52 protein-coding genes and 1 pseudogene (1 of these 53 running past the window's edge) are annotated in these 56,922 nt (G+C 59.3%); 25 read left to right on the top strand and 28 right to left on the bottom strand.

Features of this window, described 5'->3' with window-relative positions:
- Positions 1–73: 73 nt before the first annotated feature.
- On the top strand, positions 74–1,603 hold the full coding sequence (locus ASG35_RS30405) for a DHA2 family efflux MFS transporter permease subunit (RefSeq protein WP_056366811.1): 1,530 nt from the start codon (positions 74–76) through the stop codon (positions 1,601–1,603).
- Between the two features lie 13 nt (positions 1,604–1,616).
- Here the strand turns inward: ASG35_RS30405 and ASG35_RS30400 are convergent, their stop codons facing one another.
- Positions 1,617–2,390, bottom strand: a complete 774-nt coding sequence (locus ASG35_RS30400; protein ID WP_056366808.1) for a YkgJ family cysteine cluster protein — start codon at positions 2,388–2,390, stop codon at positions 1,617–1,619.
- A 340-nt stretch (positions 2,391–2,730) separates the two neighbouring features.
- Between ASG35_RS30400 and ASG35_RS30395 the strand changes: the two genes are divergently transcribed.
- On the top strand, positions 2,731–3,888 hold the full coding sequence (locus tag ASG35_RS30395) for a lactonase family protein (protein WP_156393449.1): 1,158 nt from the start codon (positions 2,731–2,733) through the stop codon (positions 3,886–3,888).
- 45 nt (positions 3,889–3,933) lie between these two features.
- Here ASG35_RS30395 and ASG35_RS30390 read toward each other — a convergent pair whose 3' ends face one another.
- From ASG35_RS30390 to ASG35_RS30375, 4 genes are read right to left on the bottom strand one after another with little or no spacing between them, the layout of a single operon-like run.
- Entirely contained in the window at positions 3,934–5,415 is a 1,482-nt protein-coding gene (locus ASG35_RS30390; RefSeq protein WP_442854874.1) for an efflux transporter outer membrane subunit, read from the bottom strand.
- A 4-nt stretch (positions 5,416–5,419) separates the two neighbouring features.
- Positions 5,420–8,614, bottom strand: a complete 3,195-nt coding sequence (locus ASG35_RS30385) for an efflux RND transporter permease subunit (protein ID WP_056366803.1) — start codon at positions 8,612–8,614, stop codon at positions 5,420–5,422.
- A 32-nt stretch (positions 8,615–8,646) separates the two neighbouring features.
- Entirely contained in the window at positions 8,647–9,831 is a 1,185-nt protein-coding gene (locus ASG35_RS30380; RefSeq protein WP_056366800.1) for an efflux RND transporter periplasmic adaptor subunit, read from the bottom strand.
- Between the two features lie 44 nt (positions 9,832–9,875).
- The gene (locus ASG35_RS30375) at positions 9,876–10,691 is read right to left on the bottom strand and encodes an alpha/beta hydrolase (protein WP_056366797.1); all 816 of its coding nucleotides are present in this window, start codon (positions 10,689–10,691) and stop codon (positions 9,876–9,878) included.
- Positions 10,692–10,873: 182 nt separating this feature from the next.
- Between ASG35_RS30375 and ASG35_RS30370 the strand changes: the two genes are divergently transcribed.
- The gene (locus ASG35_RS30370; protein WP_056366794.1) at positions 10,874–11,884 is read left to right on the top strand and encodes a LysR family transcriptional regulator; all 1,011 of its coding nucleotides are present in this window, start codon (positions 10,874–10,876) and stop codon (positions 11,882–11,884) included.
- A 379-nt stretch (positions 11,885–12,263) separates the two neighbouring features.
- Here ASG35_RS30370 and ASG35_RS30365 read toward each other — a convergent pair whose 3' ends face one another.
- The 3 genes from ASG35_RS30365 to ASG35_RS30355 all read right to left on the bottom strand — a co-directional run bounded on the left by ASG35_RS30365 (position 12,264) and on the right by ASG35_RS30355 (position 16,992).
- On the bottom strand, positions 12,264–14,543 hold the full coding sequence (locus tag ASG35_RS30365) for a hypothetical protein (protein WP_056366791.1): 2,280 nt from the start codon (positions 14,541–14,543) through the stop codon (positions 12,264–12,266).
- Positions 14,544–15,462: 919 nt separating this feature from the next.
- Positions 15,463–16,062 (bottom strand): GNAT family N-acetyltransferase, encoded by a 600-nt coding sequence (locus ASG35_RS30360; protein ID WP_056366787.1) that lies wholly within the window; start codon positions 16,060–16,062, stop codon positions 15,463–15,465.
- A gap of 81 nt (positions 16,063–16,143) precedes the next feature.
- Entirely contained in the window at positions 16,144–16,992 is an 849-nt protein-coding gene (locus tag ASG35_RS30355) for an alpha/beta hydrolase (RefSeq protein ID WP_200945800.1), read from the bottom strand.
- A gap of 524 nt (positions 16,993–17,516) precedes the next feature.
- Here ASG35_RS30355 and ASG35_RS30350 point away from each other — a divergent pair.
- From ASG35_RS30350 to ASG35_RS30340, 3 genes are all read left to right on the top strand, one after another.
- On the top strand, positions 17,517–18,611 hold the full coding sequence (locus ASG35_RS30350; RefSeq protein WP_056366977.1) for a glycosyltransferase family 4 protein: 1,095 nt from the start codon (positions 17,517–17,519) through the stop codon (positions 18,609–18,611).
- Entirely contained in the window at positions 18,608–19,438 is an 831-nt protein-coding gene (locus ASG35_RS30345; RefSeq protein WP_056366784.1) for a polysaccharide deacetylase family protein, read from the top strand. The genes ASG35_RS30350 and ASG35_RS30345 overlap by 4 nt, the downstream gene beginning before the upstream one ends.
- Positions 19,439–19,529: 91 nt before the next feature.
- On the top strand, positions 19,530–19,958 hold the full coding sequence (locus ASG35_RS30340; RefSeq protein WP_056366781.1) for a VOC family protein: 429 nt from the start codon (positions 19,530–19,532) through the stop codon (positions 19,956–19,958).
- Here the strand turns inward: ASG35_RS30340 and ASG35_RS30335 are convergent.
- A complete protein-coding gene (locus tag ASG35_RS30335; RefSeq protein ID WP_235527788.1) occupies positions 19,934–20,374 on the bottom strand; it encodes an NlpC/P60 family protein in 441 nt (146 codons plus the stop codon). The two genes, ASG35_RS30340 and ASG35_RS30335, sit on opposite strands and share 25 nt — an antisense overlap.
- Before the next feature lie 13 nt (positions 20,375–20,387).
- On the bottom strand, positions 20,388–21,842 hold the full coding sequence (locus ASG35_RS30330) for an MFS transporter (protein ID WP_056366778.1): 1,455 nt from the start codon (positions 21,840–21,842) through the stop codon (positions 20,388–20,390).
- Between the two features lie 267 nt (positions 21,843–22,109).
- Between ASG35_RS30330 and ASG35_RS30325 the strand changes: the two genes are divergently transcribed.
- The gene (locus ASG35_RS30325; protein WP_056366775.1) at positions 22,110–22,937 is read left to right on the top strand and encodes an IclR family transcriptional regulator; all 828 of its coding nucleotides are present in this window, start codon (positions 22,110–22,112) and stop codon (positions 22,935–22,937) included.
- A 170-nt stretch (positions 22,938–23,107) separates the two neighbouring features.
- Complete coding sequence (locus ASG35_RS30320; RefSeq protein WP_056366772.1) at positions 23,108–23,890, top strand: class I SAM-dependent methyltransferase; 783 nt, start codon at positions 23,108–23,110, stop codon at positions 23,888–23,890.
- Between the two features lie 8 nt (positions 23,891–23,898).
- Here the strand turns inward: ASG35_RS30320 and ASG35_RS30315 are convergent, their stop codons facing one another.
- Positions 23,899–24,174, bottom strand: coding sequence for a DUF3253 domain-containing protein (locus tag ASG35_RS30315; RefSeq protein WP_056366973.1), 276 nt, complete (start codon positions 24,172–24,174; stop codon positions 23,899–23,901).
- Positions 24,175–24,268: 94 nt separating this feature from the next.
- Here ASG35_RS30315 and ASG35_RS30310 point away from each other — a divergent pair, with 94 nt between their 5' ends.
- From ASG35_RS30310 to ASG35_RS30300, 3 genes are read left to right on the top strand one after another with little or no spacing between them, the layout of a single operon-like run.
- The gene (locus ASG35_RS30310; protein ID WP_056366971.1) at positions 24,269–24,982 is read left to right on the top strand and encodes an ABC transporter ATP-binding protein; all 714 of its coding nucleotides are present in this window, start codon (positions 24,269–24,271) and stop codon (positions 24,980–24,982) included.
- Positions 24,975–27,545, top strand: a complete 2,571-nt coding sequence (locus ASG35_RS30305) for an FtsX-like permease family protein (RefSeq protein ID WP_056366768.1) — start codon at positions 24,975–24,977, stop codon at positions 27,543–27,545. Before ASG35_RS30310 ends, ASG35_RS30305 begins: the two co-directional genes overlap by 8 nt.
- Entirely contained in the window at positions 27,545–28,642 is a 1,098-nt protein-coding gene (locus ASG35_RS30300; protein WP_056366766.1) for a lipocalin-like domain-containing protein, read from the top strand. The genes ASG35_RS30305 and ASG35_RS30300 overlap by 1 nt, the downstream gene beginning before the upstream one ends.
- Before the next feature lie 76 nt (positions 28,643–28,718).
- On the opposite strand, the gene ASG35_RS30295 is transcribed toward ASG35_RS30300, so the two are convergent.
- Entirely contained in the window at positions 28,719–29,114 is a 396-nt protein-coding gene (locus ASG35_RS30295; protein WP_056366762.1) for a DUF3597 domain-containing protein, read from the bottom strand.
- 299 nt (positions 29,115–29,413) lie between these two features.
- Here ASG35_RS30295 and ASG35_RS30290 point away from each other — a divergent pair, with 299 nt between their 5' ends.
- The 3 genes from ASG35_RS30290 (at position 29,414) to maiA (ending at position 32,171) form a co-directional block, all read left to right on the top strand.
- On the top strand, positions 29,414–30,895 hold the full coding sequence (locus ASG35_RS30290; RefSeq protein ID WP_082508691.1) for an MATE family efflux transporter: 1,482 nt from the start codon (positions 29,414–29,416) through the stop codon (positions 30,893–30,895).
- Between the two features lie 179 nt (positions 30,896–31,074).
- Positions 31,075–31,350 carry a hypothetical protein gene (locus ASG35_RS30285; RefSeq protein ID WP_056366759.1) on the top strand — a complete coding sequence of 92 codons (276 nt, stop codon included), beginning with the start codon at positions 31,075–31,077 and terminating at the stop codon, positions 31,348–31,350.
- A 158-nt stretch (positions 31,351–31,508) separates the two neighbouring features.
- Positions 31,509–32,171: a maleylacetoacetate isomerase gene (gene maiA, locus ASG35_RS30280; RefSeq protein WP_056366757.1), complete on the top strand. Its 663-nt coding sequence runs from the start codon at positions 31,509–31,511 to the stop codon at positions 32,169–32,171.
- Positions 32,172–32,174: 3 nt separating this feature from the next.
- On the opposite strand, the gene ASG35_RS30275 is transcribed toward maiA, so the two are convergent.
- Positions 32,175–33,083 carry a LysR substrate-binding domain-containing protein gene (locus tag ASG35_RS30275; RefSeq protein ID WP_056366754.1) on the bottom strand — a complete coding sequence of 303 codons (909 nt, stop codon included), beginning with the start codon at positions 33,081–33,083 and terminating at the stop codon, positions 32,175–32,177.
- Between the two features lie 145 nt (positions 33,084–33,228).
- Here ASG35_RS30275 and ASG35_RS30270 point away from each other — a divergent pair, with 145 nt between their 5' ends.
- The 5 genes from ASG35_RS30270 (at position 33,229) to ASG35_RS30250 (ending at position 38,355) form a co-directional block, all read left to right on the top strand.
- Entirely contained in the window at positions 33,229–34,587 is a 1,359-nt protein-coding gene (locus tag ASG35_RS30270; RefSeq protein ID WP_056366751.1) for an NAD(P)/FAD-dependent oxidoreductase, read from the top strand.
- Between the two features lie 111 nt (positions 34,588–34,698).
- A complete protein-coding gene (locus ASG35_RS30265) occupies positions 34,699–35,463 on the top strand; it encodes a substrate-binding periplasmic protein (RefSeq protein ID WP_327019676.1) in 765 nt (254 codons plus the stop codon).
- A gap of 32 nt (positions 35,464–35,495) precedes the next feature.
- Positions 35,496–36,284, top strand: a complete 789-nt coding sequence (locus ASG35_RS30260; protein ID WP_056366743.1) for an amino acid ABC transporter permease — start codon at positions 35,496–35,498, stop codon at positions 36,282–36,284.
- A 34-nt stretch (positions 36,285–36,318) separates the two neighbouring features.
- Positions 36,319–37,659 (top strand): NAD(P)/FAD-dependent oxidoreductase, encoded by a 1,341-nt coding sequence (locus ASG35_RS30255; protein ID WP_056366741.1) that lies wholly within the window; start codon positions 36,319–36,321, stop codon positions 37,657–37,659.
- Positions 37,660–37,671: 12 nt separating this feature from the next.
- Complete coding sequence (locus ASG35_RS30250; protein ID WP_056366738.1) at positions 37,672–38,355, top strand: SDR family NAD(P)-dependent oxidoreductase; 684 nt, start codon at positions 37,672–37,674, stop codon at positions 38,353–38,355.
- Here ASG35_RS30250 and ASG35_RS30245 read toward each other — a convergent pair.
- The 4 genes from ASG35_RS30245 to ASG35_RS30230 all read right to left on the bottom strand — a co-directional run bounded on the left by ASG35_RS30245 (position 38,352) and on the right by ASG35_RS30230 (position 41,569).
- Complete coding sequence (locus ASG35_RS30245) at positions 38,352–38,948, bottom strand: histidine phosphatase family protein (RefSeq protein ID WP_056366735.1); 597 nt, start codon at positions 38,946–38,948, stop codon at positions 38,352–38,354. The two genes, ASG35_RS30250 and ASG35_RS30245, sit on opposite strands and share 4 nt — an antisense overlap.
- Before the next feature lie 77 nt (positions 38,949–39,025).
- The gene (locus ASG35_RS30240; protein ID WP_056366732.1) at positions 39,026–40,273 is read right to left on the bottom strand and encodes an NAD(P)/FAD-dependent oxidoreductase; all 1,248 of its coding nucleotides are present in this window, start codon (positions 40,271–40,273) and stop codon (positions 39,026–39,028) included.
- 52 nt (positions 40,274–40,325) lie between these two features.
- Entirely contained in the window at positions 40,326–40,604 is a 279-nt protein-coding gene (locus tag ASG35_RS32880) for an SDR family NAD(P)-dependent oxidoreductase (protein WP_235527786.1), read from the bottom strand.
- Positions 40,605–40,690: 86 nt separating this feature from the next.
- Positions 40,691–41,569: an SDR family oxidoreductase gene (locus ASG35_RS30230; protein ID WP_056366725.1), complete on the bottom strand. Its 879-nt coding sequence runs from the start codon at positions 41,567–41,569 to the stop codon at positions 40,691–40,693.
- Positions 41,570–41,672: 103 nt separating this feature from the next.
- Between ASG35_RS30230 and ASG35_RS32875 the strand changes: the two are divergent.
- Positions 41,673–42,407 (top strand): annotated as a pseudogene (locus ASG35_RS32875) (LysR family transcriptional regulator); the annotation flags it as partial.
- A 1-nt stretch (position 42,408) separates the two neighbouring features.
- Complete coding sequence (locus ASG35_RS32495; protein ID WP_268761146.1) at positions 42,409–42,537, top strand: hypothetical protein; 129 nt, start codon at positions 42,409–42,411, stop codon at positions 42,535–42,537.
- On the opposite strand, the gene ASG35_RS30220 is transcribed toward ASG35_RS32495, so the two are convergent.
- From ASG35_RS30220 to ASG35_RS30205, 4 genes are all read right to left on the bottom strand, one after another.
- A complete protein-coding gene (locus ASG35_RS30220) occupies positions 42,534–42,857 on the bottom strand; it encodes an AzlD domain-containing protein (protein WP_056366717.1) in 324 nt (107 codons plus the stop codon). The two genes, ASG35_RS32495 and ASG35_RS30220, sit on opposite strands and share 4 nt — an antisense overlap.
- Positions 42,854–43,528, bottom strand: coding sequence for an AzlC family ABC transporter permease (locus tag ASG35_RS30215; RefSeq protein ID WP_082508701.1), 675 nt, complete (start codon positions 43,526–43,528; stop codon positions 42,854–42,856). Before ASG35_RS30215 ends, ASG35_RS30220 begins: the two co-directional genes overlap by 4 nt.
- Before the next feature lie 150 nt (positions 43,529–43,678).
- A complete protein-coding gene (locus tag ASG35_RS30210) occupies positions 43,679–44,545 on the bottom strand; it encodes a helix-turn-helix transcriptional regulator (RefSeq protein WP_056366712.1) in 867 nt (288 codons plus the stop codon).
- An 86-nt stretch (positions 44,546–44,631) separates the two neighbouring features.
- The gene (locus ASG35_RS30205; protein ID WP_056366709.1) at positions 44,632–45,711 is read right to left on the bottom strand and encodes an acyltransferase family protein; all 1,080 of its coding nucleotides are present in this window, start codon (positions 45,709–45,711) and stop codon (positions 44,632–44,634) included.
- Between the two features lie 307 nt (positions 45,712–46,018).
- Between ASG35_RS30205 and ASG35_RS30200 the strand changes: the two genes are divergently transcribed.
- A complete protein-coding gene (locus ASG35_RS30200) occupies positions 46,019–46,831 on the top strand; it encodes a transporter substrate-binding domain-containing protein (RefSeq protein ID WP_056366706.1) in 813 nt (270 codons plus the stop codon).
- A gap of 20 nt (positions 46,832–46,851) precedes the next feature.
- Here the strand turns inward: ASG35_RS30200 and ASG35_RS30195 are convergent, their stop codons facing one another.
- Positions 46,852–47,904 carry a helix-turn-helix transcriptional regulator gene (locus ASG35_RS30195; RefSeq protein WP_082508690.1) on the bottom strand — a complete coding sequence of 351 codons (1,053 nt, stop codon included), beginning with the start codon at positions 47,902–47,904 and terminating at the stop codon, positions 46,852–46,854.
- A gap of 293 nt (positions 47,905–48,197) precedes the next feature.
- On the opposite strand from ASG35_RS30195, the gene ASG35_RS30190 reads away from it, so the two are divergent.
- Complete coding sequence (locus ASG35_RS30190; protein WP_056366700.1) at positions 48,198–50,159, top strand: glycoside hydrolase family 3 protein; 1,962 nt, start codon at positions 48,198–48,200, stop codon at positions 50,157–50,159.
- Positions 50,160–50,229: 70 nt separating this feature from the next.
- On the opposite strand, the gene ASG35_RS30185 is transcribed toward ASG35_RS30190, so the two are convergent.
- The 4 genes from ASG35_RS30185 to ASG35_RS30170 form a co-directional block, all read right to left on the bottom strand.
- Positions 50,230–51,831 carry a peptide chain release factor 3 gene (locus tag ASG35_RS30185; RefSeq protein WP_056366970.1) on the bottom strand — a complete coding sequence of 534 codons (1,602 nt, stop codon included), beginning with the start codon at positions 51,829–51,831 and terminating at the stop codon, positions 50,230–50,232.
- A gap of 384 nt (positions 51,832–52,215) precedes the next feature.
- Positions 52,216–52,434: a hypothetical protein gene (locus ASG35_RS30180; RefSeq protein WP_056366697.1), complete on the bottom strand. Its 219-nt coding sequence runs from the start codon at positions 52,432–52,434 to the stop codon at positions 52,216–52,218.
- Positions 52,435–52,632: 198 nt separating this feature from the next.
- Positions 52,633–53,823, bottom strand: a complete 1,191-nt coding sequence (locus tag ASG35_RS30175) for a multidrug effflux MFS transporter (RefSeq protein ID WP_056366694.1) — start codon at positions 53,821–53,823, stop codon at positions 52,633–52,635.
- A 32-nt stretch (positions 53,824–53,855) separates the two neighbouring features.
- Positions 53,856–54,812, bottom strand: a complete 957-nt coding sequence (locus tag ASG35_RS30170; protein WP_056366691.1) for a quinone oxidoreductase family protein — start codon at positions 54,810–54,812, stop codon at positions 53,856–53,858.
- A 106-nt stretch (positions 54,813–54,918) separates the two neighbouring features.
- On the opposite strand from ASG35_RS30170, the gene ASG35_RS30165 reads away from it, so the two are divergent.
- On the top strand, positions 54,919–55,815 hold the full coding sequence (locus ASG35_RS30165; protein WP_056366968.1) for a LysR family transcriptional regulator: 897 nt from the start codon (positions 54,919–54,921) through the stop codon (positions 55,813–55,815).
- A gap of 26 nt (positions 55,816–55,841) precedes the next feature.
- On the opposite strand, the gene ASG35_RS30160 is transcribed toward ASG35_RS30165, so the two are convergent.
- Positions 55,842–56,045 (bottom strand): hypothetical protein, encoded by a 204-nt coding sequence (locus ASG35_RS30160; protein WP_056366688.1) that lies wholly within the window; start codon positions 56,043–56,045, stop codon positions 55,842–55,844.
- 193 nt (positions 56,046–56,238) lie between these two features.
- On the opposite strand from ASG35_RS30160, the gene ASG35_RS30155 reads away from it, so the two are divergent.
- Positions 56,239–56,838 (top strand): GNAT family N-acetyltransferase, encoded by a 600-nt coding sequence (locus tag ASG35_RS30155; RefSeq protein ID WP_056366685.1) that lies wholly within the window; start codon positions 56,239–56,241, stop codon positions 56,836–56,838.
- 6 nt (positions 56,839–56,844) lie between these two features.
- On the opposite strand, the gene ASG35_RS30150 is transcribed toward ASG35_RS30155, so the two are convergent.
- On the bottom strand, positions 56,845–56,922 hold the final stretch of the coding sequence (locus ASG35_RS30150; RefSeq protein ID WP_056366683.1) for a type II toxin-antitoxin system VapC family toxin. The gene runs 324 nt beyond the window's last position; the window shows 78 of its 402 coding nt (coding positions 325–402); its start codon lies beyond the right edge, outside the window; it ends in the stop codon at positions 56,845–56,847.

Genomic DNA, 56,922 nt, shown 5'->3' with positions numbered 1-56,922 from the left:
AAATATAATCGCCACGACCGGTATGGCTTCCTCGAGGGCGCCGACGCGTTCACCTTGAACCAGAGACAAGCCGATGGCAGCAGCAAGCGCTCCACCCAATCCACCGCGCGAAACCGCCGGCAACCTGGCCGTGCTTATCGTCGCGATCCTCGGTTCGAGCATGGCGTTTATCGACGGAACGATCGTCAACGTCGCGCTGCCCGCGCTGCAAAGCGCGCTGCGTGCAAGCGCGAGCAACCTGCAATGGGTTGTCGAGGCCTATGCGCTTTCCTTGTCGTCATTGCTGCTGGTCGGTGGGTCCATGGGCGATATCTACGGCCGAAGAAAAATTTTCCTGATGGGCGTCTTACTGTTCGCCGCCGGATCTGCGTGGTGCGGCCTTGTCGGGTCTGTCGATGCACTGATCCTTGCCCGCGGCGTCCAGGGTATAGGCGCCGCCTTCCTCGTGCCGGGCAGTCTTTCTCTTATCAGCGCGGCTTATCCTTCTGCGCAACGCGGCCGCGCAATCGGAACGTGGTCGGGATTCACCGCCATCACGGCGGCAATCGGCCCGGTCCTCGGCGGATGGCTCGTCGAGCACATCTCATGGCGCGCGGTGTTTTTCATCAACGTGCCACTCGCGGCGCTCGTCATATGGATGACGATACGGTACGTGAACGAAAGCCGGAACACGTTGATTTCCAGCCGGCTCGACTGGCCCGGCGCACTGCTTGCATGTGCAGGATTAGGCGGTATCACCTATGCGTTGATCGAGGGCGCGAATGGCGGGACGAGTGTGCTCGTTGCCGCGATGGGCGGCGTAGCTGCGCTTGCGGGATTCATCCTGGTGGAGGCGCGGTCCGCATCGCCGATGGTGCCCCTGGCACTGTTCAAGTCGCGAACGTTTAGCGGCGCGAACCTGATCACGCTTTTTTTATATGCGGGCCTCGGGGGAGTTCTTTATTTTCTTCCGCTCAATCTGATTCAGGTCCAGCATTATTCGGCGACGCAAGCAGGCGCCGCCCTTTTACCACTTATCCTTATCATCTTCCTGCTTTCGCGCTGGTCGGGTGGATTGATCGCGCGGCATGGATCGAAGGGCCCGCTGACAATCGGGTCGCTGATCGTGGCGGCTGGATTCGGACTGCTCGCGTGGCCGGGAATAGGCGGGTCTTATTGGGCGACGTTTTTTGCGCCTCTCGTCATTCTCGGTTTGGGCATGGCAATCTGCGTGGCGCCCTTGACTACGTCGGTCATGAACGCGGCGCCCGAAAATCAGTCGGGCGTGGCGTCCGGTGTGAACAACGCAGTGTCGCGTGTTGCCGGTTTGATCGCTGTCGCGCTCTTCGGCCTGATCCTCTCTGCAGTCTTCAATCGCTCTCTTAGTACACGCCTCGAACCGTTAGGTCTTTCTCAAATGCAGGTTCAACAGGTCGATCAACAACGTCCATTGCTTGCTGCAGCCACGAGTTCAGACGCGAAAGTCATGCGCGCAATCGATGAGTCGTTCGTGGCGGGATATCGGGTTGTCGTGAGTTTAGCGGCTTTGCTTGCTTTAGCCAGCGCTCTTAGCGCCGTATTTTTTCTAGAAGCGCGGCTTACGGTGAAACGGCCTGCATCCTGACGCTTAACGAGCTTTAGACTGACTCGGGAAAGAACCCGAGATATTGAAATGACGCGGCGTTTTGCGCAGTGCAGAACACGCCTAGCGCCCCGATGGAAGCAAGCGTCTCGACCGTCTCTCTCCGGTTCGATGCCACCTTCCACTCCGACACAAAATCACTGCTGTCGCAAGCCTCCCGCGCAGACTTCAACGCGGCAATCGACCGTTCGCGCAGCGGCGAATAAATCGCCAGGCCTTCATTGGCAAGCGCCGCTGTATCGATTCCCAGATGCTTGCAAGCAAGCGCTTTGGCGCCGGTATCGGTGGCATCGGCGGAACGTGATTTACTAATGAGCGCCGCCGTCTGCACATCCACGATTCTATGCGCGCGCATCAAAAGCGGCTTGTCCGGCGACCACGCTTCCGGCGGACACGCCTTCTCTTGCGGATTCAACTCGATAAACGGATTCACCTCCGCCGGATAAATCCGGCAGACAGTCGGGCGATCTTCGTACACGCCGCAGCTCAGATTGGGCAGCAAATGCGGACACGCACCTTCGAACGCGGCAGCGATGACAACCACAATCCGTGCAGGCAACTCGCCACTCGATGCAGCGAACGACCTACGGCGCTTGTGCTGCGCAAGCAGGTTGTCTTCGGCGGGTTCGTCGGGCCATGGAACCGCTTCGCACAGAAACTGAACGTCACCGCCGCGCTCGAGCCAGAGCAATGCTTCACCGACACTTAGCGGCAGCTTGAGGTCATGACAGCATTTGCCGCACATGGTGCATTCGAAATTGATATCCATGTTTGCACTCGCTTCTCGGAAGGCATCAGTAAATGAATTGTCAGGCTGCCCTGTGTCCGGTTCCAAGGGCGTAACTCGCTAGTTCGACCATTTGAGCTAAGCGGTTACAGCAAGCTGAATATTTTCATGCGAGCAGATTCTATTCTTTCCACGGACGTTTGCATTAGCGGATAAATAGTGTCGCGACTGTAACCGGTTTTATCGACACAGCGAACTACGGTCTGACGCGCCTTTTATGGCGTGATCGAACACGTCCAGTTCGGCCAGGTAACTCGCCGGATCTTGGATGTGAATTCAACCGGCAAAGTACGAGGGGGTATCTGTGTTCAAGAAACTGACAATGGCAACTGGCGTCGTGACGCTCGTTGCTGCGTGCGGCGGCGGCAACGATTCGGCGCCTACCGTGTCGCAGCTTTTCGCCCAGACGAACGATTCCGCGAATGCGGTCGTGCATTTCATCCGCAACGCCGATGGCACGTTGACAAAGCAAGCCACCGTGCTTACCGGAGGCAAGGGCACGAACGGGGTCAACTATTTCATGGGCAATATCGTCGCGCCCGATGCGCTGACGAGCAATCACAGTGTCATTGTCAGCACAGATGGCACGCGGCTATTCGTGGCCAATGCCGGCGACAATACCGTGAGCACATTCTCTATTGATACGACATCGGGCACGCTAACGCTTCTTGCGACTTCGCCAACCAATGGCACGCGGCCTACGTCACTCGCGTTTGCCAACAAAGTGCTTTACGTCACGCATCAGCAAGGCGTGAATGAGCTTGGCGCGTACAAGGTTGGGTCGGATGGCAAGCTGACATCAGTAGGAACCTATCCCGTCGTCCAGCAAGATGCACTTCCAACCGAAGTCAGCGTCAGCCCCGACGGCAAATTCGTGGTCGTGAACGGATTCCTTAAGACGCTAACACCCGTTCAACCTGCTAATGCGCTGCTCGCTTATCCAATCAATGCCGATGGAACGCTGGGCCAAGTGGTAAGTTCAACCTCGGTAGGTGTAGGACCGTTCGGTGGAATCTTCGGGCGTGGTGCGCAGTCGAGCATCTATGCAACAAGCGATGCCGCCGGCGGCACGGCGAGCTCTTATTCATTCGCGAGCAACGGCCGCTTTACGCCTGTCAGCGGGCCCGTCGCGGTGACGGGCCAGGCCGCGCCGTGCTGGATTGCAATTACGCCCGACAACAAGTTTGTGTACGTGAGCAGCGGCAGCGGCGCGGTTTCGTTGTTCTCGCTCGATGGCGACGGCAAGCTTTCATTGGCTAACGCGTCGGCCGCAACCGAACCGGCGGTGTTAACGACAACGTCCAGTTTTGCCAACGATTCGTGGATCAGCCCCGACGGTAAATTTCTCTATCAGGACTTCGCAGGCGATGACAAGATTGTCGCGTATTCCATCGGCGCGAACGGCGCGCTCACCAAGCTGGGTGAACAGCCGGCGAATACGCAAACGAAGATCAGCCTGCAAGGTTTGACCGGCACCTGAGAGCCAATGCATGGCGGTGACACTCAAGCCGCCATGCATGCGTGGCTAACGTTGCGCGATGCTTGCATCCGCGGCGGGAGCATCGCCCCAGCCGCCTCCTAGCGCCCTGATCAAGTTCACCGTTGCCACGGCTTGCACGCCGGAAAGCTGCACGGCCGCACGTTGCGATTGCAGCGCGGTGCGTTCGGCATCGATCACGTCGAGGTAATTCACCGCGCCCTCCTTATATTGCGTTCTCGAAAGGCTCGCAGCACGATTCGATGCACTTACCGCCTCTGCTTCCGTGCGCGTCTGGTCTTCCAGAATCCGCAAGTCCGAGAGGTTGTCCTCGACTTCCTGGAAAGCGACCAGCACTTGCTGCCGGTAATTAGCCGCATCCTCTTCGAACACAGCGCGAGCGTTCGCTAGATTACCCTTGCGGCGGCCACCATCGAAAATCGGCACAGTGAGGGCCGTACCTACCAGCGGTCCAAGAATGAACGCGCGACTCGACCATTTGAAGAGATCGCCCAAGGTCGCCGACTCAACGCCGGCCGCGGCGGTCAGGTTGAGCGATGGAAAATAAGCCGACTTCGCCACGCCAATCCGCGCATTCGCCGCGGCCATGGCGCGTTCTGCTGCGGCAATATCCGGCCTGCGTTCCAGCAACGAAGAAGGCAAGCTGGGCGGCACACGAATCTGCACAGGCACGAGCGGATTCGCAGTCATTGAAAACTGCGCGGGCGCTTTGCCGAGCAAGACTGCAAGGCTATGCTCCGACGACGCACGCAAACGTTGCGCGGTCATGGCGTCCGAACGCGCTGTTGCAAGTTCGGACTTCGCGCGAGCTACATCGAGCTCGCTGATATCGCCTTCATTGAAGCGATGCTGCACTAATGCGAGCGTCTGTTCGCGCAAGGAAACCGTGCGCGTGTAGACATCGAGTTCCGAATCCAGCTCGCGCAGGTTGAAGTAGTTTTGCGCCACATCAGCCTGCAATGCGAGTTGCACGGACCGCAGCAACGCTTCACTTTGCTGCGAGTCCGCGCTCGCCGCCTTGACCGAGTCGGAAACACGTCCGAAGAGATCCACCTCATAAGACGCGGTCGCTTGCGCGCGCCACAGTGTTTGCGACGGCACATTCACGCCATCCGGTTGCAGCAGCGACGCCGGCGTGACTTTCTCGCGCGTCGGGCCGAAGCCTGCATCGATAGTCGGAAACAAGCCCGCACGCGCCGTTTGCTGAATGGCGCGCGACTCCTTGACCCGTGCCACTGCCGCCTTGAGATTCTGGTTTGCGTCGAGCGCTTGCTGTTCCAGATCGTTCAAAGTGCTGTCGTCGAAAATGCTCCACCACTGACCGCGTGCAACCTGATCGGATGGCTGCGCCGTCTTCCACGTGCCAGATTCAGCGGTACTCAAAGGCGTCTCCTTGAACGCCTCCGGCGCATTCACGTTCGGCTTTTCGTAATCGGGTGCAAGCGAGCAGCCGGAGAGAATCATCAGCGCGGCCAGCAAGCCTGTAAGTCCCAGCGTGTTATTCATCATTTTTTCAGGCCTCCACTGAAGCGTCGATACCGCGCATGTGCGGATGCTTACCGTGTTTGTCCACCACGTGTTCGTTGCCCGCGAGCTTGCGCAATACAACGTAGAACACCGGCGTGAGCAAAAGGCCGAACAAGGTAACGCCAAGCATGCCGAAGAAAACGGCGATACCCATCGCGCGGCGCATCTCCGAACCCGCACCCGAAGAGATCACCAGCGGCACCACGCCCATGATGAAAGCAATCGACGTCATCAGGATGGGCCTGAGCCGCAAACGGCTTGCTTCGATTGCCGCCTCGATGATCGTGCGCCCCTGCATTTCAAGCTCCCTCGCAAACTCCACAATCAAAATTGCGTTCTTCGCCGACAGCCCTACGAGCACCATCAAACCGATCTGCGTGAAGATGTTGTTGTCGCCATGCGTGAGCCAGACGCCGAGCAGCGCGGAGAAAATGCTCATCGGGACAATCAGGATCACGGCGAGCGGCAAGGTCAGGCTTTCATACAACGCAGCGAGCACGAGATACACGAGCAGCACGCTGATCGGGAATACCACAAGCGCCGCGTTGCCGGCCAGTTCCTGCTGATACGTGAGGTCCGTCCATTCGAACTTGAACCCGCGCGGCAGCGTTTCGGCGGCAATACGCGCAATTGCAGCTTGCGCCTGGCCTGACGAATACCCGGGAGCAGGACCGCCGTTGATATCGGCGGCGGTATAGCCGTTGTAACGCACGACCATTTCCGGACCGAACGTCGGCGTCACCTTCACGAGCGATGACAGCGGCACCATGTCGCCATTTGCGTTGCGCGTCTTCAGCAAACCGATGTCTTCCGCGCTCGACCGGAATGGCGCATCCGCCTGCACACGCACTTGATACACGCGTCCGAACTTGTTGAAGTCGTTCACGTAAAACGATCCGAGATACACCTGCATGGTGCTGAATACATCGGTGACCGATACACCCAGTTGCTTCGCCTTCACACGATCCAGATCGACGTTGAGTTGCGGCACGTTGATCTGATAGCTGGAAAACGATGGCCCGAGTTCCGGCGTCTGTGCTGCACGTTTGATGAACGCCTGCGTTGCATCGTTCAAGGCGGAATAGCCCAGTGCTTGATGATCCTCGATCTGTAACTTGAAACCGCCCAACGTTCCGAGTCCAAGCACCGGCGGCGGCGGAAACACCGCAATGAATGCGCCCTTGATGGTCGAGAAGCGCTTGTTGAGTTCAGCCGCGACATTGGCGGCCGTGATCGAGCTCGACTTGCGTTCGTCGAAAGGCGTCAAGCCGAAGAAAATGACGGCTGCGCTCGATGAGTTGGTGAAGCCGTTGATCGACAAGCCGGGAAATTGCACAGCCGAAATCGCGCCCGGCACATCCTTGCTGATCTCGCCCATCTGCCGAACGATTTGTTCCGTGCGATCAAGCGATGCCCCGTTAGGCAACTGGACGATACCCACGAGATATTGTTTGTCCTGCGCGGGCACAAAACCACCCGGAACGATCTTGCCCATGAGCACTGCGCCCCCGAGCAACACTGCATAGATGCCGAGGATCAGCGCCTTGCGATTCACGATAGTGGACACGCCCCTGCTATAACTCTCCGAACCGCGATGAAAGACCTTGTTGAACAGGCGGAAGAAACCACCGAAAACGCGGTCCATGCCGCGCGTGAGCCAGTCCTTGGGTTGATCGTGTCCCTTCAGCAAAAGTGCAGCCAATGCCGGTGACAGAGTCAGCGAGTTGAAGGCCGAGATTACCGTGGAGATCGCGATGGTCATTGCGAACTGTTTGTAGAACTGACCCGTCAGGCCCGACATGAACGCAAGCGGCACGAACACCGCGACCAGCGTCAACGCAATCGCGATGATCGGCCCGCTTACCTCCTGCATGGCCTGATACGTGGCGTCACGCGCTGACAAACCGGAAGAGATGTTGCGCTCGACGTTTTCCACGACCACGATTGCATCATCGACCACAATGCCGATGGCAAGCACCATGCCGAACAGCGACAACGCATTGATCGAGAATCCGAATGCGAGCAGCAGGGAAAAGGTCCCGACAATCGACACAGGCACTGCAAGCAACGGAATGATCGACGCACGCCATGTCTGCAGGAAAACGATCACGACCAGCACGACCAGCGAAATGGCTTCCAGCAGCGTATGAATCACCGCATCGATACTCGATCGCACGAACTGCGTCGGGTCATAAACTATGTCGTACTTCACGCCCGGAGGCATATCGACTTGAAGCTCCTTCATGGTCTTGCGCACTTCGTCGGAAATTTGCAGCGAATTTGCGCCCGGTTGCTGGAAGATCGTTAGTGCAACTGCAGACTTGTTGTTGAGCAAGGACCGGCGTGCATAGTCCGATGCGGCAAGCTCCACGCGCGCGACATCGCGCAAATGCGTAACGGCACCATCGGGAGCAGTCTTCAACACGATGTCACGGAATTCCGCTTCGGTCTGCAAGCGTCCTTGCGTATTGACGTTCAATTGCAGCGGAACGCCGGGCAAGGTCGGCGACGATCCGATCACGCCTGCCGCGACTTGCACGTTCTGTTCGCGGATTGCGTTGACTACGTCGGTAGCGGTCATGTTGCGTTGCGCGACCTTCAACGGGTCGAGCCATACACGCATGGAGTAGTCACCCGCGCCCCACAAATCGACCTGCCCGACACCTTGAATCCGTTCGAGCCGGTCCTTGACGTTAATCAGCGCATAGTTGCGAAGATAGGTGCCCTCATAGCGGTCATTCGGGGAGATCAGGTGCACGACCATCGTAAGCGTGGGCGACGACTTGATGGTCGTCACGCCAAGACGCGTCACGTCTTCGGGCAAACGCGGCAACGCTTGCGATACGCGGTTCTGCACGAGTTGCTGCGCTTTGTCCGGGTCCATGCCGAGCTTGAAGGTGACCGTCAGCGTCAGCTTGCCGTCGCTATTCGCCTGCGACTGCATGTACAGCATGTTCTCAACGCCATTGATCTGCTCTTCGAGCGGTGACGCGACCGTCTCTGCTATCACCTTCGGATTGGCGCCCGGATATTGCGCGTTCACAATCACCGATGGCGGCACGACCTCCGGATATTCGGAGATCGGCAAGTTGAACATGGCGATCACCCCGGCAAGGAGGATGATCATCGACAACACGCCCGCGAAAATCGGGCGGTCGATAAAAAACTTGGAGATGTTCATGACGGTATCTTTATCTGCGTTGGAAACACTTCTTACGAAGCGTTCCTGGGCGTAGGCGATGTGCTCGACATGGCTACGGCATTCGGCTTGATCACGTCATTGGGGCGCACGCGCTGCAAGCCGTTGACCACGATCCGCTCGCCGGGCTGCAACCCCTTGACGATCACGCGCAGCCCTTCGCTTTGCGTGCCGAGTGTGACTTCGCGGTATTGCGCGCGGTTGTCTTTATCGACGACCATCACGAACTTCTTGTCTTGATCCGTGCCGATAGCTGCGTCGTCGACGAGCACCGCTGCATGCGGCGCGCCGCCGCCAACTTTCACACGTGCATAGAGCCCGGGCAACAGTGCGCCGTCGCCATTGTCAAAACGCGCGCGCACGCGGATGGTTCCAGAACCTGTATCGAGGCGATTGTCGACCGAATCCACTCGGCCATCGCGCGAATAACCGTCTTCGTTTGCGAGTCCGAGCGACACAGGAACGCTCGTACGCGAGTCGTGGCTGAGATAACGCAAGTACGTTTGCTCGTCGACATCGAAGGATGCATAGATGGGCGAAACCGAAACCAGCGTGGTCAGCAACGGCGCGCTCGCCCCGGTGGAAACGATGTTGCCTACGGTCATCTCGGCACGCGATACGCGACCTGCTACGGGCGCCACGATATTCGTATAACCAAGATTGATACGCGCCGTTTCGAGCGCCGCTTGCGCGCTTTTGAGATTGGCCTGCGCTTCGCGCGCGGCGTTTTGCGCCAGGTCGTAATCGCGCTTGGCAATGGCGTTATCGGCAAGCAGACGGTCGGCGCGCGCTGCATCGGTGGACGTATAGCCGTTGCGTGCCTGGGCCGCGGCCAATTGCGCCGACGCACGATCCACCTCCGCCACATAAGGACGCGGATCGATTGTGAACAGCGGGTCGCCCTTCTTGACCAACGCGCCGTCCTTGAAGTGCACCGCTACGATAGTGCCGGGAACCAGCGGCCGGATTTCGACTTTATCGATTGCTTCGAGACGCCCCGAATAGCTTTGATAATCCGTTATGGATTTAGCGACGACAGCCGCGACGTCCACCTCAGTCGGCGGCGCCGCGCTCGCCGCTGCAACCGCGGCATTGACAGGCGAGTCGCCATGACCATGAAATGCGGCAAGCGAACCGGCTCCGATAAGAACCAGCGCTACGCCTAGCACAGCATATTTGCGTTTTCGCGGCTTGGACATTTGAATAGACATTTTTTTGCTCCGAGTTAAATCGCCAAGATGGCTCAACGCTTCTGCGCTTTGGCAGGCAGCCGCTTTCTAAAGAAACTCACGACATCGGCGAGCGCGGCCGGATGCGTACCAAGTTCGTGGTGCGATGCATTGCGATGCCGCGTGACTTCGGTCGGCACGCCTGCAGCAATGAGCTCGCTCGCGTATTTCTCGGCTTCCACATGCAACAAGTCGTGCTGCGCGCTTGCAATAAGTGCAGGCGGCAAACCGGCAAGCCGCCGCGATTCAATGGGTGCTGCATACGGATGCAACCATTGCGATGCATTAGGCAAATAAGCGCGGTAGCACTGCGCGCATTCGTTTGCACCTAAATCGGGATCGACGATTTCTTTTTCATCGGCCATGCGCGTCATGCTTGGATCGAGCAGAGGCGCAAGCAGCGCTTGAGCAGCAAAAACGAACTCACCCCGATCACGCGCGACCGCCGCAAGGCACGTTGCGAGATTGCCGCCTGCGTCGTGACCTGCAACGCCGATCCGCCTAGCGTCGGCACCTTGCGCACGAGCGTTCGCGACCACCCATTGCGTTGCGCGATAACCATCTTCAAGCGCCGCGGGAAACGGAAATGCGGGCGAGAGGGAATAACCGACCGATACAACCCAGGCCGGCGTTTCGCGGGCAATCGCCGTCGCGGCGGCTTCCGCCACGTCCAGCGATCCGCGGACAAAACCGCCTCCATGGAAATAGATGACGATCGGCAAGAGCGCGCCCTTGGACGCCGGGCGATAACTGCGCAAGCGAATAAGCTGCGCGTGACCCGTAATTGAAACCTCTTCGATGCTAAGCGTCGAATCCCTCGTCGATTGCATGTTTCGTGTGACGTGTAAGCGTCATTCCACCAAAGTTGCGATGTAGCGCATTGTGGACTTCAGCGCAATTCTGATAAATGGTTATAATCCAGAACACAATTCGCTCGCTTGGAACAATCGGGACTCCATCACGAACCCGCGCGATCGAACCTGCCCATTTCTGCTTGAAAAAGTGAGACAACATGGACCGTCTACAGGCAATGCAGGTGTTCACGAAGATCGTGGAGATGAACAGTTTTTCGCGCGCGGCCGACTCGCTGAATCTGCCCCACGCGTCCACCACGACGATCATCAAGAACCTCGAAGCGCACTTGAGAGTGCGCCTGATGCAACGCACGACCCGGCGCCTGAATCTCACGCCCGAGGGTGCGGAATACTACGAGCGCTGCGTGCGGATTCTCGCGGAAATAGACGAGACTGAAGACGCGTTATCGAATACCGGCAAGGGACCGCGTGGCAAGCTGCGGATCGATATGCCCGGCTCCGTCGGCCGTCTGATCGTGATGCCGCGATTGCTGGAGTTTCGCGAGCGTTACCCGGACATCGACTTGATGGTCGGCTTCGGCGATAAACCCGTGGACCTCGTGCAGGAAGGCGTCGATTGCGCGATTCGGGTTGGTGAGCTTGAAGATTCGAGTCTCGTGGCGCGGCGGCTAGGTGTGCTTCAGACGCTGACGGCGGCGAGTCCCGCTTATATCGAACAATATGGGGAGCCCACGAGTCTGGACAACCTGCGACAGCATCAAGCCGTGCAGTATTTCTCGAGCGGCACCGGGCGCATGAATGAAATGAGTTTTGTGGTCGAGCAGCAAACAACGTCGGTCAAGATGCGCGGCACGCTTGCGGTGAATGACGGCGACGCTTATGTGATGTGCGGCGTAAAGGGTGCGGGCATTATCCAGTCACCTCGATTCATGCTGCTGCCGCATTTGCGCTCGGGCGCGCTAGTGGAAGTATTGCCGCAATGGAAACCCGCGCCCATGCCGATTGCGGCGGTCTATCCGCACAACCGGCACCTTGCGCCCAAGGTTCGCGTGTTCGTTGAATGGATTGCGATGTTGTTCGAGAACTGCCCGTTGATGTCGAACGATGTCGATCAGCAAGGCCGATGTGTTCTCACGGACACGCACTACGACATGGCGCCCTATGCGAGTCCAAGAGTTACAGACGCGCCTGCCGAAGCGTTTGCATGACCTGAGGACTTAGGGGCTTAAGAGACTTAGGGGCTTAAGAGACTTAGGCTTCGATTGTTCGTTACATCGGAAGAATCAATTCGCTTCTGGCGTATTTATCTACGCTCTGGTTTTGTTTAAGGTAACGATCAATGCAACGGCGTTGTACAGCCTCTGCACTACATCTTTTACCGTGGAGATCACTCCTCTCCTTGTCTCTTCACGGTCGGCCCTGAATCTGCCCAAGAGATTCGGGGCTTTTTTCTTTGGCACCCGCGCTCGCTTAAACAAAAAAAATGCCTCGTGTATTTATCCACGAGGCATTCAAAGCTTCCTTCATGCGCCGCCAGTCCTGCTCGCGGCGCATTGAAAAGCTATTCTTGATTCACTGCTTAGCTTCTTACTGCCCCGTATATCCGACTGGCACCGTCGAGTTCGCCTTGGCAACCGTCGCGTTGTTCGACACGATGTATTGCGGCACTTCGGTAAGCGTCAGCGTCGCCTTGCCGTTGGTGTAGGGAACCGTGCTCACGTTTCCGTAGCCATCGATCTTGGTGACGTTGCCCGACGTACCGGCATTGTCGACTTGCAGCGTATAAGCGCTCGTGTACGTCTGGCTGTACTGGCCATTGCTTGCCGGCCATTGCGCATTGCTATGCGTCCACGCTGCAGTCACGACCTTGCCGTTGCCAAGTTGCTGGAACGAGTAGGCGAACGTCCCCGACGGCGTGCCGTTGACTCGGCCGAGCGTGTTCGTACCGTCCAGTGCGCGGGTCATTGCGGCGAACGCCATTGCTTCAGGCTTCGGCGACAAATTCGTCGCACCGAACGAGCCTTGTGCGTTGTTCAGGTCGAAGAACGATCCGTAGCCCACTTCGCCCGGGTAGTCGGGACCGAAGAACAGTGTCGTGACCTGCGCGCCGCCGCCCAGCGTGATGATGTGAGCGCGCGCACCGACGGCTGCATGAGCAAACAACTGGTTCGCCGACGGTACGGTAGGCCCGTAGTTGAGACCCGGATCGTAGCTCACGCCTGCTTCCGTGAAGAACAGCTTCATGTTCGGCTTGCCTGCCTGCATGACAGCACGCAACTGCGTCATCTGGTTGTCGAGAGCGTTGGCCTGGTTCGCCGGGTTCGGATCGGAGTCCTGCAATTCAGGCGGATGCGACGGGTACGTCCCTGCGTTCCAGTAACCGTGCGTGGAAACTGCATCGATGTAATTCCACAGTCCGAGCGCACCGAATTTCTTCAGATAACCCGTCGTGCACGTATCGCAATTCGAGGCGAACGGGTTGCCCGTGCCCATCACCACTGCGTTCGGATCGGTGGAGTGGATGCCCTCGTATGCGGCCTTGTACATCGCCACGAAGTTGGCGTCGCTGTCCGCCCAGCCAAGGCTGGGCTCCCACGTCACCTGATAGTAGTTCTTCTGCTGGTTCGGATAATTCGCGGCGCGGATCAGGCTGGTGTCGGTCCCGACCTTCGCCATGAATCGCTGGAACTCAGGCATGTTCGACGGTGCGTAGTAGCTGTCGTTGAACTGACCCGTCTTCGAATCCCATGCCGGAAGTCCGTCGAGACGCACAATGCGCATCTGGTCAGGATTGGCCTTGTAGAACGGGTCGAGATCGTTGACGCTCGGTGTGTAGGTGTCCGGACCATTGGGTTCCATTGCGGAAACCTGGCGATCGTCAATAGTCCACGAAATCCCGAGTGCACGCAACGCTGCGATATTGCCGTTGAAGCCCTGCATGCCGAATCGGTGCTGGTCCTGATGCGCGTACGTAACCGTGCCGAGCACCGAGCTCAGGTTCGGCAATACGCCGAAGGTCGCGATGCCCATCGGGCGCGTGCCGCTGCTCGGCAAGGTGCCACCGTGCGATTGAAGGGTCGCTGTGAGCGCAGCGTAGCCGGACCATGTCGATGTACACGAAATGCTGTTCGTCTGCGCACCGGACTTGACCGGGAAACTGCCTTGCGTCTTGATCGAACCATTCGCGTCTGCAACGGACCACACGACTGTATCGGCTGCCGGCGAGTTCGTTGTGATGGCGAGCTTGAAGGGCGCGTTGTTCTGGAAAATGCGCAGGCCGTCCGTGGTCGGCGTATCCGCGCTGATCAATCCGCTGCCCGAACCGCCTGCCGTTTGCGTGGGCGAACCGCACGTGATGGCCGATGTGGTCGGCGTAGGCGTAGATGTAGACGGCGTGGTTGTGGCGGGTGCTGTCGTTGCGGGTGCCGTGGGCGCAGGCGTTGCCGTCACCGGCGTTGTAATCGCGGGCGTGCTGGGTGCGGGCGTGCTTGGCGCAGGCGTGCTGGGTGCGGGAGTCGTGGCGGGCGTAGAGGTAGCAGGAGGCGTGGTCGTGGACGCGAGGCTTACCCAACAGGACTTGCCATAACCGTAAGCGGGATCGGATTGCGATACCGCACCGACATAACATCCCACTCCATTGCTGAAGCTTCGCGGACTCGTCAACATGCTGGACGGTGCATTCGGTGGGACTACGCCAAACACGACAGAGCCCGATCCCGAGAACTTGCAGTTGTCATTTTCCTGCCCACACAGCTTGTATTGCGTGCCGGAGACTGTGATGCTGGATTGCGCTTGTGCGCTTTGAACGCCAAACGCTGCCACCATTGTTGCGGCTGCAACCGGAAGTAGTCTTAAATATCTCATCATTGTCCGTATATATCGCTAAAAGCAGGTTTTCCCGAGGAGTCAGCAAGATCGATCGAAGCCGTCCAGCGTATGCGTTGTCGATGTACTAAAAGAGGTGAAGCTGAAAACGCGATGACCACGTTTGTTGCTGATGAATCTGAATCTCTGATGCGTTCCGCCATCAAACAGGCATGACACGTCCCTGCCTTTTAACCGGCATCAGTAAACGCATAAATCCTAGGTGATCCTAAATAAATTCAAAGGTCGCGCGGATTTCTCGACCTCTTACCGACCCACTCGATGAAAAAATTAGAACCCCTGAATGTTGAATCGGGTTTTCATCAATCCATCAACACTAGAGCGGCGTTATGTCTGTGCTCGCCTTTCCGGCGTGGACGCGCGAACGCGTCCAATAACCCGGCTAGCGCATTTCCGCCGTACAAGTCCGCCAACACCGCATTCACGTGTCACACGTAATTCCTGCCGCACGCTAAACCACTTGTAGCAAGCTCAGGTATTACTTACGGATCGCGGAAGGCAGACGAATTATATTCGCAAAAAAACGTTTCATCCGTGTAACGCGACGGAAAGAGTTTGAAATAAGTAATAGTTCCTCAGTCACGGAATGATGCACTGCATCTTTCCCCGAGAACGCGTTCATCGAGAATCTTGTTCTCATGTGAAACAGAATTAACGCAGCTTTCGTTATTCAAACACACGCAATAGTATGAAGTTACTTTTTGTTAATATCTTGGGTAAATACTACTGATGCGATTAATCGTCTGATTATTGAGTTATTTTTCTGAATCGCGCTATTCGATCCTTGGCGATAAAAACAAAAGCCCGCTTGCGCTAAGCAAATAGCGTAAGCGGGCTACGGGGAATGGCGATTCCACCTATAACGCCGGCTACGAAGCACGACGTTAAAGCGGTTGATTGTCTAGCGCGTCATCATCCGCTCCAGAGAGTCTTTAACCTGCGGCCATTCCGTATCGATAATGCTGAAGCGCACCGAATTGCGCTTCCGGCCATCGGGCATGATGCGTTCGTGTCGAACAATGCCTTCCTGCTTTGCACCGATCCGCAAAATGGCCGCCCGGGATTTACTGTTGAGTTCGTCGGTTGTGAACTGGACTCGCACTGCGCTCAAGACGTCGAATGCATGAACGAGCAACAGATACTTGGCTTCCGTATTGACGCCTGAACGCTGTGCGGAGGCTCGCAGCCATGTGTGCCCTATCTCGAGCTTTCTGTTGATGCGATCGATCTTCCAGAAGCGGGTGCTGCCGAGGATTTCGCCGCTCTTACGCCTGACAATCACGAATGGCATGACCGACCCGCTATCGCGCCCTGCCAACGCAGCGGCAATGTAGTTAACGACTGTGTCCGGCCCGGGAACCACAGTCACTTTCATGTTCCACAATTCGCCATCTGCGGAAGCTTCAAGAAGCGCGTCCCGATGCGCTTTCTCAAGCGGGCGAAGTTCGATAGTTGGACCGATCAGCGTGGGAAGGTTGGTATGTGCTGCGCCAGTGGTCATATATGCGGACACGTCTTTTAAAGGCATCAATCATAATTCAACCCCGGCCAATGAGACTCGCAAACACATTGCGATTGAACGCTAGTGCTGTGTTTTTTGCATCCAGTCAACGATCCCATCAACGACTTTCTCTTCGATGCCATAGTAGCCATGCGGCGACAAGGAACCGCAGTCGTCTTGCGAACGCTGAACGCCACCACTCACTCTTAATATGGCGACGGGTGCATCGTGAATCGATTGCGCGATTGCATTCGCCATGGATGGCGGTGCGACCTTGCATTGATCGTCCCGATTCGCAACAATCAGCGAAGGAACACGGACATTCCCGGGATGTGCATCGAACACCGTTTCATGCGATCCCCCGAGAATGGAAACCGACTCGGTCAGGATCAATCCCGCAATCTCGTTTTGCCCCGCGTGCGATGCGGCGTTCATCGCGGCGATAGACCCCTGACTAGTGCCCAACACCCATAGCGGCGCGCGCGTTGTCTCGCGCGCGTACGCGATAACCTTCGCGATGACCTCGGCATACGCGGCACTACTTCGCTGTCCTCGCATCGATTGATGATCGAGCGCATCGATCAGCAAAACGCCATATCCACGGTTACGCCAAAGACCGCTCGAGCGCACCACGAAATTCTTCGCGTTCTTGATGTAACCGTTTTTCTCGATATCGAGTTCGCCCGTGCCTCCGGCAAACATGATCATCAAGCCTTTGGCGTCTTGCGCCGCAGGCAGATACAACACGCGTTGAAAGCTGCCGCCCGGCAAAGGCAGATCGCTAACGATGCCGCCTTCTGGCGATGGCGATTCCTCGGACTGGATGTTTATTGATTGAGTGTGACTGCGAACCTCGCGAGCCATCGCGTGAGTTCCAAGAAGACAGAACAGTGTTGTCAGGAAGATGTGCGCATACCGGCGTTGAAGCATTGACCCCTCCTTCGGGGCTGAACGGCGAAGTTTGATGTGTGTGGCCTGGCGGTGCGTAGAAAGGCCGGCGGGCGGCCAATCCGGGCGACAGGATATAAGCCTCCGGACCTGAATGTAAAATATATTCGAGTCGCACTTGTCATACACATAAAGTATGTGACTTACGCGGTCGACCATTAGCGCCTCAAAACCTGATTTTTGTTTTCCAGTCCGAACTAATTCCAATTCCTTGCGAATTTGAGCGGAGTAACAACGTAAGGGCCCGTTAATGCGCTAAACAAGAATTCTTTAATCACAGTCCGCAAACGTTTGCAGATCTTTTGTCAAGGCTAACGCGCGGGAAGCCCCGCCAGTGCTGGCTTCCAAGGCAGCACCTCTTTCCCGACATAAACCAGTCACCCCACTTTTCTTACGTATTGACAGCCAATTTTTTTCAACAACAGATGCAAATCACGCTGATTATTACGATATATTACGAGCCAATACGAACCAGTTACATATCGCTCATAGCGGAAAAGCAGACCATGAAGTCATTGCGCGTACTACATAGCGAATCATCCACGGGATGGGGTGGTCAAGAGCATCGGACGCTCAAGGAAATGATCATATTGCGCACGCGAGGACATACGGTGGAAGTGGTCTGCCCGAAGGAAGCGCGGCTTGGCATTCGCGCCAGGGAAGAAGGTTTTATTGTTCACCATGCGCGCATGAAGGGCGGCGCGGACGTCAAGTCGATGCTGACGATCAAGTCATTACTCTCGCGCAGCAAATTCGATGTCCTCAATACACATAGCGGCCACGACAGCATCGTGGCCGGCACTGCCGGACGCCTTGCAAGCACGCCGCTTGTCGTGCGTACACGCCATCTCGCCTTGCCCATCAGTTCGCTTGCAACCTATACGTGGATACCGCATCGCGTGATCGCGGTCAGCCGACATGTGCGCGAATACCTGATCTCCGCTGGCGTACAGAAGGGCCGTGTCGAAACGATTTATGACGGCATCGTGAAACCTGAAGCGCTTTCGCATTCCACCTTGCGCGCGGAGCTGGGGCTCGATGCTAATACCATCATTGCAGGCATGGTTGCAATCGTGCGCGACAAGAAAGGCCACGAGGACTTGATCGACGCAGTCCAGCCGATGCTCGCGGAACGCCCCAATTTGCACGTTGTCATGGCTGGCGACGGACCGTGGTTCGGCAAGATAAAGAACATCGTCGATGGTATGGGTCTGTCCGATCGCATCCATCTCCTGGGGTTTCGCACAGATATCCCGAATGTGCTGCGCGGCTGCGATTTCTTCGTGCTGCCGACGCATCAGGAAGCGTTGGGGCAGTCGTATATAGAAGCCATGGCCGCGGGTTTGCCGGTCATCGGCACGGACGTGGATGGCGTGCCCGAGCTGATCACGCATAACGTGAACGGCTTGCTCGTGCCGCCGCACGACATCCCTGCGTTGCGCGCGGCCATTGCGCGGCTTATCGATAACCCCAGGCTGCGCGTGCAGCTCGGCGTGGCGGGCCGCCTTCTGACCGATGCAAGCTTCACGGTCGATGGCATGGCCGATGAAACCATCGACTTCTACCGGCGCGGCATCCGCGAACGCCGGCCAAACGCATGACGCTGCGGGCCCGTGCGGTGCCGGTGCTGATGTATCACCATGTCAGTACGTCACCCGGCATGATCACTGTTTCGCCTGATCACTTTGCGGCGCAAATGGCGTACCTCGCGGAAGCGGGCTACAAGACGGCGAGCGCTGCGCAGTTGAGCGCGTTCCTTGCGGGCGAGTTGTTACCGCCGAAATCGGTGGTTCTAACTTTCGACGATGGATATCTCGATAATTGGGTCCATGCCCACCCGGTTCTGGCAAAGCACGGTTTCACTGCACTGTGTTTTCTCGTAACGAGCTGGCCCGGTGAAGGTCCACCGCGGCAGAATGCGCAGAGCGGCGGCCTGCTGCCTGAGTTGCTGGGGCATCGTGAAGGAGATCTAGCTATAGAAGGCGGCGAACCCGATCGCACGATCCTGCGATGGTCCGAGATCGAGGCCATGCGCCGTGCAGCAACCTTCGAATTCCACAGCCACACGCATAGTCACGTGCGCTGGGACAAAGTCGCTGAAAACCGCGAAGAAAAGTGCGCTGGTCTCAAGCGCGATCTCATCAGCGCTCGCGCAGCGTTCACCTCGCGTTTGGGCGGAGTATCGGATCATTTGTGCTGGCCGCAAGGTTTCTACGATGACGACTACAAACGCGTCGCTCGCGAAGCAGGCTTCCGGCATTTCTATACATGCGAGATGGCGCCGAACGTCGGCAATACGCGCGCGGCCGGCGAGCACTCCATTTATAGACTCGAAGTGCGTGACAAACCGGCGTCATGGCTTGCATCGAGACTATGGGTGCATAGCCGGCCGCTCCTCAGCCGCGCTTATCTGAAACTCAAACGTTGAATAGCAAAGTCGTTTTCCATGCATAAAGGTCGAGTCCCGATGTACTGCATAATCGGGATATCGAATCTCGACACGTTCATAGGATGACTGAATGCTTTCACACGTCTTTGTTGGCGTCACGGATTTTGATCGCGCGATGCGCTTTTATTCGCCCATCATGGAAGCCCTGAAGTTGCGGCTGAAGTTCGTGGACTTGAATAAGCCATGGGCCGGATGGGTAGCCGATAACGCGCCGCGCCCGTTGTTCCTGATCGGCGCGCCGTTCAACGGCGAAGCTGCAAGCGCGGGAAACGGGCAGATGATCGCGTTGCTGGCGCATGACCGCGATGCCGTCGATAAATGCCACGCCGCAGCCCTGACCCACGGCGGACAATGCGACGGACCGCCGGGGTTGCGTCCGCAGTACCACGAGCACTATTACGGCGCTTATTTTCGCGATCCGGACGGCAACAAACTCTGTGTGTGCTGCCATGATCCTGCGCCTGCCAACCGCGATCAGACCGCGCCGGGCCACCTGTAACCCAGCACGTCGCCAAGCGGGTAAGCAAGTTCGCGAACTTCGTCCAGCTGATTGCCGCCGAGCAGATATACGGCGTTGGCATCATGGCGCAGATAGAAACCTACGTGGCCTTTCCAACTCGCGGGATCGTCACGCGAAAGCACGGCGATACACCCATACACGGGTTCATCGATCGCCACGCCCCAATCGAGCCACGAACGCGCGAGCGCTGACCCGGTACCTTGATAACCCGCGTTCACCATGCACCAGTTCGCGAACGACGCACACCACGAAACCTTGTCGTCATAGCCGGCGAGATTGGTATGCGCGTTGTATTCCACAATCCGCGGATTCGTCTTTCCGGGCTCAAAACGCCGCACGCCGCGCTCGGCCAGCGCCAACGCCATCCACGGATTCGGATCGATTCCGCCGGTCATGTGCGTTGCCCGCTCAACTGCTTTTCTGCGATGCATCCTGACGCATCGATCCACCGCCAACGCTCTGCCCTGCATCGCGTGCAACTTTGAAATATCCATAGACCGATACCAACGTCAGCACGCCGGCGAAAAGGAAAGCGAGCCTGAAGTCATCGAGTGAAAAATGGAGGCTTTCCGCGCCGGTCGTTTCGCCATTGATCGCGGCCGCTGCGCGCAGCGCCACCGCGCCATATGCAATACCCAGGCCGATTGTCATCTGCGCAGCCGCGCTCCACAACGTGCTCGCAGCGCTCATTTGCGGCTGGCCTACGTCGGCATAAGCGAGCGTGGCAAGCAGCGAAAACTGCATGGAGCGTGCAACGCCGTACACGAACACGACGAGCAAGACCCACGCAAGCGGTGAATCGGGCGTGAGGATGCCGCACGCGATGGTAAAGATCCCGGCCGTGGCGACCGCTACGATAGATACATTCCTGAACCCGTAACGCCGGAGGATGCGTGTTGTGAGCGCCTTCATGCCGAGGTTGCCCAACGCACTCGCAAGCAACAACAGGCCCGACTTGAATGCGGAAAGCCCGAAGCCGATCTGGAACAGCAACGGCATAAGATAAGGCACGGCGCCAATGCCAATACGCGTGAGCGAGCCCGTCAAGACCGTGACCGAGTACGTCGGTATTTTCAACGTGGAAAAATCGATCAGCGGATGCGGATGACCCGCGGCGTGACGAACGGCGATATAACCGATCACGAAACCGGCGAGCACGATTCCGCCCGCGAGCCACGGATTGCTGGCGGGCTGGCTGGCGAGCTCCGCGCCGTACAGCACAGCCGTCAGCGCCGCGCCGCTCAGCACGAGCCCGATCACATCGAGCGGCTTGCGCTCGGCGCCTTTCAGGTTCGGCACGAGCATGGCAACGGCCACGAGCGCACACAAACCGAAGGGAACGTTGAGCAAGAAGATCCATCGCCATGAAGCGTAGGTCGTGATAAAACCACCGACCGGCGGACCGATGACCGGCGCCGCAATAGCCGGCCACGTGATGGTCGAGATGGCCTGCATGAGGCGGCTTTTCTCCGTGCTTCGCACCACGATCAGCCGGCCTACGGGGACCATCATTGCGCCACCGGCTCCTTGAAGCACGCGCGCCCCGGTGAATTCGGCAACGGAATTCGACATGCCGCACAACACCGAAGCCACGACAAACACAACGATCGCGCCAAAGAACACTGTGCGCGATCCGAACCGGTCCGCGACCCAGCCGCTAACCGGAATGAAGATTGCAAGCGCGAGCATGTAGGCCGTCATTCCGAGGCTGAGCGCATTAGGCCCGACGCCGAACGACTTCGCCATTTGCGGCAACGCGGTGGCGATCACCGTGGTGTCGAGGTATTCCATGAAGAACGTCCCCGCCACGATGTAAGGCAGCCAGCGAGCAGCGGATGGTGCAGGCAACGCGTTGTTGCTCATCAATAACCCCGGGTTGTGCGGCGCAACCTTGGCCGCCGCGCCGCATCGGCGACACGTGATAGGTGGTGATAGAAGGCTGGCGAAGATCCTCGCGCGCCCGCATCGCATTATTACGTATCCCAAAGCCGCGTGTCATCCGGTCCGCGCGCCGCAGGCTTGCCAATCGGGCAACGCTCGCTTGCCGTTAGCGAAAAGTGCTCCGCTATAATCGTCCGCGTCACCGCTTGCGCTTCATTCTCTTGCGGACCGCCCCGTTCTTTCGACGCCATGCCTAAACCATCCAGCAACGCCATCGATCAGCAGGCCACGCCCAACGTCCCCGATGACGCCAAGCCGACTGGGACCGCCGCATTCTCGAAGTTCCTGGCGGTCCTTCAATGCATCGCGGATGCTGAAACGCCTCCGGGCATTGCGCAGCTCATCGCGCTTGCGGGTTATCCGCGGCCAACGGTGTACAGGATCGTCGGTGCGCTGATTGCCGAAGGTCTTGTTGTCGAGAGTCCGCATGGCGGTGCCTATACGCTCGGGCCACGGCTGTTGTCTTTGGCAAGCCGTAGCTGGGAGCGCTCGGACTTGCGTGTGGCGGCAAGCGAACCGCTTCAGGTATTGCGCGATGCAACCCAGGAAACCGTGCACCTTGCTGTTCGCAGCGGTTCGGAAATGGTCTACATAGAAAAGCTCGAAAGCCCTCACGCCGTGCGCATGGCGTCGCGAATCGGTACGCGAGTCACGCTCTATTCAAGCTCGGTGGGCAAGGCTTATTTGTCATCGCTTAAACGCGCCGAGCGCGACGCATTGCTGGCGCCGCTGCATTTCGAACGCTTTACGCCGAATACCATCGTGGAACGTTCCGCGCTCGACGCTGAACTCGACGAAACGCTGGCACGCGGCTACTCGGAAGACCGCGAAGAAAATGAAGAACAGATCTTCTGCTATGGCAGCGCGATTTTCGGCTCGAATGGCGAACCGCTTGCGTGTGTAAGCATTAGCATTCCGCTTTATAGAAAGAGCGATTCGCCGCTTAGCACCTATATTGCGCCGCTGAAAGACGCATGCCGCGCGATCGCCGAAGGCATGGGTCCGGGAGCGCGCTGAGAGTGCGCAAGGTGTCGGAGTAACCGCTTGGGCTTCATCGACACTTTTCACTTCGAAACGGTGATGGAAGCCGCGACGCTTACTCACGCGATGACGACCATGACACGCTATGAAAGTGCATGGCGCGTAGTCCAAAATCGATTCTTTGATCGGCCAGAGCAGGAGGAAACATGAGCACAGGAATTCAAGGCGTACATCGCGCGGCTGCTGAAGGTTATGCAAGCCTGGCCGGCACCTACACGCGCGGACGGCCCGACTATCCGCCGGAAGTTGCCGCTTGGTTGCGCGATCAGCTCGGGCTCGAGGCTGGCAAGACGGTGATCGATCTCGGCGCGGGCACAGGCAAATTCACGCCGCGTCTTATCGATACCGGCGCACAGGTTATCGCCGTGGAACCGGTGGCGGGAATGCTGCAGAAACTGGCTGCGAGCTTCCCGCAAGTCGATGCCCGCGCCGGCACCGCCGATGCCATTCCGCTATCCGACGCATCGGTCGACGCCGTCGTGTGCGCGCAGTCATTTCACTGGTTTGCAACGCACGCGGCGCTGGCGGAGATTCATCGTGTATTGAAACCGGGCGGCACACTCGGCTTGATCTGGAATCTGCGCGATGCACGCGTTCCCTGGGTCGCGAAGCTCGACGCCATCGTGAACCGGATGGAAGGCGACACACCGCGCTATTACACGGGCGCGTGGCGATCGGCGTTTCCGTTCAACGGCCTGGGACCCCTCGATGAACGTCATTTCACGCAAGGCCATACCGGTTCGCCCGACGACGTCATCCTCAACCGCGTGCGCTCGACCAGTTTCATCGCAGCGCTCGACGTGCATAAACGCGCGGCGATCGATCGCGAGGTGATGGCGTTGATTGCATCCGAACCGGAATTGGCGGGGAAAGAAGTCGTGACCGTGCCTTATGAAACCGCTGCGTTTTCAGTGCAGAAGATTGGCTGACGAAGCGTTCAGTCCGCCGCGAATCCGCGTCCTCGACGCAGCCTGATCGGTCCGTGATCGATCTCATCGGCTGAAAGCAAGAGCTCGCCGCGCGTGATACGCACGATGCCCGCTTCGGCGAGTCGCGCGGCAACCTTGCGTACCTCGGGCATCAATGCGCGCCAGGTGGCTTCATCGGACGCGAGAGATCGCGCAACCTCCGATGGGCAGATGGACGACTCCGCACTGCGCTCGGCGAGCAGCTTCAAAATGCGGCTTTCTATGGTCGTATCGTCGATATTCATGGTCATCCGGGAAACAACGGCCATACGCGCGCGGCCGTTCTCTGTCACAGTAATGGACCGCAGCACAGTTCATACCGGCGACCCTCTGTTCTATATGACCATCAGCAATAATGACACCCCGCCCGCCCTCGAATGCCGCGGTTTAAGCAAGGCTTACGGCACAGGTCGTATCGTGCTCGCAGATCTGGATTTCGCGCTCGACCCGGGCGAATTCGTCGCGGTCATGGGCGACTCGGGCGTCGGCAAATCGACGTTGCTCAATCTGATCGCCGGTCTCGATTCCGCCGATAGCGGCGAAGTGCTGATCGATGGCGTGCCAGTCTCTCAACTCGACGACGATGCCGCCACGCGCCTGCGTCGACAAAAGCTCGGCTTTGTCTTCCAGGCTTTCCATGTGCTGCCGCATTTGACGCTGGCGCAAAACGTCGCACTGCCGCTCTTGCTCAACAACACGCCGCCCGCACGCGCTGTGGAAATGCTGGCTGCGGTCGGGCTCGGCGGACGCGGCAACGACTTTCCACGGCAGTTGTCGGGCGGCGAATTGCAACGCGTTGCGATCGCGCGGGCGCTCGTGCATCGTCCAAGCCTGATTCTCGCCGATGAACCCACCGGCAACCTCGATCCCGATACCGCACACGAAGTCCTCGCGCTGTTCCGCGCTGAAATCAAGGCGACCGGCGCGGCCGCGATCATGGTCACGCATTCGACAGCCGCCGCGGCCACCGCCGACCGCATCCTGATCCTGAGCGACGGCGGCCTGCATGGCGCGAAACAAGCGGAACGCTTTGCGCGCACGGCCAATGAATGATCGCGCGGCGCAACCCGTCGAGCGTATCGCGGGAAACCGGCTGCTGGCGCGCTGGCTGCTCGGCGCGGAATGGCGCAGTCATCCGGCGCGCGCGATCGTCGCCATCGCGACAATCGCGCTTGGCGTTGCGCTCGGCTACGCGGTCCAGTTGATCAACAGCGCGGCATTCAACGAATTCTCGGCCGCTGCAAAAAGCCTCTCGGGCGAAGCGGACCTGCAAGTGCGCGGTGCTCAGCCCACCTTCGATGAAACCTGGTACCCGCGTCTCGCACGCGAACCCGGCGTGGCGCTGGCAAGTCCCGTGCTCGACCTCGATGTCACCGTGCCCGGCGAAAACGCCGCGTTGAAAGTGCTGGGCATCGACGTGTTCCGGGCAAGCCGCATCACGCCCGAATTGATCGGCGTGCCCTCGGCGCAGAATCCGCTCGATTCCCTTTCCTCCGATGCCATCTTCCTCTCGCCCTCCGCGCAGACGTGGCTGAAAGCCCCGCCAGGCGCCGAGGTCGCGCTGCGCAGCGGCACATCGACGGTGGAATTTCGCGTGGCGGGCGGGATCGTGAGGACGCGGCCAGGGCAGCGCATCGCGGTCATGGATATCGCCGCCGTGCAATGGCGCTTTGGTCTGCAAGGAAAACTTTCGCGCGTCGATCTCCAGCTAGAACGCGGCGTGGATCGCGAAACCTTCAAGCGGCAACTCCAGGCGCGGCTCGGCAACCAGCTCGTCGTAGCCGAAACCCGTGACGATGAAAACCGCACCGACCGTTTATCGCGCGCGTATCGGATCAACATGAACGTGCTTGCGCTCGTCGCGCTTTTCACCGGCGCGTTCCTCGTGTTTTCAACGCAAGCGCTGGCCGTCGTGCGCCGGCGTTCGCAGTTCGCGATGTTGCGGGTCCTAGGCGTGACACGTCCGCAGTTGTTGCGGCAGGTATTGATGGAAGGCGCGCTGCTCGGGGTGATCGGCTCGTTGCTCGGGCTTGCGTTGGGGTATGCGTTATCGAGCATTGCGCTGCGATTTTTCGGCAGCGATCTCGGCGGCGGATATTTCCCGGGCGTGCAGCCGCACGTCAGTTTCGAACCGGTTGCAACGACCGTGTTTCTGACCTTGGGCATTGCTGTATCGGTGCTGGGCAGCCTTGTTCCTGCGCTCGAAGCCGCGCGCGCACGGCCCGCCGCTGCATTGAAAGCCGGCAGCGAAGAAGGCGCGCTCGCAAGGCTTGCGTCGCCGTGGCCGGCCGTGGGGTGTCTGGTCGTCGCGTTGATCCTCGCGCTTCTGCCGCCCATATTCGATGTCCCCGTTCTCGGTTATCTCGCCGTCGCGTTGTTGCTGATCGGCGGCATTGCGTTGATGCCGCGCTGTACGGCCATCGTCTTCACCGCGCTCAGCCGATGGCGCGCAAGACGCCAGACAACCGCTCCCGCGACGCTCGCGCTCGCCCGACTTGCCAATGCGCCCGGGCAGGCATCCATCGCCATGGGCGGCGTTTTATCGAGCTTCGCGTTGATCGTCGCGATGGCGATCATGGTCGCGAGTTTCCGTGTCTCCGTGGACGAATGGCTCACGCATCTTTTATCCGCCGATCTGTACGTGCGCGTCACGCCGAACGGCGACACCGGAAGTCTCGCGCCCAGCGAACAGGCCACGCTCGCCGCCGTGCCGGGCATCAGGAGCGCGGCGTTCACACGCACTTCGCACCTCACGCTCGATCCCGCACGTCCGGCCGTCGCGTTGCTCGCGCGCGAGATCGACGCCAACGACCCCGGCGCCACGCTGCAGATGACCGGCCCTGTTCTGCCGATGTCATCGGTGCATCAAGGCGAGACGCCAATATGGGTATCGGAGGCGATGGTCGATCTGTATGCATACAAACTCGGCGAGCGCGTGCGGTTGTCCGTCGGCGCGCATGAATCGAGCTTCGTGGTTGCCGGCGTGTGGCGCGACTATGTCAGACAAACCGGCGCGATCCAGATACGGCTCGCGGACTATCGCAGGCTCACCGGCGACACAGGTGCAACCGATGTGGCGGTCAGCGTGGCGCGCGGAACCAGCGTGGACGACGTAATTGCAAGACTGCGCAAGCTCCCCTTCGGCCCCGCGATGGAATTCGCGCAGCCCGGCGAGATCCGCGCCAAAACGCTGACGATTTTCGACCGCAGTTTCGCGGTCACTTATTTGCTGGAGGCCGTGGCGATCGTGATTGGTTTATTTGGCGTTGCCGCGACGTTTTCAGCGCAGACGCTCGCACGCGCCCGCGAATTCGGCATGTTGAGACACGTTGGCGTAACGCGCCGCCAGGTCCTCGCAATACTCGCCGCCGAGGGCGGCATGCTGACCGCGCTCGGCATTACTGTGGGCTTCATTCTCGGTTGGGCGATCAGCCTGATCCTTGTGTTCGTGGTCAATCCGCAATCATTTCACTGGAGCATGTCCATGCACATTCCATGGTCCGTGCTCGGCACGGTCGCGGCGGTGATGCTGGTTGCATCGTGCGCAACGGCGGTCATCGCGGGCCGCAAGGCGATATCGCTCGATGCAGTGCGTGCCGTCAAGGAGGACTGGTGATGCGCCTGTTGAAGCTTGCGGTCATCGCCATATGTGCTTGCACGATCACGCCATCCATTGCCGCCGATTTTGCAAGCGTCGAGCCGGGTCATCCACTGGTCTTCCCGCAGGACACCGGCGCGCATCCGGCGTTTCGCACCGAATGGTGGTACGCAACAGGCTGGCTGAATCAGCCCGATGGCAAGCCGCTCGGTTTCCAGATCACGTTCTTCCGCTCGGCGACCGGCCACGATCCCGCCGATCCCGGTGCGTTCGCGCCATCGCAATTGATCATCGCGCACGCGGCGCTCAGCGATCCATCGGCTGGACGGCTCGCGCATGATCAAAAGATCGCGCGCCAAGGCTTCGATCTGGCCTACGCGAAAACGGGCAACACAGAAGTCAAGCTGGATGCATGGCAACTCAAGCGCGCCGCCGATGGCCACTACGCAGTAACAGTCAAGGCCACGGATTTCACGCTCGACCTGACGATGACGCCTACAGCCGCACCGCTATTGCAAGGCGACAACGGCTATTCGCGCAAGGGCCCGTTAGCCGCTCAAGCAAGCTATTACTACAGCGAGCCGCAACTGCGCGTCACTGGCAAGGTCACGCGGGCATCGGCGCAAAACGGCAAGCCGGCGCTCGACACTACCGTCACTGGTTCAGCTTGGCTCGATCACGAATGGTCCAGTACGGTGCTGAGCGCCGACGCAGTCGGCTGGGACTGGCTCGGTGCAAACCTGACCGATGGTTCGGCGTTGATGGCGTTCAAGGTTCGCAGCCACGACGGCAGCGCGGTCTGGACACACGCAACGCTGCGCGACCCGCAAGGTCACACGACATCGTTCGATGGAAAACAGGTGGACTTCACGCCGCGACGCACATGGCGCTCGCCGCGCACGGGGACGACTTATCCGGTATCGGAGACGGTAAAGACCGGCGATATAACCTGGTCGCTCGATCCGCTCATGGACGATCAGGAACTGGATTCGAGTCAGTCGACAGGCGCGGTGTATTGGGAAGGCGCGGTAACGGTGAGTCGTGACAACAAGAACGTTGGTCACGGGTATCTCGAACTTACCGGCTACAACAAGGCGCTGAAAATGGAAAAGTAGCCGCACGAAGTAGCCGCACGGATTGTCATAACCTGACTTCGTGCAGCTACTTCGGGCTACGCTAAAAGAACAATACTCAGTTCTTCAAACTATCCGGCACTTTGCCGCCGTTGGCCGCGAGTTGCGCCATGACGGCTTTGTGCAACCAGATATTCATGGATGCCGAATCGTTCGTATCGCCGGGGAAATGCAGTTCGCCGGCAAGTTCCTTGCGCGCGGCAAGACTGCTGTCCAGGCCAAGCAACTTCATCAGGTCGACAATCGATGTCTTCCAGTTCAATTGTTCCGACGTTTTGGATTGCAGGTCGGTCAAGACTGCTTCGACATCGACCGGCGGCGCTGCAGCGACCTCAGGTGAAGTTGCAGGCGCGGCGGCTGCCGGCGTGCCCGGTGCTGCGACCGGTGCGGGCGCTGCGACGGCCGGGTGGCTGGAAGGGAAAATCTTGCTCAGGATCGTTCCGAAAATGCTCATGATGGGTATCCCTTATTCGATGGTGGAAGCAACTTGATTGCCGCTTCAAGCAGCCTGTCCGCAAGCTCCATTCCCTGAAACGTTTCGCAGGACATAGAAGATTGCAGACAGTTGCGGCTGCACGGACATTGTAGGTGAGCATGAAGGCGTTTCAACAACATCGGCATGTGAAAAAACGTCTATGGCGCAATGGCACATGACTTGATTTTGGCGCCTGCAACAAATTCGTCACGCGCGCAACATCAAGACTTGCACATCATTCATGCGATGATTCGCGCACTGAAACCGCGCGCTTCAACATGACTTCGATACGACAGGCCGCCATCGCACGCTCATCCGCCAGATTCGTGACAGGTTCCACGCTGCGCCACGTAGTCGTAATGGCGGGCACCGGTGCGATTGGGCTGATGGCGGTGTTCGCCGTCGATCTCGCCAACCTCTTCTATGTCTCCCTTCTCGGCGATACATCCATTGCCGCCGCCGTCGGTTTCGCCGGCACCATCAACTTTTTCATCACAGCCATTTCAATTGGCATGACCATAGGCGTCAGCGCCACCGTCGCGCGTCTTCTCGGCGCAGGGCAGCGCATGAAAGCACGGCAGGTTGCATCCGCCAGCCTTGTTCTGATGGTCGCCGTGACGATCGTATTGAGCGCGGCCACGTTGCTGTTCCTTGATCCGATCCTGAGCGCGCTCGGCGCAGCAGGCGAAACCCGCACGCTGGCGCGCAGCTTCCTGATGATCACTGCGCCCACGTACGTGTTCTTCGCCATCGGCATGTGCACGGCTGCGCTGATGCGTTCAATCGGGGACGCACGGCGCGCAATGGCCGTCACACTGGTGGCCGCCGTGGTCACCGCAGTGCTCGATCCCATCCTCATCTTCGGTTTTCATCTCGGGCTGACGGGCGCCGCGATATCGAACGATATTGCACGTCTGGCGCTCGCGGCGGTCGGTTTGCATGGCGCAATGCGCGTCAACGACCTGATCGGCCCCGTGCGCTTCTCGCGGCTCTGGACGCATAGCCGGCCCGTCATGAAAGTCGCGCTGCCCGCCGTGCTGACCAATCTCGCCACGCCCGTTGCAAGCGCTTACGTCACGCACGCGATGGCGCGTTTCGGCGCAGCCGCCGTGGCCGGTCAGGCGACCGTCGACCGGATCGCGCCCGTGGCTTTCGCGCTGATCTTCGCGCTCACCGGCGCGGTGGGTCCGATCATCGCGCAGAATCTCGGCGCCGGCCGCGCGGACCGGATTCGCGAAACGATCCGCAACAGCCTCGTGTTCGTGCTGCTGACGGTCGCGGTGGCGTGGCTCGTGCTCGCGCTGGTTCAGAACGGCCTGATCCGCGCGTTTTCGGCGCGCGGAGACACCGCGATGATCATCCGCGTGTTTTGTTCATGGCTGGTGGCGAGTTACGCGTTCGTCGGGTGTCTGTTCGTTGCGAACGCGACGTTCAACAACCTCGACCGGCCGTTGCTGTCGACCTTGTTCAACTGGGGCCGCGCGACGCTCGGCACCTTGCCTTTCGTCGCGGTCGGCATCAAGTACGGACCGATTGGCGTGATGATCGGAATTGCCGCGAGCAATGCAGTTTTCGGCACGATGGCCATGCTCGTTGCATTTATTGTCGTCAAACGTCTGCCGATGGGCGATTGCGCCGCCATGGCGCGCAAGGACAGCAACCGCCTGGAGCAGTCGTCGGTGAATGTCCCTGGCGCCGCCGTGGGAAATACGGTCGCGCCCGACGTCGAATTGAAGGCGTTGCCCGCGCAAGGGCGCTAGCGTTTAAAAGTCAAAACGACGCTCCGATTATTCGTTCTCGGTGGATTCACTTGTCACTGCTATCGGTACAATATTTCGATAGTGCGCGCATATACTGATTTCCATCGACGCAGCGCGACTGAGCAACAACCCGCTGCGTAGCCCATGAATGAAGTCATTGATACGCATCGGAGCACATCATGAACAAGACCCTTATTGCATCGTTGTTGATCGCCGTTTCCGCCGCCGTCGCGGCACCCGCATTCGCAAGCAGCGGTTATGGTCCGGCACCGTCGTACAACCCGTTAGTCGGCGCACCGGAATCGCAGCGCGGTCAAAGCGCGCAAACCATCGCGGCGCAAAACGCACAGCAAAACGGCGACTCGCGCGCTTATGGTGGCGTGAAGAATACAAATACCGAATCAGGCAGCCGTGTTCAAACCAACGACACACGTTCGATCTATTCGCACAATTGATTGAACGCTCGAGATCGAGCTTTTGAATTAGCAAATGCCCGGTGAATGCAAATTCACCGGGCATTTGTATTTCGTGCTTCGCGTTTCTCTTTCGTGCATCGTATAAAGTCGATGGATCAAACTTTTCCCGATGCAATCAACCCGAAAGGAAGCACGTCATGGCCGAGCAAGCACAATTCGAACTCTATGCATTCTGGCGTTCGTCCGCCGCATTTCGCGTACGCGTCGCACTCAATCTGAAAGGCTTGAGCGCGCATGAGCAGAACATTAATCTCGATGCCGGCGAACAACGCAGCGATGAATTCCTGAAGATCAGTCCGCTCGGATCGATTCCCGCACTCGTGCAAGAGGGACACGAACCGCTTACGCAGTCGCTTGCAATCCTCGAATTCCTCGATGAACTTCAGCCCTCGCCGCCTTTGTTGCCGAGCGACGTGTATGCACGGGCGCGCGTGCGTTCGATTGCATCGATGTGCGCCGCCGACACGCATCCCATGGTCGTGCCGCGCGTGAAAAAGTATCTGCAGACAACCGGCGGTTTCGACGACGCAGCGTGGCGCGCGTGGCAAATCAAGTGGCTGAGCACCGGTCTCACCGCAATCGAGGAGCGTCTTGCGGGTTCATCGGAAACCGGCGTTTATTGTCATGGCGATCAACCCACCATGGCCGATATTTGCCTCGCGAGTATTGTTGCCATCACGCGCGTGTTCAAGATCACCGTGCCGGATATTCCGACCATCGACAGGATCATGAGCGTCTGCGATCAACATCCGGCGTTCATGAAAGCGGATCCGAAAAAACAGACTGGCGCGCCTACTTGAGCATTATCCAAGCTGCCGCAAACGCAAGGCTTCAATCGCCATCGTCTCGCGAGTGAGTTCGAGGAACGTGCTTACTAGCGGGTTCGGATGCTGCAATTGCGGACAGACGGTGAAGCCGCGAAACATCACGTCGGGCGAGAAAGGCCGGAACTCGATGCGTGCGGGATTCGCGTCGAACGTGGCGAGCGGGTTCACCACGCCCACGCCCAGACCGCGCGCAACCATTGCGCAAATGGTCGCGCCGTAAGGCGTCTCGATGGTCGGCACCTGGTTCACGCCGGCTTGCCGCAATGCGCGATCGAGCGATGAACGGGTGCCATCGGCATAAGACGGCAGGATCAGACTCTGATCTTTAAGGTCGCGTGCGTGAATGCGCTCGCGCGTGGCAAGCGGATGGTTTGCAGGCAACGCGCAGACGCCCGGCAGCCGGTACAACTCCGCGCTCGTGACACCAAACGCGTCGGGCGTGATGGTCCCGAAACCCACGTCGCAATATCCCGATGACGCCCATCGCTGGATCGTGCCTTCGCTGCGCATTTCCAGCGATATCGCAATGCGCGGATACGCCGCCAGAAAACGCTCGATCACGAGCGGTACGAACGATAACGCGACCACCGGCGCCGCGACCAGCCGCAAACGGCCGCTGCCGAACTGCCGGATTTCGCGCGCGGAATGCGCGAGCTTTTCGATGCCGACAAAACTCCGGTCCACCTCTCGATAAAACGCGCTGCCTGCATCGGTCGCCTGAATGCGCCCGCCGTTGCGCGTGAAAAGCGCAAGGCCAGTCGATGCCTCCAGTTCCGATATCAACCGGCTGATGCTGGGCTGCGACGTGCCGAGTTCCTCGGCGGCGGCGGTCATCGATCCACGCAACATGACGAGCCTGAAGGCCTCGATTTGCCGTTGGTTCATGGATTTCCCCGGAGCTTTTCACGTGGCGACCTTCAAGCTTGCCATATCAAAAATGAATGGAAGCCGTTTTTGGCCGTATTTGACCGGATAGCGAAAGCGCTCCTAGACTAAAAACACGTAAAGCCAGACAACGCAAACCAGATCCATGCGAGCCGACTCACTGCTATTCCACGATGATTTCCGCGTCGCGCCTTATTGGTGGGACGAGGCGCCGCCCGAGACATCGCGCACGGCGCTTCCCGCGAACGTGGATGTGCTGATCGTCGGCAGCGGATATTGCGGATTATCGGCGGCGGCGGAAGCGGCGCAACACGGCGCGACGGTCGCGGTTCTGGACGCGGCCGAACTCGGCGCGGGCGGCAGCACGCGCAGTGGCGGCATGGTGTCGAGCGGACAGAAGCTCGCGCTCACGAATGCGATCCGCGGGGTATCGGCGGAACGGCTTGGCCGGTTGATGGCCGAATCCAACGCGAGCTTCGATTATCTGAAACAGCTGATCGAGACTGAATCGCTCGATGCCGGCCTGCAGATCACCGGCCGTTTTTTCGGTGCATTCACGCCCGGCCATTTCGAGCGGCTGCGCAAACAAGGCGAGCTTTTGCGCGACAAGACCGGCGTGACCGTGCACGTGGTGACGCGCGCGGAACAGCGCGCGGTAGTGGGATCGGATTATTACTACGGCGGCATTCTCGTCGATGAATACGGCGGCCTGCATACGGCCCGATACCATCGCGCGTTGCGTGATCTTGCGCGGCGGCGCGGCGCGACATTGCACTCGCATGCGGCGGTCGAACGGATCGAACGTATTGAACGTATCGAAGGTATCGAAGGTATCGGCCCGACAGGTACGCGGTTCATCGTGCATACGGCGCGCGGCAAGATAAACGCAGGTCGCGTGCTGGTCGCGACCAACGGTTATACAGGCCGCCTGACGCCGTTTTTTGCTCGACGCGTGCTGCCGGTCGCAAGTTATCAGATTGCAACGGAACCGCTGCCGCCCGGGCTCATGGACGTGTTGAATCCCGGACGCCGAATGATCAGCGACTCGAAGCGCAACCTGTTTTATACGCGGCCATCGCCCGATGGAACCCGCATGTTATTCGGCTCGCGGCCATCGTTCAGAGAAGTCGGCGAACGTGAAGCCGCCCGGATCTTGCGCGCGAAAATGATCGAACTGTGGCCCGCATTGCGCGACGTGCGCATCACGCACGCATGGAAAGGTTATGTGGCCATGACAGGCGACAAGCTCGCGCACATCGGCCAGCGTGACGGCGTGCATTACGCGCTTGGCTGCAATGGCAATGGCGTCGCGCTCATGTCGTATCTCGGGCAGCGCATCGCGAAGTCCCTGCTCGGCCTCGAAGCCGCGCCCGGCGCTTTCGGCGAAGGACCGTTTCCGCTGAGTCCCGCCGGAATCGCGAGTACGTTGAGCGTGCCGGTCGGCGCGGCGCTTTATCAACTCGATGATTGCTGGAACGGCCGCGTGCGCGGCGCATTGTCCTGACACACGCTTTTTGAGGCTTTATCCTTATCCATTGCAGTTCTTCCCGGAGCGACCAACATGCGGTTTCGACACTTATTCAGCCTTCTCTCGATCGTCGTGCCTCTTTCGTTGATGACCGCAACGAGCGCTCATGCCGATGACCTCGGCACGCTCGCGCCGGGCAAACTGATGGCCGGCGTGGATGCGAACAACAAGCCGTATTCCTACATCGACAACGGCAAGATGACGGGCTTCGACGTGGAACTATTGCGTGCCATCGGCGCGAAGCTGGGCTTGAGTGTCGACTTCCGCGCACAGGATTTCAGCGGCCTGTTGCCAAGCGTAACGAACCAGCAGATCGATCTTGCAGCCGGCTCCATATCCATAACGACAGACCGCCTGAAGATGGTCGATTTCTCCGAAGGTTATCTCACCGGTTTGCTCAGCGTCGCCGCGTTACCGGGCAGCTCGATCACGAGCGACAAGGCATCGGTCAAGGGCAAACGCATTGGCGTGGTGCAGGGAACGATCGAGGACACGTATTCGGACAGCTATTTGCCGGGCGCGCAGATCGTGCGTTTCCCGAACGTAAATGCAGGATTTCTTTCGATGCGCTCGAAGTACATCGACGGATATTTCATCGATAAATCCCTCGTCGACGGCCTGCAGGAAAAGTATCCGGCTTTGAAAATCGAAGACCGGCTGGACATCTCCGCCGTCAATCTTCCGGCCGGTTTCCCGATGCACAAGGGTAACGCCAAGCTCGAAGCCGCGGTCAATAAAACCCTCAACGATCTGGTTGCAGACGGCACGTGGCTGAAGCTTTATACGCAGTTCCATCCGGGTTATCCGAAACCAGAAAGCCTGCCGCCGTACGCGATGAAAACCGGTAGCTGATTCTTCAAGCCCGCCTTTTTCCGGAGAGCGCCATGAATGCATTCCTGCAGAACTTCCTCGACTGGCAGTTGCTTACGGGATCGCTGCCTGCGCTGCTTGAAACCGGGCTTGTGAATACGCTGGTGCTCTCGCTGTTCTCAACCATGCTCGGAATCATCGCGGGCATGGTGCTGGCGCTGATGGCCGTTTCAAATATGCGATGGCTCGAAGTGCCGGCGCGAATCTTCGTGGATGTGTTCCGCGGCTTGCCGGCGGCGCTGGTGATCCTGCTGGTCGGACAAGGTCTTGCGCCCGTCGGCCTTGCTATCTTCGGGCCGAATCCGTATCCGCTTGCAATCGTGGCGCTGGGGCTGATTTCATCGGCGTATATAGCCGAGATTTTTCGTTCAGGAATTCAGAGCGTGGGCAAAGGTCAGCTCTCCGCCTGTCAGGCGCTCGGCATGAATTACTGGACCGCCATGCGTCACGTGATCGTGCCACAAGGGATTCGGCGCATCTTGCCGGCGCTGGCCAACCAGTTCATCTCCATTGTGAAGGACTCGAGCCTGGTCTATTTCCTCGGCTTGCTGACCTCGCAACGCGATCTTTTCACCATTGGTCAGAACACGTCTGTGAACACCGCGAACCTGTCGCCGCTCGTGGCCGCAGGACTGGTGTATTTGCTGATTACCGTGCCGCTCACGCACGCGATCAATCATATTGACCGATGGACCAATCGGCATTCGAATCCGCGGGCGGGCGGCGCAAGCGCAACCACGCGCAAGCAGCTTAAGCGTCAGGCAGCAGCCGCGCGCACCAGCATGACCGGACAGCATAACTAACTAATTTCGTAACCACGCGGGGAAAGAACACCTTATGGGACCACAAGTCGAGACCGTTGCCGACGACACCACCTTGCCCACCGAAGTGGACGTCGTCGTAATCGGCGGCGGAATCATCGGCGTGAGCACGGCGCTTTATCTCAGCGAAAAAGGCCTGCGCGTGGCGGTATGCGAAAAGGGGCACATTGCCGGCGAACAGTCGAGCCGCAACTGGGGCTGGGTGCGTGTCACGCATCGCGACATGCGCGAGTTCGAGCTCAGCATCGAAAGCCTGAAGCTGTGGCGCAAGCTCGACGAAACGCTTGGCATCGATACCGGTTTCAAGCAATGCGGCATCCTGTACATGGCCAACGACGACGCGAAGATGCAAGAGCATCAGGTATGGCTCGAGAAAGCGCAGGCGCTCGTCGGCAAGGACGCATTCGACACGCGAGAGATCGACGCGAAAGCAGTGGCGAATCTGTTGCCGGGTGCATCGCGTTCGTTCAAGGGCGGTTTATATACGGCGGGCGATGGCCGCGCCGAGCCGCAAAAAGCCGCGCCTGCGATTGCGAATGCATTGCGCAAGCGCGGCGTGAAAATCCTGACGCCGTGCGCCGTGCGTGGGATTGAAACCAGCGCGGGACGCGTGAGCGCCGTTGTGACCGAACTCGGCACGATCCGGTGCAAGAGCGTGGTCGTCGCGGGCGGCGCGTGGTCGCGATTGTTCTGCGGCAATCTGGGTATCGATGTGCCTCAGTTGATGGTCAAGGCGTCGGTTCTGCGCACGGCGCCCATTGAAGGCGGTCCGGCCGTGAGCGCAAGCAACAAGGAGTTCGCGTTCCGCAAACGCGCGGACGGCGGCTACACGATCGCTTTTGGTTTTCGCACATATACGGATATCACGCCTGACAGCTTTCGTCTCTTTCCCAAATATATTCCTGCGCTCAAGAGTCAGCTGGGTGCATTGCGCATTGGCGTGGGCGAGCGTTTCTTCGAGGAACTTCGCCGGCCGCGCAAATGGGCGCTCGATAAACGCACCGCATTCGAAGACGTCCGCACGCTCGATCCCGAGCCGATTTCCCAATACACCGACGCCGGTTTGCGCGAGTTCGTGAAAGTCTTTCCGCATATGAGCGGCGCGCGTATTGCGCAGCGCTGGGCGGGTTTGATGGACGTTACACCCGATGCAATTCCGGTCATCTCCGGCGTGCAGAGCGTGCCCGGGTTGTTCATAGGCACGGGGTTTTCGGGGCATGGATTCGGCATCGGCCCGGCGGCGGGCAAGTTGATGGCGGATCTCATGACCAATGATAAACCGCTCGTGGATCCGCACATGTTCCGGCTGAACCGCTTCAGCGACGGTACGAAGATCGTGATCGATGCAGGTTTCTAAGGGACGACGGCAATGAATAAAGTGGCGATGATCTCAGGCGCGAACCGCGGAATCGGGCTCGCGGTTGCGACGGAGTTGCATAAGCGCGGGTATCGGTTGTCGCTGGGAATGCGGGACCCGTCATCGGCGAAATTTCCATTCGATGCATTCACGTTTCCCTACGAAGCGCGCGATCCACAAAGCGCTCGCCGCTGGGTGGATGCGAGCATTGAACACTTCGGACAACTCGACGTTCTGATCAGCAATGCCGGAATCTGCACGCATATCACGCTGGAAGACGGCACCGACGAAATGCTGGAAGAAACGCTCGACATCAACGTCAAGGCGCCGTTCCGATTGATCCAGGCGGCGTTGCCGCATCTACGAAAACCCGGCAACGCACGCGTGGTGCAGATCGCCTCATTGTCTGGAAAACGCGTGAAGAACCTGAACGCGGGTTACCAGATGTCGAAGCACGCCGTGATCGCGCTGAATCATGCAGTGCGCCGCGCCGGTTGGGACGACGGCATTCGCGCGACCGCAATCTGCCCCGGCTTCGTGAATACGGACATGGCTGCCGGAATAGCCGATCTCGAACCGCAAGCAATGACGCAACCCGAAGACCTGGCGATGATCATTGCCAACACGATCGAAATGCCGAACACCGCGAGCGTGGCGGAGATCCTCGTGAATTGCCGTCACGAGGACCTGTTCTAGGCCGGTCGATGCGTGACGTTCCACTGCTTGAGCGCACGCGATTCACGATCGAAACCGAGCACGCTGACGGACGCGGTATCGAGTAGCAAATGCGCGCCGAGCGCGGCCGAATCCGCCATCCAGCAGGCGCCGAGCACACGTAAAAAATGCGCGTGGGAAAAGAGCGCGATCCGGCCGCTCTCGCCAAGCAAACGTTCGATCAAGGACTTCGCGCGCGCCTGGATATCCTGAAGGCTTTCGCCCTGCGCAATAGGCGATGTCCACACGGACCAGCCCGGTTCGTCTGCCTGGATATCCACGGTCTTGCGGCCTTCGTAAATGCCGTAGTTCCATTCGCTCAAGCGCGGCTCTTCTTCAGCATGCGCGATCAGACCGGCTTCTTCGCAGGTATCGCGTGCACGGCTCATCGGACTGTGCAACACGAGATCGAAGGTCTGCGCGGCGAGCACCGGCCGAAGCGCCCGCGCCTGCTCGCGGCCGTGATCGGTGAGCGGAATGTCGGTGCGGCCAGTGTGCTGGCCCGACTTGCTCCATTCTGTTTCGCCATGACGGATCAGCCAGATCTCGGGACGGTTCTTAGCGGTTGCGTTCATTGTCGGCCATTAGAAAGAAAGGGATGTGCCTGGGCTCAAGCACGAACGATTCTACGGCCTCAAGCACGCATTTGCTTTTAAGCCGCGAAACGTTCCGCCCTGAACGGCGTTGTATCGATAAACGGTTGTTCACCCGTCATCATCGAGGCAATCAACCTGCCCGTTACAGCGCCGAGCGTGAGTCCGTGATGCGCGTGGCCAAAAGCGAACCACATGTTCTCGTGACGCGGCGCCGGCCCAATGATCGGCATCATGTCCGACGTGCACGGACGACGGCCCATCCAGGGTTCGTCGTCCACGCGCTCGCCGAGCGGGAACAGGGTTCGCGCGACGGGTTCGGCGCGCATCAGTTGCACGGGCGTCTTGGGCGCGTCGCGGTCGGCAAGCTCCACGCCCGTCGTCAGGCGAATGCCGCGCGCCATGGGCGCGAGCAGGAAACCATTGTCGACATCGAGCACGGGATGGTTCAGGACCGTGCCCGACTGCGGCGCATAGTGCATGTGATAACCGCGCTTGACCGCGAGCGGTAGCCTGTAACCAAGCGCGCTTGTCACGTCTTTTGCCCATGGTCCCAACGCGATCACCGCATTCGATGCACTCACCGCGCCCTCGTCCGTCGTCACGCGCCAACCGTCGCCATCTTCGGCAAGCGTGGTTGCATCGCCGCTGAAAAAACGTCCGCCGAGCCGCTCGAAATACGCGGCATAACCCGCCACCAACGCGCCCGGATCGTTGACCGAAACCGCGTCCGTGTAATGCAATCCGCCCACGAGCGAACGGTCCAGATGCGGCTCGGTTCGTTGCAACGTCGCGGGATCGAGCAGCGTGTATTGCACACCGTATTCACGATGCCAGCGCTCGGCATCGCGCGCTTCGTCGTCTTGCGCTGCGTGGGTGTGGAATACCTTGATCCATCCGGTTGGCTTGAGCAGGGATTCGACGCCTGCATCTCGCGCGAGGATCTCGTGCTCGGTCACGCAATGTTCGATGAGCGTTGCATATTGCCGCGCAATGGCCGCATGTTTTGCAGGCTCGGAGTTGCGCCAGTAGGCCCAGAGAAACGGCGCGAGCGCGGGGAGCGCTTCGCGGTGGTAATGGACATCGATTGAATCATTGCGCGCGTAGTGCATCAACGTGCCGATATCGCGAGGAAGCGCGTACGGATAAACGCCTTCGCGCTGCAACAGTCCGGCATTTCCAAACGATGTCTCCAGGCCGGGCCGCTTGCGGTCCACGAGCGCCACCGAGCGGCCGCGCTTTTGCAGATGCACGGCAATCGAGACGCCCACAATGCCCGCGCCCAGCACGATTGTGTCGAACTTCATGTGCCTGTTATCTCCCTCTGTTGGCTGGTGTCTTCCTGCTTTCAGAGTCAGATCATACGCGTGGGTTCGCTCGCAGACCGCGCGGCAAGCAGTGACTTCGAGAGGTATGCCGATATCGGCAAGTTTGATGCGGCCCCGTGCCTGATGCGTCGCGATCGGGCATTGACTGGGGACTGGCGGAGAGCGTCGCGCCTGGAATCACCGTGTTCACGCGAATGCCGCGTTCCACGAGTTCCGACGCAAACACTTTCGCCATGCCGGTGATGCCCGCCTTCGACGCCGAATAAGCCGCCGATCCCGGCGACCCGAGTTCGCGCATGACCGCGCGCACGAAGTCGATTCTTGCCTCCGCGCACGCGCTCGTATTGATGCAGGACGAAGGCGATCGAGATTGATTCCCGATCGCCAAACGTCGTCTTACTTCGCCGCCCATTCCTTCGCGGTTTCAATCGCGAACTCACGATACGACCGTGGCGGCCGGCCCAGCAACTCGGTCATCCGCGCAACCGCGCGCGCGTTCGCGGCCATGCCGTCGCGCTGAAAGCGGTTGAGCATCAGGCGTATATCGCGCGCCATCCAGCTCGGCGCACGGCTTGCCATCTGCGCTTCGAAGGCATCGAGGTCATCGCCGCCATAGTTCACCGGCTTGTCGAGCACCTCGGTCCAGATCGCGGCAAGCGCGGTGCCGGTCATCGGTTCCGGACCCACGACTTCGATCACTTCGCGCGGCAACGGCGTTGCTGACCGTTCGCGTTGCAACAAGCAGATGGCCGCGACTTCCGCGATGTCGCGCGTATCGGCCATCGACACTCCGACGCTTCCCACCGGCATCGGATAAACCGAATGGCCGGCGATCACTTCTGTTATCGACGCGTCGTTCTGGATGAAATAAGTCGGACGCAGGATCGTGGCCGGCAGGTCGAATTCCTCGATCATGCGTTCAACCGTATATTTGCCCGTGAAGTGGGGAACGTCGGTGAAACGGTCCGAGTTGAACACGGAGAAATAGACGATGCGCTGGATGCCTGCATCGCGCGCAAGGCTCAGCGTGAGGATTGCCTGCGTCACTTCGTCGGCCACAACCGCGTTCAGGAGGAACAACGTGTCGACGCCTTCCAGTGCTGCGCGCATCGACGCGATGTCGGTCATGTCGCCTTTGCGCACGTCGACGCTTGCCGGCAAATTGGCTTTTTCCGGCGAACGGGCGATTGCCCGAACGCTCGCGCCCTCTTCGACCAGTCGATGAACAATTTGCGAACCAACAGCGCCCGTAGCGCCCGTAATCAGGATAGTCATGATGAATTCCTCAAAAGGAGTAGGTGTGAATTCATTCTGGCCGTTCCCTTGACGAGACGAAAGCCCTAATATTGAGACAACTCGTCTCATCGATGGAACAGCTATGGATCTGCATGCGCTATCGGATTTCAACGCGGTCGTCACGCACGGCGGATTCGGCCGGGCAAGCCGTGCAACCGGACGGCCAAAGGCAAGTCTTTCGCGTCGCGTGATGCAGCTGGAAGAAGCAATGGGCGTGCGCCTGCTGCAGCGTGGCTCGGGAACGCTGATGCTGACGGAAGAGGGACAGGCGCTGCACGCGAGTACGGCACGCCTGCTGGCTGAAATCGAGGAAGCGGCGGACGTTGTCGGCATGAGTTCGCGGCGGCCGAGCGGCCGCTTGCGGATCAGCGCGCCAACGTTTTTGGCCTACGAAACCATGGGCCGGCTCGCGGCGGCGTATGTCGCGCAATTTCCGGATGTTCGTATTGAAGTGATCGCGGAGGACCGGTTCGTCGATCTCGTCGCGGAAGATTACGACGTCGTGATTCGTGCAAATCCGGCGCCCGATACAGCGCTTGCCGGCCGATGTTTTCTGCGCGGACCGCAGATCGTGGTGGCATCGCCGATGCTTGCCGAAGCTGCCCAAGCCGAGAGCGTCATTCCGGCAGTGGGACTTCTTTCAGCTTCGGACGACGTCTGGCATATCGATGGAGAGCAAGGCGCGCGCACGTTGCATCCGCGAACGGTGGCCCGGTTTTCATCGATATCCATGGTTCGTGATGCAGCGCTTGCCAGCGCCGGCGCGGCCGTGCTGACCCGAATATCTGGCGCGCGGCGCGCTGCAAAGCGGCCAGCTCGTGAACCTGGGAACGCTGCAGAGCCGCGACGTGGAGGTGTGGGCGCTGTTTGCCACGCGCCGCCAGCTCAGCCCGAAGATCAGTGCGTTCGTAAAATTGCTGACGGAGATTTACGCCGACGTTGGCTAAGCCACCACGACGAGCTGCCAGACGAAAAACACCGCAAGCGATACCGCGATGGTCAGCAACGGCTTGCGTGTCGACGCGCAAACCACCAGCGCCACGAGCGCCGCAATCAGCTGCGAGTTTCGCCACGTCAACTCGGCGCCGCCGCCGTGCGGGGCAATGGTCATCGGCACGATGATCGCCGTCAGCACCGTCACCGGCACGAAGCTCAGCGCGGTCCGCACGATCGGCGGGAAACTCAGCCGTTCGCCGAACACGAATACGGCCGAACGAATGGCGTACGTGATCAACGCCATGCCCAAAATAAGCAGGAAATCGTTCATTTGGCGCGCTCCGGTTCGGCGGGGTTTCTTCTTTCATCGCGCATCGACAACACCATGCCGACCGCCACGCCCACCACGACCGCCGCCAGTAACCCGAGCTTGTACGGCCAGCCGTTCCACGCGAACGCCAGCACGCCGGCTGTCACGGCTGCCGCCACGAATCGCAGCGCAACCAGTTGCGGCACGATGATCGCTATAAACGTGGCGACCATCGCAAAGTCGAGTCCCTTGGACTGCAGCCCGGGAAACGCCGAGCCGAACAGCAAACCGAGAACGGTCCAGATCTGCCAGTTGACGTACATCGAAACGCCAGAGCCGAGGAAATAATACGGCCCCGTTTGGCCCGCCGGCCTCTTCTGATAATGCGCGTACGAGACGGCGAACACCTCGTCGGTCAGGAACGCGCCGAGCGTCCAGCGCCAGCGCGCGGGCAAATGCGCCACGTACGGCGCGAGCGTCGCGGAGTACAGGACATGCCGCAAATTGACGATGAACGTCGTTGCCAGGATCACCGCAAAACTCGCATGCCCGGCGATCAAACCCAGCGCGATGAATTGCGCCGATCCCGCGAACACGGCCAGCGACATGAACTGCACCGTCCAGGCGTGCAACGGTCCCGTGGCCGCGAGCGTGCCGTAGATGACGCCGAAGGGCGCGGCGCCGACCATCATTGGAATGGTGTCGCGCGCGCCCGCGCCGAACTCGGCGAGATTGCCTGCCTGAAACGTCGTTTTCAAGGTTTCCTCCGTGAACCAGGAGGATAGAACGCGAAGCGCGAACGGCGCTTGTACGTTCTTGCGGTATGCGGATGTTGCGTGGGTTTATCGCCAGCGGCCGGGCGGAACGCCGAACGTCTTCTTGAAGTGGCGCGTGAAATGGCTTTGATCCGTGAAACCGCTGGCTGCCGCGACGTCCGTCACCGAAGCCCCCGCCCGCAATGCTTCGAGCGCGCGATTCAGGCGCATCTGGTTGCGCCACGCGTGCGGCGCGATGCCCGTTTCGCGAGTGAAGAGGCGCGCTGCGTGAAACGTCGAAAGCCCGACCGTCTGCGCGAGTTCCGTCAGTGACAACGGCGCGGTCACGTCGTCGGCGAGGCGCGATTTCATCGACTCCACGCGCGCTGAATCGAGCCGCAAGCGGTCAACGGGCGGGCGCTGTCCCGCATGGCGCACGAGCAACGTGGAGACGGCATCGAAGAGCGCGTGTTCCGCCGCGAGCGGATCGCCGCCCAGCGGATTGCCGCCCAGCGGATTGCCGCCCAGCGGATCGCCGCCATCCTCCAGCGTTTGATGCGCGCGTTGGACACGCCGGGCGACATCGGGGTCGCGAACGATATCCGCTTGAAACCAGGGCATGGGTTGAGCGCGACCGGCGATTTCATCGGCGACCGACTGGACGAAATCCACCGGCAGATAAAACACGCGATACCGCCAGCCCACGTCCACCGCCCGCGCGCCCGTATGCAACTCGCCGGGATTGATGATCGGTACGGACCCGGCTTCCGCCACATATCTGGACCCGCGATAGTCGTAGCACTCCGCGCCCTCCTCGATCACGGGGATCGTGTAGGCGTCGTGCCAGTGCGGCGTGAATTCGTGGTCGTAATACTCGGCCGTCAGCATGTCCGCGCCCGGCAGGAGCGGCGAGCGCCAATAACGCGCGGTATTGCTGAAACGGGAGGCGGTCATGGCTTGCGGTGCCGGGAAGAAACCGCCAGTTTATCCCGGCCGATGCACGGCTGTTTTCAGCCGTTTGTGAAAACCGCTTCCGGGCGTCAGGACACTGCCGCGGCGGAGGGCTTCCGAAAACTCGTCAGCTTGCGCCGCAACTCCAGGTCGGCACGGGCAAGCAATAACGCCAGCACGATGGAAACCGCCGCCACGATCAGCGTTTGCGCGATGGGATTCAGCGACCGGACATCGAATGATTCGAACACGAGCCGATAAATTGGAAAATGGATCACATAAAGCGGATAGGACAGTTCTCCCAGGACTTTGCAACTCCGCTTGCCCAAGCCATCGATAGACACCGAGCACAGCAACGCCACAGACAAAGGAACCAGCGTCAGCGAATTGATGAACGCAATCTTCGGGTCGTGGATGGTAAATGCCAGCAAGGCTGCGCCGGTGACAACGGCGGTAAATAGCCGATGCGGATGTTTATGCTGAAGCCCGATGGAAAAGATGAATACGCCCGCAAAGAATTCCGCGATCACGCGCGGAAAACCCACCATGAAACTCTTCGCGCCCCAGCCCGGATTGATCTTGTGGAATACCAGCGTGCAAACAATAAACGCAACGAAGGCGAGTAATGAAACTGTCGCGTTCGGCAATTTGCGAACCTTCGCCAGATACGCAAAAAACACGACATTGACGAACAATTCGAAGAACAACGACCACGATGGATCGTTCAACGGAAACGCGGCGCCATAGACCACGTCCTGACCGAATGGCCAGGCGATGTCGTTGAAATACGGCAGCCAGAACGCGCCGAGCGCCGTGGCGGTCAGCAATTGCGCGCTCGATATCTGCGGCAATCCGGTCTTCGCCATCGAAAGCAATACCGCGCAGAGACCCAATGCCAGGCCGAATAGATAAAGCGGCCCGAGCCGCGCAAGGCGCACTACCGCGAATTCGCGGAAAGACATGCCGTTGAGGATTTTCTTGCTATAGCTGTGCGCGATCACGAAGCCGGAGAGCACAAAAAACAGATCGACCGCGACCCATGCGCCGCCGAACCAGTCCCAGCCCGTGTGCTGGCTGTAGTGATGGAGCATGACGGCGATTGCGGCGATGCCTCTCAGGCCGTCGAGCAAGTCGAATCGTGTGGACTTCATGGCGTTCATCGCGTTCATGATTTCCGGAGCGTGATTTTCGAGCGCCCAGTGTAGGTTGGAAAAAATGCAATTCCGGGCGGGAAAAATATCGGCTTGCCGCTGGGCGTCCGGAAAAAAATGGAAAATAAATCGATGGTTACGCGCAGCGGCAGTACTTACCCTTACGTCTGCTAACGCCGTTGAACAGGCTTGCACCGGCGCTTGGCCCGCACTCCATGCAACTGAATTTTGAATCGCTTAGAAAACAAAAGACTTGCTAATAGACTTTGTAATGCCGAAGCGTTCTCGAACGCCTAGGCATATCCATCCACGTTTCAGGGCAAACATGAAAACTTCGAAGTTGTTGATGACACTTGGCGTGGTTGCGCTCAGCGTGATCGGGCGCGTGGCGCCTGCGCATGCCGATGCACTGGATGACATCGAAAAACGCGGCGTCTTGCGCGTGGCGGTTCCGCAGGATTTCGCGCCGTTTGGGTCCGTGGGTCCGAGCATGCAGCTCGAAGGACTCGATATCGATATCTCCGCCCTGCTCGCCAAGAAGCTCGGCGCGAAACTCGAACTCGTTCCGGTTACGAGCGCCAACCGCATTCCTTATTTGCAGACGAAGAAAGTGGATTTGATCGTCTCGACACTTGGCCGCGATGCCGAGCGCGACAAGGTCATCGACTTCTCGCAGTCGTATTCGCCGTACAACAACAGCGTGTATGGTCCGGCGAGCATGAAGATCGACGGCCCGGCGGACATGGCAGGCAAGACGGTGGGTGTTGCACGCGGGACGTTCGAGGATTTGATGCTGACCAAAAGCGTGCCGCCATCGACGAACATCAAGCGGTTCGAGGACAACAGCGGGATGATTTCCGCGTACCTTGCAGGTCAGGTTCCGTTGGTCGGCACGGGCGATTTCGTGGCGACCAAGATTGCCACCACGTTACCGGCATCGGCGCCGAACAAGCCCGCGCTCAAATACGTGATTCACGAATCCGCGTGTCACGTGGGGCTGAACAAGGGCGAGCCGAAGCTGCAGGCGAAAGTCGATGCAATTCTCACCGATGCCAAGAAGAGCGGCGAATTGAACGGCATTGTGGAGAAATGGCTGCACGTGCCGTTGCCGGTGAAGATGGCGCAGAGTACGGATTGATATAAGCGCTGCTGATGTGCTCAGCCGAGCTTGGCCCGTTGACGAAACGCGAGCGGCGCCACGTCGTGCCGCGTGCGGAAAAACCGCGTGAAAGCACTTTGGGACGAAAAACCCAGTTGTTCACTGATCTGTCCAAGGCTTAATGCTGTCTCGCCAAGCAACCGGCAGGCTTCTTTCGATCTCACGCGCGATTCAAGTTCGGTGAAATGCAGTCCTTCGGATTGCAACCGCCGGTGCAACGTCCATCGTGAGGTATTCAGATGCTTGCAGGTTTGCGCAAGCAATGACGACGAATCTATCTCGTCGCCCGGATCCCGGATGATTTCGCTGATAAGGTGCTCGACACTGCACGAGAACCGATGCCCCCTTTGAATGCGCAGAAGCTCATGCTGAGCCTGTTGCCGCAGAAAAGGCGCCAGCGTGGCGTTGTAATGGACAAGCGGCGCGTCCAGTAGAGCGCTTGTGAACTGCAGCCGGTTTGCATCGGCGTGATATCGCACAGCTGCGCCAAAGTACTCGCCAATATCATTCGCTCCTGGGAGCGCGGGCCCCATGAGCGACACCCGAAATGCCGTTTGATCCAGACCGTCGTACGCCCTTATCAGACTGGCAAGCACCTGGAAGTTGGACAGCGCCTGGAAACCGCTCGCGGGCGCGAACTCCGCGATGTATTCGAACTGCGCGTGCTCCGGCGTTTCGCGGTAGCCGAGAAAATCGAACTCGCCGATTAGCGGACGAAACGTCTGATACGACTCCAGCGCTTCACGCAATGTCCGGGCGTTGAGGCACAGGTTGCCCAGCACGGGGAAATCCGGAAACAACATATGCGGCCTGTCGGGCATCACTCGCGAGGAAGCGCCCACATGTGCCATCAACTCGACGACACGCCGGTGCCGGGCGGCGTCGATGCGGCCGTTTTTATCGACGAGTTCCTGTGCGCTGATTCCGGTGCGGGTGGTGAATAACTGCGGCGACATACCGGCACGCTCGGCGGCGTCCATTGCAAAAACGGCAATGCGATTGGAAACAGTGCGGTTGTGGTCGCTGAAGTGTGACGACGTTCTGGAGGGCATAGGCTCACGGCGGGCTTTCACTTCGTAATAATGCTAGTGGATCCGTGTTCGCGCCATCAGGAGTTCCCATAGCTCGCGCCCGAAAACCGGAAAACTGTAACTCGCTTACATGCACGCTCCAGAAAGATAAACGCTGCACCCAACGGTAAAACGTCGATTGAAATGGGTCGGTAAAGTGTCGGACGACTTCTTGTAAGGTCGTTCGACAGCAACCAAAAAACCAATTTCAGGAGACACGAGTGAGCTTTTATCCACGGTCAGTTTTCCCCAGATCAGCGTTGACGGCGTCGAGCATGACGCTTGCGCTCGGCCTGTTCGCGTGCGGCAGCGACGACCCCGCTACCGCCCCTGTCGCGCAGCCGGATTTCGGCCAGACGACGCTGAACCTGATCTCAAAGGACGGCCTGAAATTCAAGGACATGGACAAGAGCGGTCAGCTCGAACCTTTTGAAGACTGGCGGTTAAGCGCCGACGTCCGGGCGCGCGACCTGGTGAGCCGCCTGACGCTCGCCGAGAAAGCCGGCTTGATGATGCACGGCACGGCTCCTGTCCTGAACGATACAACCGGCGCGGGCACGGGCACGGCCTACGACATGGCCGCGTTGAAAACATACATCAATGATCGGCACATCAGCACCTACATCACACGCATGAGCGGCGACGCGAAGACAATGGCCGATCAGTACAACCAGCTCCAGGCTCTCGCCGAGCAGTCCCGGCTCGGCATTCCCGTTTCGATCAGCTCAGATCCACGCAATCACTTCCAGTACGTGCTCGGTGCAAGCGCGGGAGACAGCGGCTTTTCGAAGTGGCCGGAAACCCTCGGCTTTGGCGCGATCGGCGATGCCGCGCTCACACGCAAATTCGGTGACATCGCGCGGCAGGAGTATCGCGCGGTGGGTATTACCGAAGCGCTTTCACCGCAGGCCGATCTCGCCACCGAGCCGCGCTGGTCCCGCATCAACGGGACCTTCGGCGAGGATGCTGACCTGACGCGCGCCCAGGTGCAGGCTTATATTGAAGGATTCCAGGGAGGTAGCAACGGCATTCAGGCGGATAGTGTGATCGCCGTGGTCAAGCATTGGGCCGGCTACGGCGCGCAAAAATCCGGATTCGACAGCCACAATTATTATGGCCGCTATGCGACTTATCCAGGCAATAACTACGCCTATCATCTCAAGCCGTTTGAAGGTGCATTCGCCGCCAACGTGGGCTCAGTCATGCCGACTTATTCTGAACCTGACGGGCCGGTCACCATCGACGGAATCGCGCTCGAGCAAGTCGGCGCAGCTTACGACAAAGCGCTTCTGACCGATCTCTTGCGCGGCAAGTACAACTTCAAGGGCGTGATTGTTTCGGACTGGCTGATTGCCTCCGATTGCGACGTGAACTGCATGAACGGCGCTTCTTCCGGAGCACCGTCTTTTGTCGGACTGGGCATGCCTTGGGGAATGGAAAGCGCGACCCGTCTGCAGCGTTTCGTGAAAGCGATCAACGCGGGCATTGATCAATTTGGCGGGGAAGACGACCCGAGTTTTATTGTTCAGGCCGTCAATCAGGGCTTGCTGACTGAAGCGCGTCTTGCTGATTCGGCCTACCGCGTGCTTCTGCAAAAATTCGAGCAAGGGCTGTTCGATCATCCATACGTCGATGCCAATGCCGCAAGCGGGATCGTGGGCAACGCTGACTTCCAGGCCCAGGCACTCGATGCCCAACGACGGTCGATGGTGCTCCTGCAAAACAACGACAAGCTGCTGCCAATGGCGAACACCAGCAAGAAAGTCTGGCTGTATGGCATCGACCCTGCGATTGCGCGGAAATACGGCTATCAGGTTGTCGATACGCCGCAAGCTGCGGACATGGCGATTCTGCGTGTGAATACCCCGTACGAGACGCTACATCCGAACTACGTATTTGGGGCAATGCAGCATGAAGGCAGCCTTGCGTTCGTCGACGGCAACCCCGACTACGAGGCGATCAAACAGGCAGCCAGTGCTCCAAAGTCGATCGTGTCGGTCTATATGGATCGACCGGCCATCCTCACCAATGTTCAGGCGAAGGCCACTGCCATCCTCGCGAATTTTGGCGCGAGCGACACAGCACTGTTCGATGTGTTGACCGGTAAAGGCAAGCCTGAAGGAAAACTGCCGTTTGAGTTGCCTTCTTCAATGGTGGAGGTGGCGGCGCAACTGGAAGATCTCCCGCACGACACCGCCCACCCGCTGTATCCGTTCGGATTTGGCTTGACGTACTAATTATTTGTTTTGACGAGGTGCGGCGCGCGATATCCAAAGCGCGCGCTGCCTTCAAATAGACCTGCCGCCTTCAAATAGACTTCTGAAACGGTGCGCCCGAATGCTCCCGCAACTCATTGAAGACGATCTTCGGCCAGGCCTTCTGCGCGACATCGATTTCGGAAACATGAGAAGCAAGATATGTCGGCGCATTCGATGCATCCAGCGCAATGCGCGCAGCATAAGCATCGGTGAAACGGCGCAACTCCGCCGCATCATCGCACGTCACCCATCGCGACATGCGGTAGCGCGCCGGCATGATGCGCACATCGACCTTGTATTCCGCAGACAACCGGTGCGCCACGACCTCGAACTGCAGCTGTCCGACCGCGCCGAGAATAGTCGAGCCGCCGAGCACGGGACGGAACACCTGGATCGCGCCTTCGTCGCCGAGTTGACGCAGCGCCTCACCCAATTGCTTTGCGCGAATTGGATCAACGACTTCCACCGTCTGGAAAATTTCAGGTGCGAAGAACGGCAAGCCGACGAACTGCAGCATCTCGCCTTCGGTCAACGTATCGCCGAGGCTCAAGGTGCCATGATTCGGAATGCCAATGATATCGCCAGGATAAGCCTCGCTCACTGTCTCGCGTCGCTGCGACAGGAACGTCACCACGTTGCTGGCGCGAAACGTCTTGCCCGAGCGCGTCACCTTCAGCGCCATGCCGCGCTCGAAATGCCCTGAACACACACGAATAAACGCCACGCGGTCACGATGCGCCGGGTCCATGTTGGCCTGCACCTTGAACACCACGCCGGTAAAACGCGGCTCTTCGGGCAACACCGGACGCTGTACCGACATCCGCATGGCCGGCGGCGGCGCCAGTTCCACAAGGGCGTCGAGAATTTCCTTCACGCCGAAGTTATTGATCGCCGATCCGAACAGCACGGGCGATTGTTCGCCAGCCAGAAAAGCCGCGCGATCGAAGGCCGGCGTTGCGCCCGTGATCAGATCGATCTCTTCTTTCGCACGCGCCCAGCTCGGACCGAAACGGCGTTCGCCGTCGGCGTCGTCGAGGGCATGCACGGTTTCCACCGCGCCGCCGGCCGTGTCCTGACCCGCGCGAAACACGCGCACCTGATCGTGCTCGATGTCATACACGCCCTGGAATTCCTTGCCCATGCCGATAGGCCACGTGAACGGCACGGCGGCAACGCCGAGATGCTGTTCGATTTCATCGAGCAATTCGAGCGGCTGACGCACCTCACGGTCCATCTTGTTGATGAACGTGAGAATCGGCGTGCGGCGGCTGCGGCACACTTCAAGCAGCTTGAGCGTCTGCGCTTCGACGCCGTTCGCGCCATCGATCACCATCACGGCGGCGTCGACGGCGGTCAAAACACGATACGTGTCTTCCGAGAAGTCTTCGTGACCGGGGGTATCGAGCAGGTTGATGACGCAATCGCCATATTCGAACTGCATGACGGAACTGGCGACGGAAATGCCGCGCTGCTTTTCGATTTCCATCCAGTCGGACGTGGCGTATCGGTTGCTCTTGCGGCCCTTCACCGTGCCGGCAATCTGGATCGCGCCCGAAAACAGCAAGAGCTTTTCGGTCAGCGTGGTTTTGCCCGCGTCAGGGTGGGAAATGACCGCGAACGTGCGGCGCCGTTTGAGTTCGGAGAGTGCCATCTGTACGGAAAAGAGCTGAAGGTTGCGCGTTCGGTTCAAGGGCGCGTGAAGCGGCGGGCGCGGAATTGTCGCAACGACCCCGGCAATCAGCGCAATGAAGGAACGGCGGCGCAAAAAGCCGCGTGGTGTGGATGATACACGTCGTCGCGCGCGAAGATGGGAAAGGCCGCGGTGGATCGGGTATCGAAACGGTCGCATCGTACGGTTAATTCAACCGTTCACGAGCTGCGAAATCCCCAACGAAAACGGCTCGAACGCGCAGATCATGCGCATTCGAGCCGCCAATTCAAAGCCCCACGTTACGCCTCTCGATACCTTGACTTAAAAGGTATTTCTCTAAAGCAGCGCCACGGTCAGACAGGGCTTTTGTACTGCCCTTCAAACTTACGGCTTTGCTGCCGACGACGGGATTGCCGAAGCGGCGGTCGTGTTCTTGTGATGCTTTTTGTGGTGCTTCTTGGCCTTGTGTGCGCTGGCAGGTTGCGCTGCATCTGCCGTCGTAGCAGCCGGAACTGCCGGCGTTACAGCGGGAGCCGAAGCTTGTGCAAACACAGCAGCGGAAAACAAGGCGGCGAGCGATGCGGCAACGAGTTGCTTTTTCATGGCGGTAAGACCCTTCGTGGTTGTTTAACAGTGTCGCGGCTTGCGTGTCGCGATTACATGTTTAACGCGTGATCGCCGAGTGTGTTGACACGGATCCAAAGAAAACTTCGAGCTGAGCTTAGATAAATGCGCGATTTATAAGTGCACGAGTCGGCGCGCAATTTTCGAATCAACAAAAAACGCAGCGTATTCCACGATTTACGCCATCACCGCGTGCACTTCATTGCGCCCTGTTTTCCCTAACCACATCCACACGATTGCGCCGAGCAGCGCGCACGCGAACATGACGAGGTTCATCGACTGCGCGCCATAGGTTGAGAACAACAGCGCGACGAGCGAACTCGAAGCCGCGCCGCACAACATCTGGACCGATGTCAGCAGGCCGCCCGCCACGCCTGCAAACTCGGGCATGGGATCGAGCGCACCGCGAGTGGCACTCGGCGCGGCCAGTCCGAAGCAAAAAGTGCATGCCACGAGCAACGGCATGATCGCGAGCAACGTTGCAAGGTGCATCGCGTTCAATGCGGTCAGGGCGAGCGTTGCGGCCAATGTCACGCAGATCGCGACCGCGAGAATGCGCCGCGCTCCCACACCGCGCGATGCAAGCAATCCGTTGGCGGTTGCGCCGGCGACAATGCCGATGCCGGTCATCGCGAACATGGCGGCGTAGATGACCGGTTTTACGTGCAGGACATGCAGCAGCACGAGCGGCGATCCGGCGACGTACGCGAACATCCAGCCGAATCCAAAGCCGTTGATCAGGATGTTGCCGATGACTGATGAGTGTGTCAGCACGCGCCAATACTGCTTGCGCAGCCCGGAGATCGCCAGGGCTTCGTTTCGTCGTGGAGCGGATTCTTCGAGGCCAGTCCATGTCGCGATGGCCGCCAGCAAACCACACGCCGCCATCACGCCGTAGATGCCGCGCCATTCGATCGCGGCGAGCAACGCAACGCCTACTGACGGCGCGACGATCGGCGCAACATTGGCGACGACCGTGATGGCTGCAAGGCGATGCTGCATCGCGTTGCCTTCAAAGCGATCGCGCACGATTGCCAGCGCCACCGTCATGCCCGCGCCCGCGCCAATGCCCTGCAGCAGCCGCGCGCCGAGCAATACATATATGTCAGGCGCAAGCGCCGACGCGATCCCGCCCGCCGTGAACAAAGTCAGTCCGATGAGCAACGTGGGCTTGCGGCCGCGGGCATCGGAAAGCGGACCGTACACAATCGGCCCGAGCGCGAAACCCGCCATGAATAAGCTCAGCGTCAGCCCAGCCTGACTCGCGCTCGCGTGCAGGGAGCCGGCGATATCGACGAGTGCGGGAAGCGCCATATCGATGGAAACAGGCGGCAGCGCAGCCAGCGCGCCGAGATAGACGGCGAACAAAACCGATTGCGGCTGCAGCCGTCAGCGCGTCGTCATTTTGCCGGCGTCAGCACCACGCGGCCTTTCGTACCCGCGGCCACCGCCCGATACGCCGCTTGCGCGTCAGCGAGTGCAAAAGTTTGCGCGATCACCGGCGCCTTAAAGCTGCCGTCCTCGAAACCCGTGCGCAGCGCTTCGAGCATTGCGCCCGCTGCACTCAGATCGCGCTTGAGGGTATCGACACCTAACAATTGACTTTCGTTGTGATAGAAGTCGGCGAGGTTGAACGTCACTTCACGCCGGTCCGTCGCCGATATTTCCACCAGCCGCCCGCGCAACCTCAACATGTGCACGGCGGTTTCGAACATGGAACCGCCGACAGTATCGAACACAACGGCCGCGCCGCCTTGCGTCAGCGCGCGGATTTCATCGATAAAACCGGCCGCTTTGGAATCGACCATTGCATCGACATATGGCCCGGGCACATTCGTATCTCGTGCCACGCCTACGACTTTCGCGCCAATCCGTTTCGCGATTTGCGCAGCCGCCCCGCCCACGCCGCCCAGCCCGATGATCACAATTGTTTCGCCGGCCTGCAGTTGCGCGGCCTCGACCACCGCGCACCACGCGGTGATGAAGTTCACGCCTATTGCCGACGCCTCTTCGTGGCTCAAGTTAACCGGCTTTCGATGCAAGCTCGCTACCGGCACGACGAGTTCCTCGGCATGCGTGCCGTCGCGGGTAAAACCAACGTCGCCACCTGAACCCCACACTTCCGCGCCGAGCCATTCGGCCGGACCCTGGATCACCACGCCCGAATAATCGCGTCCGGGCGTGCGCGGCAACGTGGTCTGGCTCATGCGCCCTTCCACGTTCTTTACGTCACTCGGATTGATCGATGCCGCGAGCACGCGCACGACTGCCTCATCCGCGGACGCTTGAAGCGACGGCAAATCCTCGATAACGAGCACGCCTGGATCGCCGTGTTGGTTGAAGCGCAACGCTTTCATGGTGGGTTCTCCGTTGGAATGAACACATTATTCCTTCGTCGCGGCGTGGCGAAAAGGGCTTCCGCCACATAGAATCGTTGCGTCAAGTGGAAAGATGGAGCGCTTCGTGCCGGATGAAATCAATGATCTGCGGGTCTTCGCACAAATGGTCGATGCCGGGAGTTTGTCGGCGGCCGCGCGCCAGACGGACGGATCGACGGCCGCCATGAGCCGGCGCCTCGCGGCGCTGGAAAAGCGGCTGGGCGTGCGGCTTGTCACGCGGACTTCGCGGCGTTTCGAATTGACGGCCGAGGGCGCGCTGTTCCATGAGCGAGCGCTGGCAATCCTGCAAGCCGTCGATGACGCCGAAGCCGAGATCAGCGCACAGGCGCGCGTGCCGCAGGGGTTGATATGTATAGGCGCGCCGTCCGAGATCGGGCGCAAGCAGATTGCGCCGCTGATCGAAGCGTTCTCCGCTCAATACCCGGAGGTCGAGGTGCGGCTGGTGTTATCGGATATTGGACTGGATGTGATCGATGACAATCTCGACGTCGCATTGCGCATCGGCTTGCCGCCAGACACGGGCGTGATCGCAAAACGCTTGCTGTCGAGCCGGCGGATCGTTTGCGCCGCGCCTGATTATCTCGCGCGGTGCGGCACCCCGCATACGCCCGCCGAGCTCGCCGGGCATGATTGCATCCGGTTGGTTCGCGGCCAGCGTGTATTCGACAAATGGATGTTTCAGGAGGATGGCCGGCGTCGTGAGGTTCAGGTGCGCGGGACCTTGTCGACGGCAAGCGGCGAAGTGCTCCACGACTGGGCGCTCAAGGGCCGCGGTCTTGCTTTGAAGGCGCTATGGGACATTGAAGACGATTTGCGCGAAGGGCGGCTGGTCGAGTGCCTCGCGCCCTATCACTGCGATGAGATCGAGTTGTACGCGGTGTTTGCGAATCGCCGGCATTTGTCGCCGCGTGTCCGGGTGTTTCTGGATTTCGTGGAGCAGGCGTTCCGTGAGCGGCCTTAGCTTTAGCAGGACCGATGTTTTACGTTTCAGCCCGACGCCAGCGGCATCCACGGATCGTTGCCGGTCGCCGGATACATTAACGACACTTCCTTACTCACGCGCACGATTTCATGAATATTGTCCCGGAAGTTCTGGCTTTTCTCGTAACTGATAAACGTGGCGTCCGCGATCGCGGACATAGTGAACAGCGCAAAAGCAATGCGCTCGAGAATGACAAAGCGGCTGGGCATTTCCAAAGTTCCTTGAAACATCAACTTCGGGCATTATAAGGGTTTTCCCCTATCGACCGCCACCTCTTCGTGCACCGGATTGCGTAATCGACACAGTCAGAATTGCCGAATCCGCGTGCAATTAATCAGATTTATTAAATGTTCATATTGAATGCCGCGTGTTTCGCATTCAGCGTTTATTAATTACCCTGCAATGGCATTCGATTTCAAAAGCAAAGCGGTCCCCGCATTTCCGCCCGCCGGTCTTGCCGCGCAGCACGTCGTCCTGCGTCGTGCAGACTTGCAACATGCAGAAGCCATGCTCGCCTACCGGTTGGCGAATCGCGCGCATCTCGAACCTTGGGAACCCTCTCGCGACAGCTGCTTTTACACGACGCAAGCCGCTAACGAGCGGGCCATGCAAATGGAACATGCCATGGCGGAAGGAACGGCGCTCCATTTGCTGATCTTTTCAAACGAACCGGGCGCGGCGGATAACGCGTTGATCGGTGACTGTCATTTCACGAATATCGTTCGCGGGCCGTTTCAGGCGTGCAATCTCGGTTATTCAATCGATCAACGTCATGAAGGTCGCGGGCTGATGCATGAGGCGCTCAGTGTCGCACTGCGTTTTGTGTTCGAGGCTTACAAGTTGCATCGCGTGATGGCGAGTTATCGGCCGGAAAATGAACGCAGCGGACGATTGCTCGCGCGGCTCGGATTCGAATACGAGGGGCTTGCAAAAGCGTATTTGAAGATCGACGGGAAATGGGCCGATCACGTCATGACTTCGCTGGTCAATCCGGCGGATTGAGGAAGGTTAGTTATTAAGCCAGTTCTCAATCCTGACGCCGGGATAGTGCGAAAAATCGCGCTCGCTATTGGTCACGAGAATCAC

The organism is Burkholderia sp. Leaf177 (genome assembly GCF_001424345.1).
Classification (GTDB): domain Bacteria; phylum Pseudomonadota; class Gammaproteobacteria; order Burkholderiales; family Burkholderiaceae; genus Caballeronia.
Note: the sequence above shows the minus strand (reverse complement) of the source record. Positions and strands in the feature narration are given on the sequence as shown.

What these genes read in the sequence shown, in the direction of transcription:
- ASG35_RS30405 (WP_056366811.1), top strand. Translation starts at nt 74, where the DNA reads ATGGCAGCAGCAAGCGCTCCACCCAATCCACCGCGCGAAACCGCCGGC.
- ASG35_RS30400 (WP_056366808.1), bottom strand. Translation starts at nt 2,390, where the DNA reads ATGGATATCAATTTCGAATGCACCATGTGCGGCAAATGCTGTCATGAC.
- ASG35_RS30395 (WP_156393449.1), top strand. Translation starts at nt 2,731, where the DNA reads ATGGCAACTGGCGTCGTGACGCTCGTTGCTGCGTGCGGCGGCGGCAAC.
- ASG35_RS30390 (WP_442854874.1), bottom strand. Translation starts at nt 5,415, where the DNA reads ATGATGAATAACACGCTGGGACTTACAGGCTTGCTGGCCGCGCTGATG.
- ASG35_RS30385 (WP_056366803.1), bottom strand. Translation starts at nt 8,614, where the DNA reads ATGAACATCTCCAAGTTTTTTATCGACCGCCCGATTTTCGCGGGCGTG.
- ASG35_RS30380 (WP_056366800.1), bottom strand. Translation starts at nt 9,831, where the DNA reads ATGTCCAAGCCGCGAAAACGCAAATATGCTGTGCTAGGCGTAGCGCTG.
- ASG35_RS30375 (WP_056366797.1), bottom strand. Translation starts at nt 10,691, where the DNA reads ATGCAATCGACGAGGGATTCGACGCTTAGCATCGAAGAGGTTTCAATT.
- ASG35_RS30370 (WP_056366794.1), top strand. Translation starts at nt 10,874, where the DNA reads ATGGACCGTCTACAGGCAATGCAGGTGTTCACGAAGATCGTGGAGATG.
- ASG35_RS30365 (WP_056366791.1), bottom strand. Translation starts at nt 14,543, where the DNA reads ATGATGAGATATTTAAGACTACTTCCGGTTGCAGCCGCAACAATGGTG.
- ASG35_RS30360 (WP_056366787.1), bottom strand. Translation starts at nt 16,062, where the DNA reads ATGACCACTGGCGCAGCACATACCAACCTTCCCACGCTGATCGGTCCA.
- ASG35_RS30355 (WP_200945800.1), bottom strand. Translation starts at nt 16,992, where the DNA reads ATGCTTCAACGCCGGTATGCGCACATCTTCCTGACAACACTGTTCTGT.
- ASG35_RS30350 (WP_056366977.1), top strand. Translation starts at nt 17,517, where the DNA reads ATGAAGTCATTGCGCGTACTACATAGCGAATCATCCACGGGATGGGGT.
- ASG35_RS30345 (WP_056366784.1), top strand. Translation starts at nt 18,608, where the DNA reads ATGACGCTGCGGGCCCGTGCGGTGCCGGTGCTGATGTATCACCATGTC.
- ASG35_RS30340 (WP_056366781.1), top strand. Translation starts at nt 19,530, where the DNA reads ATGCTTTCACACGTCTTTGTTGGCGTCACGGATTTTGATCGCGCGATG.
- ASG35_RS30335 (WP_235527788.1), bottom strand. Translation starts at nt 20,374, where the DNA reads ATGACCGGCGGAATCGATCCGAATCCGTGGATGGCGTTGGCGCTGGCC.
- ASG35_RS30330 (WP_056366778.1), bottom strand. Translation starts at nt 21,842, where the DNA reads ATGAGCAACAACGCGTTGCCTGCACCATCCGCTGCTCGCTGGCTGCCT.
- ASG35_RS30325 (WP_056366775.1), top strand. Translation starts at nt 22,110, where the DNA reads ATGCCTAAACCATCCAGCAACGCCATCGATCAGCAGGCCACGCCCAAC.
- ASG35_RS30320 (WP_056366772.1), top strand. Translation starts at nt 23,108, where the DNA reads ATGAGCACAGGAATTCAAGGCGTACATCGCGCGGCTGCTGAAGGTTAT.
- ASG35_RS30315 (WP_056366973.1), bottom strand. Translation starts at nt 24,174, where the DNA reads ATGAATATCGACGATACGACCATAGAAAGCCGCATTTTGAAGCTGCTC.
- ASG35_RS30310 (WP_056366971.1), top strand. Translation starts at nt 24,269, where the DNA reads ATGACCATCAGCAATAATGACACCCCGCCCGCCCTCGAATGCCGCGGT.
- ASG35_RS30305 (WP_056366768.1), top strand. Translation starts at nt 24,975, where the DNA reads ATGAATGATCGCGCGGCGCAACCCGTCGAGCGTATCGCGGGAAACCGG.
- ASG35_RS30300 (WP_056366766.1), top strand. Translation starts at nt 27,545, where the DNA reads ATGCGCCTGTTGAAGCTTGCGGTCATCGCCATATGTGCTTGCACGATC.
- ASG35_RS30295 (WP_056366762.1), bottom strand. Translation starts at nt 29,114, where the DNA reads ATGAGCATTTTCGGAACGATCCTGAGCAAGATTTTCCCTTCCAGCCAC.
- ASG35_RS30290 (WP_082508691.1), top strand. Translation starts at nt 29,414, where the DNA reads ATGACTTCGATACGACAGGCCGCCATCGCACGCTCATCCGCCAGATTC.
- ASG35_RS30285 (WP_056366759.1), top strand. Translation starts at nt 31,075, where the DNA reads ATGAACAAGACCCTTATTGCATCGTTGTTGATCGCCGTTTCCGCCGCC.
- maiA (WP_056366757.1), top strand. Translation starts at nt 31,509, where the DNA reads ATGGCCGAGCAAGCACAATTCGAACTCTATGCATTCTGGCGTTCGTCC.
- ASG35_RS30275 (WP_056366754.1), bottom strand. Translation starts at nt 33,083, where the DNA reads ATGAACCAACGGCAAATCGAGGCCTTCAGGCTCGTCATGTTGCGTGGA.
- ASG35_RS30270 (WP_056366751.1), top strand. Translation starts at nt 33,229, where the DNA reads ATGCGAGCCGACTCACTGCTATTCCACGATGATTTCCGCGTCGCGCCT.
- ASG35_RS30265 (WP_327019676.1), top strand. Translation starts at nt 34,699, where the DNA reads ATGACCGCAACGAGCGCTCATGCCGATGACCTCGGCACGCTCGCGCCG.
- ASG35_RS30260 (WP_056366743.1), top strand. Translation starts at nt 35,496, where the DNA reads ATGAATGCATTCCTGCAGAACTTCCTCGACTGGCAGTTGCTTACGGGA.
- ASG35_RS30255 (WP_056366741.1), top strand. Translation starts at nt 36,319, where the DNA reads ATGGGACCACAAGTCGAGACCGTTGCCGACGACACCACCTTGCCCACC.
- ASG35_RS30250 (WP_056366738.1), top strand. Translation starts at nt 37,672, where the DNA reads ATGAATAAAGTGGCGATGATCTCAGGCGCGAACCGCGGAATCGGGCTC.
- ASG35_RS30245 (WP_056366735.1), bottom strand. Translation starts at nt 38,948, where the DNA reads ATGAACGCAACCGCTAAGAACCGTCCCGAGATCTGGCTGATCCGTCAT.
- ASG35_RS30240 (WP_056366732.1), bottom strand. Translation starts at nt 40,273, where the DNA reads ATGAAGTTCGACACAATCGTGCTGGGCGCGGGCATTGTGGGCGTCTCG.
- ASG35_RS30230 (WP_056366725.1), bottom strand. Translation starts at nt 41,569, where the DNA reads ATGACTATCCTGATTACGGGCGCTACGGGCGCTGTTGGTTCGCAAATT.
- ASG35_RS30220 (WP_056366717.1), bottom strand. Translation starts at nt 42,857, where the DNA reads ATGAACGATTTCCTGCTTATTTTGGGCATGGCGTTGATCACGTACGCC.
- ASG35_RS30215 (WP_082508701.1), bottom strand. Translation starts at nt 43,528, where the DNA reads ATGATGGTCGGCGCCGCGCCCTTCGGCGTCATCTACGGCACGCTCGCG.
- ASG35_RS30210 (WP_056366712.1), bottom strand. Translation starts at nt 44,545, where the DNA reads ATGACCGCCTCCCGTTTCAGCAATACCGCGCGTTATTGGCGCTCGCCG.
- ASG35_RS30205 (WP_056366709.1), bottom strand. Translation starts at nt 45,711, where the DNA reads ATGAACGCGATGAACGCCATGAAGTCCACACGATTCGACTTGCTCGAC.
- ASG35_RS30200 (WP_056366706.1), top strand. Translation starts at nt 46,019, where the DNA reads ATGAAAACTTCGAAGTTGTTGATGACACTTGGCGTGGTTGCGCTCAGC.
- ASG35_RS30195 (WP_082508690.1), bottom strand. Translation starts at nt 47,904, where the DNA reads ATGCCCTCCAGAACGTCGTCACACTTCAGCGACCACAACCGCACTGTT.
- ASG35_RS30190 (WP_056366700.1), top strand. Translation starts at nt 48,198, where the DNA reads ATGACGCTTGCGCTCGGCCTGTTCGCGTGCGGCAGCGACGACCCCGCT.
- ASG35_RS30185 (WP_056366970.1), bottom strand. Translation starts at nt 51,831, where the DNA reads ATGGCACTCTCCGAACTCAAACGGCGCCGCACGTTCGCGGTCATTTCC.
- ASG35_RS30180 (WP_056366697.1), bottom strand. Translation starts at nt 52,434, where the DNA reads ATGAAAAAGCAACTCGTTGCCGCATCGCTCGCCGCCTTGTTTTCCGCT.
- ASG35_RS30170 (WP_056366691.1), bottom strand. Translation starts at nt 54,812, where the DNA reads ATGAAAGCGTTGCGCTTCAACCAACACGGCGATCCAGGCGTGCTCGTT.
- ASG35_RS30160 (WP_056366688.1), bottom strand. Translation starts at nt 56,045, where the DNA reads ATGCCCAGCCGCTTTGTCATTCTCGAGCGCATTGCTTTTGCGCTGTTC.
- ASG35_RS30155 (WP_056366685.1), top strand. Translation starts at nt 56,239, where the DNA reads ATGGCATTCGATTTCAAAAGCAAAGCGGTCCCCGCATTTCCGCCCGCC.